Here is a 40,517-nt window from a genome sequence, read left to right as displayed (position 1 = left end):
CGGGATCGAGGTCTCCTTCCAGGAAGCGGCCCACGACGAAGCCGATGGCTCCCAGCGCCGCCACCAGGAGGAAGGCACCGAACCCGCCGAAGTACCCGGCGAAGCCCAGCGCCATTCCGGCGATCATGCCGATCACGGCCATGCTCATGGTGCGCTCCTCAGCAGGTCACTCAACAGGCACCGGCGGTTCACCGGTGCGGCGTCACTGGAGCCGGGACTCCGGTTCCTCGTCCTCTTCGTCCGGCAGCTTGACGTCGCTGACCGCGATGTTGACCTCGACGACCTCCAGGCCCGTCATCCGCTCGACGGCCGCGATGACGTTCTCCCGGACGTCGCGGGCGACGTCGGCGATGGACACGCCGTAGTCGACGACGATCTCCAGGTCGAGTGCGGTCTGCAGTTCACCGACCTCGGCCTTGACGCCACGGGTGACGGACTTGGCGCCGCTGCCCGGTACCCGGTCGCGTACGGCGCCGAAGGTCCGCGAGATCCCGCTGCCCATGGCGTGCACGCCGAGGACGTCACGGGCGGCGAGCCCGGCGATCTTCTCGACGACGCCGTCGGCGATGGTGGTGCGCCCCCGGGCGGCCGGGTCACCACCCCCGCGCTTGGTCACGCCGGTCTTCCTCGTCTGCTGCGGGTCCGTCTGTTCGACCTCGGGGCTCTCCGGGCGGTTCCGCTGCGTCATGTCGCTCATCGCCGTGCATCCCTTTCGGTAGGCCTCTTCGACCACACTAAGTCGGGTTGCCGCGTCGCGCGCCGGGGATGCGGCAGGCTGGAGCAATGACGGCGGACCGATGGACCCAGGCGGTACGGCACCAGATCGGCCTCGGCAGGCTGCTGCCGCTGGGCGGCGCTCACGACGGCGCGTGGATCACTGAAGCGGCGGCCACTTCCGTGCTGCGCCGCGCGGTGCGTCAAGTGCCGGGCGTACGTCTCGACGCGCTGCGCCTGTCTCTCACCGACCCGGACGACGCGTCCGAGCCCGCCGTGCCCGCGCCGCCGAGCGCGCTGCCACCGGGTCCCCTGCGGATCACCGCGGAGTTCGCGGCGCCGCTCACCCCGGACGAGCCCCTCCCCATGACCGCGTCCCGCCTGCGCGCGGCCCTCGCCTCGACGGCGACGGACCGCCTGGGTCTGTCGGTCACGGAGGTGGACCTACGGGTGACGGGTCTGCTGGAGGACGGCGCGGACCCCGCGCTGCCCGCCGAGCCCGACGACGCACGACCCGACGAACCGCACCCCGCTCCCGACACGGACGAGGCGCGCGTGAGCGCCGCGGCCCTCTCCGTCCCGGGCGTGACCGCCCTGAGCCGCAAGGCCCGCGTCGAAGAGCGCCACGCCGACACGGCCCTCCCCCGCCGTCACGTCCTCGTGGAGATCAGGGTCGGGACGGCCGGGCGCGCACTGGACGTGGCCCGGGCCGTCCGCGCGAAGGTCACGGAGGCGCTTCCCGATCACCCATCGGTGGCTGTCCTGGTGACCGCGGTGAGCCCGGGCTCCTAGGCGCTCGGGGCCAGGAACGTCATACGGCTCCGTAGCGGGCGCCCGGCCCCGCGCCTTCGCCCGCTCGGGACGGCCTCAGTCGCCCACCCCGGCGAGGTCCCGCAGTCGCCGCCCCTGGGCGCCGCGCTCGGCGGTCCGCTGCTCCTCGTACGTACGGCTCACCGCACCCTGCAGCAGGGTCTTCGTCTCGATGAGGGCGTCACGGGGCGCGGCGAGCAGCGCGGCGGTCAGTTCACCCACCGTGTCGTCGAGCTGGCCGGCCGGTACGGCGATGTTCGCGAGCCCGGTCCGCTGGGCCTCGTCGGCCAGCACGAACCGGCCCGTGGCGCAGATCTCCAGCGCCCGGGCGTAGCCGACGAGTCCCACCAGCGGATGCGTGCCCGTGAGGTCCGGGACGAGGCCGAGGCCGGTCTCGCGCATGGCGAACTGCACGTCGTCCGCGACGACGCGCAGGTCACACGCGAGCGCGAGCTGGAAGCCCGCCCCGATGGCGTGTCCCTGCACGGCGGCGATGGACACGATGTCGCTCCGCCGCCACCAGGTGAAACCCTCCTGGTATCCGGCGATGGCCTCGTCGAGCTCGGCGTCGGTTCCCCGCGCGAGATCGATGAAGGACGGCTCGCCCTCGAACCCCTCGGGCGTGAACGCCTGCCGGTCGAGCCCCGCGGAGAAGGACTTGCCTTCGGCGCGCAGCACGACGACACGGACGGTGCCCGGCAGCAGCCGGCCCGCCTCGGCCAGCGCCCGCCACAGAGCGGGGCTCTGCGCGTTGCGCTTGGCCGGGTTGGTCAGCGTCACCGTGGCGATCGCGTCGTCGACGGTGAGCCGTACGCCGTCCTTGTCGAGCAGCGGGTCGAACGAAGCCATGGGGCGCCTCCGATGGGTGCGGTCAGAGCGGGTGCCGTGGAAGCACACCCTTAAGTGACTGCACAGTAACCACCCGGGCGGTCGATCGACCGACCGGGTGGTCACCATCGGAGAACGAGGCGCCGCCCGGCGTCAGGCCGACGCGGCCTTCTTGCCCCGCGTCGCTCCGCCACGCCCACGCAGCGTGACGCCCGACTCACTGAGCATCCGGTGCACGAAGCCATACGAGCGGCCGGTCTCTTCGGCCAGCGCCCGGATACTCGCACCGGAGTCGTACTTCTTCTTCAGGTCTGCCGCGAGCTTGTCGCGCGCGGCGCCGGTTACCCGGCTGCCCTTCTTCAGAGTCTCGGCCACCCGTGCCTCCTCAAGGAAGTGCGCTCTGGACTTCTCATGATCACCCCTCAAGAGCTTCCTGGCCACCCATTCGGCAAGGTCGGTAGGACAAGCTTTGTGCCGCGGAAGCCCGTCACCACGAGCGGAATCATGGATTCCATCCGTCCTTGTCCGTACGGCCGAACGAGGTCGGCCGTGAATGTCCAGGTCAGCGACGCGCGACGGCCGGGCCCTCGGGAAGGAGGAGCCCGGCCGCGAAATCGATGTAGGACACACCTCGGTACGAGGAGATCTCACACAGATGATGGATCACGGATCGGCCGAATGATCCATACGAAGTGGATCAGTGATTCGATCAAGCACCCGGACGGCGCGTGGAACCGCACGGGGGCCGTACGGGGAACGCGCGTGGACCGGCCGCCGGTTCGGCCGCTCAGGCGAGGGCCACCAGATCCGCGTAGTCGGCGCCCCACAGGTCCTCGACGCCGTCGGGCAGCAGGATGATCCGCTCGGGCTGGAGCGCCTCGACGGCTCCCTCGTCGTGGGTGACGAGGACGACCGCGCCCTTGTAGGTGCGCAGGGCGCCGAGGATCTCCTCGCGGCTGGCCGGGTCGAGGTTGTTCGTCGGCTCGTCGAGGAGCAGGACGTTCGCCGACGAGACCACGAGGGTGGCGAGCGCGAGGCGGGTCTTCTCGCCGCCGGACAGGACACCGGCCGGCTTGTCGACGTCGTCGCCGGAGAAGAGGAACGAGCCGAGCGTCTTGCGGACCTCGACGAGGTCCAGGTCGGGGGCGGCCGAGCGCATGTTCTCCAGGACCGTGCGCTCGGGGTCGAGCGTCTCGTGCTCCTGCGCGTAGTAGCCGAGCTTGAGGCCGTGACCCTCGATGACCTCGCCCGTGTCGGGCTTCTCGGCGCCGCCGAGGAGGCGGAGCAGGGTCGTCTTGCCGGCGCCGTTCAGGCCGAGGATGACGACGCGGGAGCCCTTGTCGATGGCCAGGTCGACGTCGGTGAAGATCTCCAGCGAGCCGTACGACTTGGACAGGCCCTCGGCCATCAGCGGGGTCTTGCCGCACGGGGAGGGCTCGGGGAAGCGCAGCTTGGCGACCTTGTCGGACTTCCGCTCGGCCTCCAGACCGGCGAGGAGCTTGTCCGCGCGCTTGGCCATGTTCTGCGCGGCGACGGTCTTGGTGGCCTTGGCGCGCATCTTGTCGGCCTGCGAGTGGAGGGCGGAGGCCTTCTTCTCGGCGTTCTGCCGCTCGCGCTTGCGGCGCTTCTCGTCGGCCTCGCGCTGCTGCTGGTACAGCTTCCAGCCCATGTTGTAGACGTCGATCTGGGCGCGGTTGGCGTCCAGGTAGAACACCTTGTTGACGACCGTCTCGACCAGGTCGACGTCGTGGGAGATCACGATGAAGCCGCCGCGGTACGTCTTCAGGTAGTCGCGCAGCCAGACGATCGAGTCGGCGTCGAGGTGGTTCGTCGGCTCGTCGAGGAGCAGGGTGTCCGCGTCCGAGAAGAGGATGCGGGCCAGCTCGATACGTCGGCGCTGACCGCCGGAGAGCGTGTGGAGGGGCTGGCCGAGCACCCGGTCGGGCAGGTTGAGCGCGGCGGCGATGGTGGCGGCCTCGGCCTCGGCGGAGTACCCGCCCTTGGTGAGGAACTCGGTCTCCTGGCGCTCGTACTGCCGCATCGCCTTCTCGCGGGTGGCGCCGGAGCCGTTCGCGATGCGCTGTTCGTTCTCGCGCATCTTGCGGATCAGGGTGTCCAGGCCGCGCGCGGACAGGACGCGGTCGCGGGCCAGCATGTCGAGGTCGCCGGTGCGCGGGTCCTGGGGGAGGTAGCCGACCTCGCCGGAGCGGGTGACGGCGCCCGCGGCGGGGGTGCCCTCGCCGGCGAGGACCTTGGTGAGCGTGGTCTTGCCCGCTCCGTTGCGGCCGACCAGGCCGATGCGGTCGCCCTTGGTGATGCGGAAGGTGGCGGACTCGATGAGGACGCGGGCACCGGCACGTAGCTCGATACCGGAAGCGGAAATCACGGACAGACTCCTGGGCAGGGTTGGTGACGGGGCGGGCGGCTGTGGTCGTTCACGCCGTCTAGTGCGCGAGGAGAATGGCCATGGGCCAAGTCTAACGGGGCGATGCAACCACTTTTCCTGCGTGCGGGTGTTCGGGACTGTGACGCTCATTGCCCGGCAGGGCGTTGTCGGTGCCGGGTGCGAGACTGTGGGGCAGGTCACATTCAGGCGATGTTCCGGCAGCGGGCGGGACAGCGGGACCAGAGGGAGTGATCGGTATGGCAGGCACGGACGGCGGGCGCCCGAGCATCTATCCGACGTTGCTGTACGCGGACGCCAAGTCCGCGATCAAGCAGCTCACCGAGGCCCTGGGCTTCACCGAGGCCTCGGTGTACGAGGACGAGGACGGCAAGGTGGTGCACGCCGAGCTGGTGCAGGGCAACGGCGCGGTGATGCTGGGCTCCAAGGGCACGGGCAGCCGCTTCGACGAGGCCATGAAGAGCGCGGGGCCCACCGGGGTGTACGTCGTCGTGGACGACGTGGACGCACACCACCAGCGGGCCGTGGACCACGCGGCGGAGATCCTGATGCCCCCGACGGACCAGGACTACGGGTCGCGGGACTACATGGCCCGGGACATCGAGGGCAACATCTGGAGCTTCGGCACGTACGCCCCGGAGACCCGGGTCTGACGAACCGGCCCCTGCCCGGCCGCCCCGGAGCCGGGCCGTCAGTCGGCCGGCCAGCCAGACGAACCGGCTGACCGGTTGACCGGCTGACAGATCAGACGTTCGTCCGTCCAACCGTCCTGTCCGGCGGTCTAGTTGCCGCCGGTGTGGACCTGGAAGGCGGCACGGCGTACGGCCTTGGCGAGGGCCGGGTCGGGGTGTGCGGCGGCGAGCGCGACCAGGACCTGGACGGTGCGGGGGTGGCCGACCGCGCGTACCTCGTCGAGGAGCGCGGGGACGGTCGGCTGCACCGCGGACTCCAGGTGCCGTACGAGGAGCGGGGCCTCACCGTGGTCGGCGACGGCCGCGGCCGTGTCGACCCACAGCCAGGTGGCCTCCTCGCGGGTGAGCACCAGGTGGGCGTCCTCGGGGTCGTGCCCGTCGTGCTCGGCGAGCCACAGCAGGGCGTACGGGCGCAGGTAGCTCTCGTCCGCCACGGAGCGGACGTCCGGCTCGGCGGGGGCGCCGACCACGCGCAGCGCCTCGAAGGCCAGCCCGCGCAGGAGGGCGTCCTCGCCGCGCGCGGCGCCGAGCAGTTCGGTGACGGCGCTGCCGACGGGACGGGCGGCGAGCCAGGCCCGGTACTCGGCGCGGGCCGCGTTGGGCCGCAGCTGGGCGCAGCCGCGGAGCATGTCCTCGGCGCCCTGCTCGATGTTCCCGGCGGGGCTCTGGGCGGCCACGCAGATCTGCTCCAGCTTGACCCAGACCGCCCAGTTGCCGAGCGGGGTGAGCGTGGCCTGACCGTCGGCGCAGGTGAGGGCGCCGACGGCCGCGAGGGCGTGCAGGGCCCAGTCGAGCAGGGGCGCGAGGGGGGTGTCCTCGGCCGGGCTCTCCACGGGCTCGGGCTGCGGTCCGTAGGGGATCTCGCAGCGCTCGGTGCGCAGTTCGGTGACGCGCTGCTCCAGCAGGTCGAGGAGCTGCGGCACGGGGACGGGGCCGGCGGACAGCTGGAGGAAGGAGAGGACCTGCGGCATCGCCGAGACGACCTCGGCGACGGCGGCGGGTTCGCGTCCGTCGGGGCCGGGGTGGGCGAGCGACCAGGCGTCGAAGAAGGCGACCCAGCCGCGCAGTACGGCGCTGTCGTCGCGGTTCCAGGCGCGCAGCCGCCAGCCGGGGCGTGCGGTGCCCCCGTGCACCTCGACGAGGCCCGCAAGCCGGGCGATGTCCCAGTCCGCGCGGACCTGGTCCGGGGTCAGGGACAGGTCCGTGGCGGCCCGTTGGGCGGTGGCGTCGGAGAGCGTGCCCTTGCCCTCCGAACCTCCGTCGTCAGTACCACCGGAGGCGGTGCCGTCGCGGTGCCGGCCGGAGCTCAGGGTGGCGTCGGCCCAGCGGGCGACCCGGGCCGCGCCGGCGAGCACGGCGCGCGCCATACGGGCGAGTTCCGCCGGTGCCGGTGTGCCCTCCGGCGGGCGGGGCGCAGGTCGGCGGGCGGGCCGCTGGGTCATCGCTCGGGGGGCGGCGGCCAGGGTTCGCGGGCGGACGAGTCGGAGCCTGGAGTCGCGCGGGATACGGGACGTCACGGGGGCAGTCTTCCGGTTGACGGTCCGAAAACCCAAACGGAATGCCGCGCGGGGCCGTGGGGGCGGTCCGCGCACCGGTTCCGGCGGACGCCCCCGGGGTGTGTGCGACCTGCTGGTACACGGTTAAACGGAAGCTCCCGCGCCGGGGCGTGAGGCGGTTACATCAGAGGGGTGAGGAAGCGGCGGAGGGCCTCTTCGTAGCCGGCCGGGTCGGCGTTCCACATGGCTCCGTGCGGTGCGCCGTGGACCGTGTGCAGGGTGACGAGGTCGGGGCGGCGGGCCGCGAGACGGCGCGAGGGCCCCCAGGGGGCGACGGTGTCGTCGGGGCCGTGCAGGACGAGGGCAGGCACCTTGAGCCGTCCGGGGGCGGCGGCGTCCTCGACGCGGTCGCCGTGCAGGCCCGTGCGGCCCTGGGCGGCACGGACGGCCAGGGGCAGCAGGGCACCGGGGGTGCGGCGGGCCGTGGCGAGGGCGCGCAGCGTGGTCTCCCAGCTGAGGACGGGTGAGTCCAGCACGAGGCCGCGGATCCGGTCGCGGAGCGGGGAGTGCGTGGCGGCGCGCAGCGCCATGGTGGCGCCGGTGGACCAGCCGTACAGGACGACCCGTTCGGCGCCGTACCGCACGGCGAAGCGGATGGCCGCGTCCAGGTCGCGCCACTCCGTCTCGCCGAGGTGGCTGAGGCCGTCCCGGGGGCGGGGCGCGCCGAGGTCCCCGCGGTAGGCGAGGTCGAGGACGGGGAAGTGCTGGCGGTGCAGGAACTCCATGACGTTCATGGGGTGTTCGCGGGTGGCGCCGAGGCCGTGCACGGTGATCACCCAGGTGTCGCGGGCGGCCGGCACGAACCAGGCGGGCAGAGGGCCCAGTTCGCCGGGGACGTCCACGTCGGCGTGGTCGAGGCCGAGGGCTGCGCCCGGGTCGCCGATGTGCAGGCCGGGGGTGAACCAGACCTTGTCGCCGGGTTCCAGGGTGCCGTGGCTGACGCGCTCCAGGCGGCGTACCACCGTGTCGGCGGTGTGCGGGGCGCCGGTCATGAGCGGGCCGACGACCGCGTGGCTGCCGTCGCCGCTGAGACCGTAGACGCCGGGGCGCTGGGAGGCCAGGGCGCGGGTCAGGGCGATCCGGCCCGCGGCCGTGGCGTGCACGGTGAGCCGGGGTTCGGTGGGCAGCGGTCTGCCCGGCGGCGCCTTCAGGGCGGCGTCGCTGGCAAGGCGGCCGGCCGCGACGGCGGCCGCGCCGGCCATGGCCACGGTGACGGCGGTGGACAGGGCTGCGGTCGTCGGCTTCACGGTGCGCACGGGTCCAGTCTCCTGACGGAGCCCGCTGTCGGCCAGTGGACAGGGCGGCAGGGGTGAGCCCGGCACGCCGCGCGGGTACGCCCCGCTCGGCACCCCGCGCGGGCACGCCCCCCTGTCGCGCCGCCCCGGTCGGCGCCGCACGGCGGGAGGAGGACCCCGCCGCCGTGCCTGCGGACCGTGAGGGCCCGGTGCCGTACCTACGGACCCCTGCGGTGCCGTACCTACGGACCGCGGGGGCCCGGCGTTGTACCTGCGGAGCGCGAGGGCCCGGTGCCGTCTCTGCCCTGCCCGCGAGCCCGGCACCGCCCGGTGCAGCCGGGGGCAGCGGGGGGCCCGGTCCCCGGCAGCTCGGAACCCTCGAGGCCGGTACGGGGCCTGCGCAGCCGAGAGCCCTTCCACTCGGCGCTGTCCCGGCACCGCCTCGGCGTAGCGAGGACCGGAGGCCGGTGTCGCCCCTGCGCCCCCTCCGAACCGCCGCCGCGTCTGCGCAGCCGTCGGCCCGGCTTCCCGTCGCCGTCTCGGCGCTGGAGCCCGAGAGGCCCGTGCCGCCCCTTGCCGCCTGGCCCACTGGGTGTCGCCGATGGCCCGGCGCCGCTCCTGGGGAGCCGCGAGCCCCGCCCCTCGGCTGGGCCGAGGCGCGGTCCGGCACGGTCCTGCGCGGTCCGGCGCGGTCCACCGTGGTCCTGCCCGGTCCGCCGTGGTCCTGCGTGGCCCGGCGCGGCCGCTCAGGGCCGCGGCTGGCCGTACCCCTTCAGGCGTTCCCCCGCTTCCGCCACCTGGGCCTCGGTCAGCAGGGTGGGGGTGAGGCCGGGGACGGACGACGCGGTGAGCCACACGCGGCACATCCATTCGAGCTGCGCGGTGCGGTCGTAGGCCTGGGCGAGGGTGGCGCCGTGTGCGAGGGTGCCGTGGTTCTGGAGGAGGCAGGCGGTGCGGTCGCGCAGGGCCCCGAGCATGTTCTCGGCCAGCTTCTCCGTGCCGTAGGTCGCGTAGGGGGCCACACGGACGGGTCCGCCGAGGTCGGCGGCCATGTAGTGGACGAGGGGCAGCTCGCCGACGAGGGTCGACACGGCCGTCGCGTGCACGGCGTGGGTGTGGACGACGGCGCGTGCGTCGGTGGCCCGGTAGACGGCGAGGTGCATGGGCGTCTCGCTGGTCGGAACGAGCGGACCGAGCACCTGCCGGCCGTCGAGGGAGACCCCGCAGACGTCCTCGGGTGTCAGCCGGTCGTACGGGACCCCGGTCGGCGTGACCAGGACGGTGTCGCCCACCCGCACCGAGACGTTGCCCGACGTGCCGACGACCAGGCCCTCGGCCACCGTCCGGCGGGCCGTCGCCACGAGCTCGCCCCACGCGCGGGCCAGCTCCTCCCCCGCCCCGGGCGCGCCCGGCCCTTCCGCGCCCCGTCCGTCTCCCGTGTCCCGCCGCCGCTCGGCCATGCCGTGATCCTGCCAGCAGCCCGCCCAAAGTCCGTGCCGGCGAGGGCGCAGGCGGGCGGAATCGAGCAACAGAAGCACCGCGAACAGGAACGAACAGGTCGTCAAGTGTCCATGCCCGGCCGATGACTTGCTTTCCGTGATTTTCCAGTAACCTCTGGGAGATTTTTCGTGTGTGCTGCCATTCCGGGGGAAACATGGCTCGTGATCACCAACCGTCCCGTCACCGCGCCCGCCTCGTCGCGGCCTCCGTGGCGACGGTGGCACTCGGCGGTACGGCTCTCGCCGAGGTGCCGGCCTCGGCGGCCGACCGGCCGAGGGGACACGACGTGTCCTCGCACCAGAAGAACGTGAACTGGCCGGCGGCGAAGAGCAAGGGCGCCGCGTTCGTCTACGTGAAGGCGACCGAGTCCACCACGTACCGCAACCCGTACTTCGACGGGCAGTACAACGGCGCCCGCGAGGCGGGCATCGTCCGCGGTGCCTACCATTTCGCCCTGCCGCACCGGTCGTCGGGAACGGCCCAGGCCGCCTACTTCCTGCGCAACGGGGGCGACTGGCGGGCGGACGGCTGGACGCTGCCGCCCGCGCTGGACATCGAGTACAACCCGTACGGCGAGAACAAGTGCTACGGCCTGAGCAAGGCCAGAATGGTCGGCTGGATCAGGGCCTTCAGCGACGAGGTGAAGCGGCAGACAGGCCGCCGGCCGGTCGTCTACACCAACCGCGACTGGTGGAGGAGGTGCACGGGCGACAGCTCCGCCTTCGCCGACCATCCGCTGTGGCTGGCCCGCTACAGCACCTCCGCGGGGCCGCTGCCGGCGGGCTGGGAGTTCTGGACGTTCTGGCAGTACGACAACAGCGGCAGTCTGCCGGGTGACCAGAATCTCTTCAACGGGTCACAGTCCCAGCTGAAGAGGTTCGCGAGGGGGTAGCGGATGCCTCTGTTCCGCCTGTGTTCGAGGGTTTCCGCCGCCGGTCCGACACAAGCGGAACGGCGGCACCTCTATCGGGTCACCCCATCGCCCGACTCAGTTCATCTTCCGTTCATCCAGGTTGCCTACGTTCCCCATGCCACTGTCGTCCAACAGAAGCCTGGGTAAATGGAACACATCACGCTCCTCCTCGGAATCGTGATCGTCACCGCTCTCGTGTTCGATTTCACGAACGGTTTCCACGACACTGCCAACGCGATGGCGACGACCATCTCGACCGGCGCTCTCAAGCCCAAGACGGCGGTGGCCATGTCCGCCGTGCTGAACCTCGTCGGTGCGTTCCTCTCCGTGGAGGTCGCCAAGACGATCTCCGGGGGCATCATCAACGAGGAGGGCATCCGCACAGAGGTGATCTTCGCGGCGCTCGTCGGCGCCATCCTGTGGAATCTGCTGACCTGGCTCCTGGGTCTGCCCTCCAGCTCCTCCCACGCACTCTTCGGCGGCCTGATCGGCGCCGCGGTCATGTCGGCCGGCTGGTCGTCGGTGAACGGCTCGACCGTGATCAGCAAGGTCCTGATCCCCGCGGTGGCCGCGCCGCTGGTGGCCGGACTCGCCGCGATGCTCGCCACGCGCCTCACGTACCGGATCAGCAAGCAGGCCGGTGAGAAGGCGACCTCCAAGGGCTACCGCGCGGGTCAGATCACCTCCGCGGGCCTGGTCTCCCTGGCCCACGGCACGAACGACGCGCAGAAGACCATGGGCATCATCACCCTGGCCCTGGTCACCGGCGGTGCGATCGCGCCCGGGTCGAATCCCCCCATGTGGGTCATCGTCTCGGCCGGTATCGCCATCGCGCTCGGTACCTACCTGGGCGGCTGGCGCATCATCCGCACCATGGGCAAGGGCCTCACCGACCTCGCGCCGCCGCAGGGCTTCGCCGCCCAGACCAGCGCCGCGACGGTCATCCTGGCCTCCTCGCACCTCGGCTTCTCCCTCTCCACGACCCAGTCCTGCTCCGGCGCCGTGATGGGCTCGGGCCTCGGCCGCAAGGGCGGCGTCGTCCGCTGGTCGACCGCGACCCGGATGTTCGTCGCCTGGGGCCTCACGCTCCCCGCAGCCGGCCTGGTCGGCGCGGGCGCCGAGTTCCTCACCAAGCAGGGCACCTGGGGCATCGTCCTCACCGGCACGCTGCTGGTCGCCGGCTCGGCGGTCATCTGGATCCTGTCCCGCCGCCAGCCCGTCACCGTCGACAACGTCAACGACGTCGACGGCGAGCCCGCGGGCGTCGTGACCACCGCGATCGCCGCCGTCTCCCCGCCCCCCGTGGGCGTGGTCGCCGCGGCCGACGACCTGAAGACCACCATCCCGGGCCCGGACGCCGAGCCCGCCCGTCCGGCCACGGTGTAAGGAACGAACAGCATGAAAATCGACTGGGCAGCCCTCGGTTCCGTGTTCGGAGCCAGCCTCATCGTCACCGTCGCCCTCGTGGGCCTCTTCACCCTCGGCATCGTCGGCCTCTCCAAGAGGGAGTCGGCCTCCGCCCAGGGCAACTCCGCGACCCTCGCGGTCACCGGCGCGTACGCCTGCTTCGCGGCCTGCGCGGCAGCCGTGACGTACGGGATCTATCTGATCGTCGCCTGACCCCGCAGCACGTCCGTTCGGTACGGGACGGCCCCGTCGACCCCTTGGTCGGCGGGGCCGTCCCGCGTCCGCGTGTGGGGCTCAGCACACTCTCCCTTCGCAGGTCAACAGCAAGTTGACGGGTGTTCTCGGGCCGTGGTGGACTGCCGGAGCCATGTACGACGGCAGAAGAGGAAGCCGGTGCGAATCCGGCGCGGTCCCGCCACTGTTACCGGGGAATCCATCCCCCGGGAGCCAGGAACTCTCGCCGTCGGTCTCGTCGAACCAGGGCGTGGACACCCTGAGTGAGGACATATCGCCATGCGCGGCTGCCTGTTGTGGACCAGTGTGCCCAGTACGAGGTTTCCGTCTCGCGTAACGGCGGGCTGAACCGATGTGTGCCGACCGCGTCTTCGCGTACGGCGCCGCCGCCGGCCTCCTCGGTGACCTGTTGCTCGGCGATCCCCGCCGGGGGCATCCGGTCGCCGCGTTCGGCCGGGCCGCGGGCGCCGTGGAGCGCGTCCTGTGGCGTGACCACCGCGGGTGGGGTGCGCTGCACACCGCCGTGTGCGCGGGCGGCGCCGTGGCCCTCGCCGTGGCCGCCGACCGTTCCGTACGTACCTCTCGTACCGCCTCCGTCGCGCTGACCGCCGCCGCCACCTGGGCCGTCGTCGGGGGGACTTCACTCGGGCGTGAGGCCCGGGCCATCGGCGGGGCGCTCGACGCCGGGGACGTCGAAGTGGCCCGCGAGCGGCTGCCGCACCTGTGCGGGCGCGATCCGCAGGCGCTGGACGCCGACGGGATCGCCCGTGCCGTGGTCGAGTCGGTCGCCGAGAACACCTCCGACGCCGTGGTGGGCGCCCTGGTGTGGGGCGCCGTGGCCGGCGTGCCCGGTCTGGTCGGGTTCCGGGCCGTCAACACGCTGGACGCCATGGTCGGACACAGATCGGCCCGCCACCGCCGTTACGGGTGGGCCTCCGCGCGGCTCGACGACGTGGCGGGGTGGCCGGGAGCCCGGCTGACGGCCGTCCTCGCGACCGTCGCCGGAGGCGACCCGCGGGGAGCGGTCCGCGCCTGGCGGGCGGATGCCGGCCGGCATCCCAGTCCCAACGCCGGACCCGTCGAGGCCTCGTTCGCGGGGGCGTTGGGGGTGCGGCTCGGCGGAACGCTCTCGTACGGAGGGCGGGTCGAACACCGGCCCGTGCTCAACGGGCCGGGGCGGGCCGTACGGGTCGCGGACATCGAGCGGGCCGTCCGGCTCTCGCGACGCGTGAGTCTGCTCGCGCTGGGTGCGAGCGTCGCGGGGCGGCTGCTCGCCGGGGGGCTTCTCACGAAGGGGCGTACGACATGAGCGGGGGACTCCTCGTCGCCGGCACCACGTCCGACGCGGGCAAGAGCGTCGTGACCGCCGGGATCTGCCGGTGGCTGGTGCGGCAGGGTGTGAAGGTCGCACCGTTCAAGGCGCAGAACATGTCGCTGAACTCGTTCGTCACGCAGGAAGGCGCGGAGATCGGCCGGGCGCAGGCCATGCAGGCGCAGGCCGCCCGCGTGGAACCCACCGCGCTCATGAACCCCGTGCTGCTCAAGCCGGGCAGCGACCGCAGCAGCCAGGTCGTCCTCATGGGCAGACCGGTGGGCGAGATGAGTGCGCGCGGGTACCACGGCGGGCGCCAGGAGGCGTTGCTCGGGACCGTGCTGGACTGTCTGGCCGAGTTGCGGGGCACGTATGACGCGGTGATCTGTGAGGGGGCGGGCAGTCCCGCCGAGATCAACCTGCGGCGGACGGACATCGTGAACATGGGGATCGCACGCAACGCGCGCCTGCCCGTGCTCGTGGTGGGGGACATCGACCGCGGTGGTGTCTTCGCCTCCTTCTTCGGGACGGTGGCCCTGCTGTCGCGCGAGGACCAGGAGCTCGTCGCCGGGTTCCTCGTCAACAAGTTCCGCGGGGACGTCTCGCTGCTCGAACCCGGCCTCGACATGCTGCACGGGCTCACCGGGCGGCGCGCGTACGGCGTCCTGCCCTTCCGGCACGGGCTCGGCATCGACGAGGAGGACGGACTGAGGGTCTCCCTGCGGGGCTCGGTCCGTGAGTCCGAGGTCTCCTCCCCGGTCGGCGAGGACATCCTCCGGGTGGCCGTCTGCGCGATCCCCCTGATGTCCAACTTCACGGACCTGGACGCCCTCGCCGCCGAACCGGGCGTCGTCGTGCGGTTCGTGGACCGGGCCGAGGAACTGGTGGACGCCGACCTGGTCGTCGTGCCCGGCACCCGGGGCACGGTCAAGGCCCTGGAGTGGCTGCGGGAGCGCGGTCTCGCGGACGCCATCTCCGCCAGGGCCGCGCAGGGCCGTCCCGTCCTCGGTGTCTGCGGTGGCTTCCAGATCCTCGGCGAGCACATCGAGGACGAGGTCGAGTCGCGCGCCGGCCGGGTGGAGGGGCTCGGACTCCTCCCCGTACGCGTGCGGTTCGCGCGGGAGAAGACCCTCGCCCGTCCCGTCGGCGAGGCCCTCGGCGAACCCGTCGAGGGGTACGAGATCCATCACGGGGTCGCCGAAGTGACCGGTGGCGAACCCTTCTTGGACGGCTGCCGGGTCGGCGAGGTCTGGGGCACGCACTGGCACGGCTCGCTGGAGTCGGACGGTTTCCGCCGCGCCTTCCTGCGGGAGGTGGCCGCCGCCGCGGGGCGCCGCTTCGTACCGGCCGCCGACACGTCGTTCGCAAGGCTGCGCGAGGAGCAGCTGGACCGGCTCGGCGATCTGATCGAGGAACACGCGGACACGGACGCGCTGTGGCGGCTCATCGAGTCCGGCGCGCCTTCAGGACTGCCCTTCATTCCACCGGGAGCGCCCGCATGAGCACAGTGTTGTTGTTGTCGACCGCCGACACGGATCTGCTGGCGGCGCGTGCCTCCGGCGCCGCGTACCGGATCGGCAATCCGACCCGCGTGGACGTCGCGGAGGAGCTGCCCGCGCTGGCCCGGGGCGCGGACGTCGCCGTCGTACGGCTGCTGGGCGGCAAGCGCGCCTGGGAGGACGGGCTCGCCGCGCTGAAGGCGTCCGGCATTCCGACCGTGCTGCTCGGCGGCGAGAGCGTGCCCGACGCGGAGCTGATGGCCGAGTCGTCCGTGCCCGCGGGTGTCGTCGCGGAAGCGCTGCGCTACCTCGTCGAGGGCGGCCCGGACAACCTGGCCGAGCTGGCCCGCTTCCTCTCCGACACCGTGCTGCTGACGGGCGAGGGCTTCGAGGAGCCGCGGAAGATGCCCGAGTACGGAGTCCACGGCGGGCGCACGCACGTCGAGGGCCGTCCGACCGTGGGCGTGCTCTTCTACCGGGCCCACCACCTGAGCGGCAACACCGCCTTCGTGGACACACTGTGCGACGCGATCGAGGCCCGGGGCGCCAACGCCCTTGCCGTGTACTGCGGTTCGCTGCGCGGCGCCGACGCGGAGCTGTACGAGATCCTCGGCAGGGCCGACACGCTGATCGCCACGGTCCTCGCCGCCGGCGGCACGCACGCCTCGCAGGCGTCCGCGGGCGGTGACGAGGAGGCCTGGGACATCGGCGCGCTCGCCGACCTCGACGTCCCCGTCCTGCAAGGGCTCTGTCTGACCTCCTCCCGGGCGGTCTGGGAGGCGTCCGACGCGGCGCTGTCCCCCATGGACGCGGCGATGCAGGTCGCCATCCCGGAGTTCGACGGCCGCCTCATCACGGTCCCGTTCTCGTTCAAGGAGCAGGGCCCGGACGAGGTGCCCGTGTACGTCGCCGACCCCGAGCGGGCCGCGCGGGTCGCCGGAATCGCCGTGCGCCACGCCCGGTTGAAGCACAAGCCCAACGCGGACAAGAAGCTCGCGCTCGTCTTCACGGCCTATCCGACCAAGCACTCCCGGGTCGGCAACGCGGTCGGGCTCGACACCCCCGCCTCGGCGGTACGGGTCCTCGACGCGCTGCGGGACGCCGGTTACGCCCTGACCGAATACCCGGACAACGGCGACGAGTTGATCCACCGGCTCATCGCGGCCGGCGGCCACGACGTCGAGTGGCTGACCGAGGAGCAGCTGGCGTCCGCCCCCGCGCGCGTGCCGCTGGCCGACTACCGGGCCTGGTTCGACAAGCTCGACCCGGATCTGCGAAACGGGATGCTGGAGGCGTGGGGTGAGCCGCCGGGCAGCCTGTACGTGGACGGCGACGACATCGTGCTGGCGTCCCTGCAGTTCGGGAACGTCGTCGTGATGATCCAGCCGCCGCGCGGTTTCGGCGAGAACCCGATCGCGATCTACCACGACCCGGACATGCCGCCGTCGCACCACTACATGGCGGCCTACCGCTGGCTGGAGAACAGCTTCGGCGCGGACGCCGTCGTGCACATGGGCAAGCACGGCACGATGGAGTGGCTGCCGGGCAAGGGACTCGGGCTCGGCGCGGGCTGCGCGCCGGACGCCGTCCTCGGTGAACTCCCCCTCGTCTACCCGTTCATCGTCAACGACCCCGGCGAGGGCACCCAGGCCAAGCGCCGCGGGCACGCCACGGTCGTCGACCACCTCGTACCGCCGATGGCCCGCGCGGACACCTACGGCGACCTCGCGAAGCTGGAGCAGCTCCTCGACGAGTACGCGCTCGTGTCCGACCTGGACCCGGCGAAGGCACCGGCCGTGCGGGCCCAGATCTGGACGCTGGTCAAGGCGGCCGAGCTGCACCACGACCTGCATGTGGACGACCAGCCCGACGACGACGCCTTCGACGAGTTCGTCATGCACATCGACGGCTATCTGTGCGAGATCAAGGACGTGCAGATCAGGGACGGTCTGCACATTCTCGGCGGCGGCCCGGAGGCCGAGCCGCGCGTGAACCTCGTGCTGGCCGTGCTGCGGGCCTCGCAGGTGTGGGGCGGCGCGGCGAACGCGCTGCCGGGTCTGCGGGCCTGTCTCGCCGAGCACTTCGGGCTGGTCGAGAAGGAGTTGCTGGCCGAGCCCGGCGCGCCGCTGAAGGTGCCGGTCGAGCTGAGCGACCTGGTCCAGGGGCCGTCACGGACAGCGGCCGACGCCATCGACCTGCTTGAGCAGCTGTGCCGCCGGTTCGCGGAGGGCATGGAGGAGCGCGCCTGGGACGCCGGTACCGTCCCCGCCCTCGTGCGCGAGGTGCTGGGCGGTGAACTCCCGGACGCCGTCGCGGTGTTGGAGTTCGCGTGCCGTGAGGTCGTACCGCGGCTGGCCCGTACGACGGACGAGATCGACCACATCCTCAAGGCGCTGAACGGCGGTTACGTCCCGGCGGGCCCCTCGGGCTCACCGACCCGCGGACTGGTGAACGTCCTGCCGACCGGGCGCAACTTCTACTCGGTCGACCCCAAGGCCATTCCGTCCAGGTTGAGTTGGGAGGTGGGGCAGTCCCTCGCGGACTCGCTGGTGCAGCGGTACCTCCAGGACACCGGCGACTACCCGAAGTCCGTCGGCCTGACGGTCTGGGGCACCTCCGCGATGCGCACGCAGGGCGACGACATCGCGGAGATCCTGGCGCTGCTGGGCTGCCGGCCGGTGTGGGACGACGCGTCGCGGCGCGTCACCGGCTTCGAGGTCGTGGGCCTGGAGGAGCTGGGCCGGCCGCGCATCGACGTCACCGTCCGTATCTCCGGCTTCTTCCGTGACGCGTTCCCGCACGTGGTCGGGCTGATCGACGACGCGGTGCGGGCGGTGGCGGACCTGGACGAGCCCGCCGACCGCAACTACGTGCGCGCGCACGCCGACGAGGACACCGCCGAGCACGGCGACCGGCGGCGCGCGACAGCCCGTATCTTCGGCTCGAAGCCGGGCGCGTACGGGGCGGGACTCCTCCCGCTCATCGACGCGCGCAACTGGCGCTCCGACGCCGACCTCGCCGAGGTGTACGCGGTGTGGGGCGGCTACGCGTACGGCCGCGGGCTCGAAGGGCGGGCGGCGCGCGGGGACATGGAGACGGCGTTCCGGCGGATCGCCGTCGCGGCCAAGAACGTCGACACCCGCGAGCACGACCTCGTCGACGCCGACGACTACTTCCAGTACCACGGTGGCATGGTCGCCATGGTCAGGCATCTGACCGGCACCTCCCCCGAGGCGTACGTCGGTGACTCCGCCACTCCCGACCAGGTCAAGACCCGCACCCTCGGCGAGGAGACCCACCGGGTCTTCCGCGCCCGGGTGGTCAACCCGCGCTGGATGGCGGCGATGCGGCGGCACGGCTACAAGGGCGCCTTCGAGATGGCGGCCACCGTCGACTACCTCTTCGGGTACGACGCCACCGCCGGGGTCGTGGACGACTGGATGTACGAGAAGCTCAGCGCCGAGTACGTCTTCGACGCGGAGAACCGGGACTTCATGAAGAAGTCCAACCCGTGGGCCCTGCGCGGCATCACGGAGCGGCTCCTGGAGGCCGCCGAGCGCGGGCTGTGGGCCGAGCCCGACGCGGACACGCTGGAGAGGCTGCGGGCCACCTATCTGGAGCTCGAAGGCGACTTGGAGGGCGACGACCAGTGAGTACCCCGTTCCCGTTCACGGCCGTGGTCGGCCAGGACGACCTGCGGCTCGCGCTGCTGCTGAACGCCGTGTCGCCCGCGGTGGGCGGTGTGCTCGTCCGCGGCGAGAAGGGCACCGCCAAGTCCACGGCCGTGCGCGCCCTCTCGGCGCTCATGCCGCAGGTGGAGGTCGTGGCCGGCTGCCGCTTCTCCTGCGCGCCGGCCGCCCCCGATCCGGCGTGCCCGGACGGCCCCCACGAGGCGGGGCCGGGGGTGTCCCGGCCGGCCCGCATGGTCGAACTGCCCGTCGGCGCCTCCGAGGACCGGCTCGTCGGCGCCCTCGACATCGAACGGGCCCTCGCGGAGGGCGTGAAGGCCTTCGAGCCGGGGCTGCTGGCCGACGCCCACCGCGGACTCCTGTACGTGGACGAGGTCAACCTCCTCCACGACCACCTGGTCGACCTGCTGCTGGACGCGGCCGCGATGGGTGCCTCGTACGTGGAGCGCGAGGGCGTCTCCGTACGGCATGCGGCTCGGTTCCTGCTCGTCGGGACCATGAACCCCGAAGAGGGTGAGCTGCGGCCGCAGTTGCTCGACCGGTTCGGGCTGACCGTCGAGGTCGCGGCCTCGCGTGAGCCCGACCAGCGGGTGGAGGTGGTGCGGCGGCGGCTCGCGTACGACGACGACCCGGACGGGTTCGCGACGCGCTGGGCCGACGAGGAGTCCGCCGTGCGGGCCCGGATCGTGGCCGCGCGGGAGCTGCTGCCGTCGGTGCGGCTCGGCGACGGCGCGCTCCGGCAGATCGCGGCGACCTGCGCCGCGTTCGAGGTGGACGGCATGCGGGCCGACATCGTGATGGCCAGGACCGCGACCGCGCTGGCCGCGTGGTCCGGACGCACCGACGTACTGGCAGAGGACGTACGGCAGGCCGCGCTCCTCGCGCTGCCGCACCGCCGCAGGCGCAACCCCTTCGACGCGCCGGGCCTCGACGAGGACAGGCTCGACGAGACCCTGGAGGAGTTCGGCGGCGGGGACGACGCGGGGGGCTCCGACGCCACCGGCGGCCCTGACGGCTCCCAGGACTCCGACGGTTCCGACGGCTCCGACGAGGACGACCCGGATCCGGACGGGCCCGGTGGCGGGCGGCCCCCGCAGGACGGGCCCGACGACGGCAACGACGGTGACGGCGGCGAGAGTTCCGGCGAGGTGCCCGCGCAGGGCACGCCCTCCGAGAACGAGAACGGGCAGGCCCCGTCGCCCGGCGCGGGTGAGCAGTCCCCCGTACGGGCCGCCGAGCCCTTCCGCACGAAGGTGCTGAGCGTGCCCGGTCTCGGCGAGGGGGCCGCCGGCCGGCGGTCCCGGGCCCGGACCGAGCACGGCCGCACCACCGGGGCGCGCCGGCCGCGCGGGGCGCTCACCAAGCTGCACCTGGCGGCGACCGTGCAGGCCGCGGCCCCGCACCAGCGGGCGCGCGGCCGGTCCGGGCCCGGTCTCGTCGTACGGCGGGACGACCTGCGGCAGGCCACGCGGGAGGGCCGCGAGGGGAACCTCGTGCTGTTCGTCGTGGACGCGTCCGGGTCGATGGCGGCCAGGCAGCGGATGAGCGCCGTGAAGGGCGCGGTGCTGTCGCTGCTCCTCGACGCCTACCAGCGGCGGGACAAGGTGGGGCTCGTGACCTTCCGGGGGTCCGCCGCCGAGGTGGCGCTGCCGCCCACCTCTTCGGTCGACGCGGCCGCGGTGCGCCTGGAGTCGCTGCCCACCGGTGGCCGTACGCCGGTCGCCGCCGGGCTGCTGCGGGCACACGACGTCCTGCGGGTGGAGCGGCTGCGGGATCCGGCGCGCCGGGCGCTCGTGGTCGTGGTGACCGACGGGCGGGCCACCGGCGGGCCGGAGCCTGTCGCCCTGGCCGGTCGGGCCGCCCGGCTGTTCGCCGCCGACGGGGTCGCGTCCGTCGTCGTCGACTGCGAGTCGGGGCCCGTGCGGCTCGGGCTCGCGGGGCTGCTGGCGGGTGAGCTCGGCGGTACGGCGGTGACGCTGGACGAGTTGCGGGCCGACTCGATCGCCGGTCTGGTCAGGGACGTTCAGGGCAACAGCAGGAGGGCCGCGTAATGCCGCAGGGACAGCCGAGTGTCGTGCCGGACGATGGTCTGACAACCCGTCAGCGACGGAACCGGCCGCTCGTCGTCGTGCACACCGGGATCGGCAAGGGCAAGTCCACCGCCGCCTTCGGGCTCGCCCTGCGCGCCTGGAACCAGGGGTGGCCGATCGGGGTGTTCCAGTTCGTCAAGTCCGCGAAGTGGAAGGTCGGCGAGGAGAACGCCCTGCGTGTCCTCGGCGCCAGCGGTGAGGGCGGGTCCGTCGACTGGCACAAGATGGGCGAAGGGTGGTCGTGGGTGCAGCGCGACTCCCAGATGGACAACGAGGAGAAGGCCCGCGAGGGCTGGGAGCAGGTCAAGAGGGACCTCGCCGCCGAGACGTACAAGCTGTACGTGCTCGACGAGTTCGCCTATCCCATGCACTGGGGCTGGGTCGACGTCGACGAGGTCGTGGCGGTGCTGCGGGACCGGCCGGGCACCCAGCACGTCGTCATCACCGGGCGCAACGCTCCCGAGAAGCTCGTCGAGGTCGCCGACCTCGTGACCGACATGTCGAAGGTCAAGCACCCGATGGACGCCGGGCAGAAGGGGCAGAGGGGCATCGAGTGGTGATGTCCCGCGTCCCCCGGCTGGTCGTCGCCGCGCCCTCCTCGGGCAGCGGCAAGACCACCGTCGCCACCGGGCTGATGGCCGCGTTCGCCGCGCGGGGGCTCGCCGTGTCCCCGCACAAGGTGGGGCCGGACTACATCGATCCCGGCTATCACGCGCTCGCCACCGGGCGCCCGGGACGCAATCTCGACGCCTACCTGTGCGGGGCGGAGTTGATCGCGCCGCTGTTCGCGCACGGCGCACGCGGGTGTGATCTCGCCGTGGTCGAGGGCGTGATGGGGCTGTTCGACGGGGCCGCGGGGGAAGGGGAGCTGGCCTCCACCGCGCACGTGGCCAAGCTGCTGCGGGCACCCGTGGTGCTGGTCGTGGACGCCTCCTCGCAGTCGCGGTCCGTGGCCGCGCTGGTGCATGGTTTCGCATCGTGGGATCCCGAGGTGCGGATCGGCGGAGTGATCCTCAACAAGGTGGCGTCCGCTCGGCACGAGGAGTTGCTGCGGGAGGCTCTGGACCAGTCCGGGGTGCCCGTACTGGGAGTGCTGCGGCGGGCTCCGCAGGTGGACACGCCTTCTCGGCACCTCGGGCTGGTGCCTGTCGCCGAGCGGCGGGCGGGGGCGGTCGCGGCGGTCGACGCCATGGCCTCGCAGGTGCGGGACGGGTGCGATCTGGATGCGCTGTTCGCGCTGGCGCGTGGCGCCGGGTCGCTGTCCGGTGACACGTGGGACGCGGCCGAGGCCGTGGCCGGGCCGAGGGAACACGCGCCCGTCGTCGCTGTCGCCGGCGGGCCGGCCTTCACCTTCTCCTATGCCGAGCATGCCGAACTGCTCACCGCCGCCGGAGCCGAGGTCGTCACCTTCGATCCACTCCGGGACGAGCACCTTCCGGACAGGACAAGGGCGTTGGTCATCGGGGGCGGGTTCCCCGAGGTGTACGCGCCGGAGTTGTCCGCCAACGAGCCGCTGCGCAAGGCCGTGGCCGCGCTCGCCGAGGGCGGGGCACCGGTCGCCGCCGAGTGCGCGGGGCTGCTCTACCTCTCCCGTGAGCTCGACGGCCTGCCGATGTGCGGTGTCGTCGACGCCGTGGCACGGATGGACGAGCGGCTCACGCTCGGATACCGGGACGCCGTGGCGGTCTCCGACAGCGTCCTGGCACAGGCGGGCAGCCGGATGCGAGGACACGAGTTCCACCGGACCGTCATGGACCCGGGGGCCGGGCCGGCTCCCGCCTGGGGGCTGCGCACCCCCGTACGGCGGGTCGAGGGTTTCGTACAGCAGGGTGTGCACGCGAGTTATCTGCACACGCATTGGGCGTCCGCTCCCGGTGTCGCCCGCCGGTTCGTCGAGAGGTGTGTCGCGTCATGAGCAACAGCAGGCTGATCGGGGTCGGGGTCGGACCCGGGGATCCCGAGCTCGTGACCGTCAAGGGGGTCGGCCGCCTCCGGGCGGCGGACGTCGTCGTCGTGCCCGTCATGGCCGCGCCCGACGGCAGGGACGGCGGTGAGCCCGGGCGGGCCGAGTCCACCGTGCTGCACTACGTGGGCCAGGAGAAGGTCGTACGTGTCGTCTTCGCGCTCAACGAGCGGTCCGACCGGGGCCGCCGCGAGGCCGCGTGGGACGCCGCCGGCGAGCGGGTGGCCGAACTGCTGCGGGCGCACGGCACCGTGGCCTTCGCCACGATCGGTGATCCGAACGTGTACTCGACGTTCACCTACCTCGCGCAGACCGTCTCCCGGCTCGTGCCGGGGACCCTCGTCGAGACCGTGCCCGGCATCACCGCCATGCAGGACCTCGCCGCCCGGTCCGGGGCGGTACTGACCGAGGGGACCGAACCGCTGACTCTCGTGCCCGTCACCGCCGGGGCCGCCGTGCTCAAGGACGCGCTGAACGGGCCCGGGACCGTCGTCGCCTACAAGTTCGGGCGGCTCGCCCAGGAGGTGGCCGCGGCGCTGCGGGAGACCGGCCGGGCCGAGGACGCCGTGTGGGGGTCCGCGCTGGGACTGCCCGAGGAGTCGATCAGGAGCGCGGCGGAACTGGACGGTGCCCCGCTGCCGTACCTCTCCACGCTCATCGCGCCCGCCCGGCGCCACGGCGGACGCGGCGGCAAGCTGTGAGATCCGTCAAGGGGCCGCACGGACGCGCCTCACTCCGCGATGCCCACGACCAGCCAGATGAACCCCACTCCGGCGAGCGTGCACAGCAGTGTGGAGCGGGCCGGGTGTTCGTGGTGGGCCTCGGGGAGGATCTCGGCGGCCGCGAGGTAGAGGAGCGCACCGCCGAAGAACCCGAGATATCCGCCGAGCAGGTGCTCGGGGATGGTGAAGAACAGCGTCGAGGCGGCGCCTGCCACGGGGGCCGCCGCGTCCGCGAAGAGCATCGCGACCGCCTTGCGGCGGGCGTTCCCGTACAGCGTCGTGATCGTGTACGTGTTGAAGCCGTCCGCGAAGTCGTGGGCGATCACCGCGACCGCCACGGCTGCTCCCATGCCGCCGCCGACCTGGAAGGCCGCGCCGATCGCCACCCCGTCCATGGCGCTGTGGCCGACCATCGCGGCGGCGGCCGTCAGGCCCACCTGGGGCGTGCGGCCGTCGTGCTCCCCGGCGCCGTGCGCGGCCTGGCGTACGGCGAGGAGCCGTTCCACCATGTGGGCCAGCAGGAAGCCGGCCACGAACAGCAGCAGCGCGGCCGGTACACCGAAGATCTCCTCGCCGGCCGCGTCGAGTGCCTCCGGCAGCAGGTCCAGGCCGACGACACCCAGCATCAGGCCGCCGGCCAGGCCGAGTACGAGGTGGCGGCGGTCGGTGACGCGTTGCGCCGTCCAGCCGCCTGCCAGCGTCATGAGGAACGCGCCGAGCGCGACGAACACCGCCATAAGCCCTTGCTATCCGATCAAACCGTCTTCACGCACGTCCGCCGCACACCCGAGACCCCTCGGCTTCGGGAACACGTGCGCTGATGTCCCCCGACACCCCCGACACCCACGGCACTCGCAGCACTCCCAGGAGAGGACCTCGTTCCATGGCCGATGCCCCCACCGGCAAGGTGACCTTCGTCGGAGCCGGGCCCGGCGCCGCCGACCTGCTGACGTTCCGTGCCGCGCGCGCCATCGCCGAGGCCGACGTCGTGATCTGGGCGGCCAGCCTGGTGCAGGCGGAGGTTCTCGAACACGCCCGTGAGGGTGCCGAGATCCTGGACTCGGCGACCATGTCGCTGGAGGACGTCGTCGCCGTGTACGAGCGGGCGGCGGCGGACGGGCTGAAGGTGGCCCGCATCCACTCGGGCGACCCGGCGCTCTGGGGCGGCACGCAGGAGCAGGTCGACCGGTGCGCCGACATCGGTATCGAGACGGAGATCGTGCCCGGCGTCTCGTCCTTCTCGGCCGTCGCCGCGCTCGCCCAGCGCGAGCTGACCATCCCCGAGGTCGCACAGTCCGTGATCCTCACCCGGCTCGGCGGGGGCAAGACGCCGATGCCGCCGGGCGAGGAGGTGCGGGAGTTCGCGCGGCACGGCACCACGATGGCCCTGTTCCTGTCGGCCGCCCGCAGCGGGCAGCTCGTACGGGAGCTGCTGGAGGGCGGGTATCCGACCTCGACCCCGGTCGTCGTCGCCTATCAGGCGACCTGGCCGGAGGAACTGATCGTGAGGTGCACGATCGAGACGCTGGAGGAGACCGTCAAGGAGCACAAGCTCTGGAAGCACACGTTGTTCCTGGTCGGCCCGGCCCTCGAAGCGCACGGCACGCGCTCGCACCTCTACCACCCCGGCCACTTCCACGGCTTCCGCAAGGCCGACCCCCAGGCCCGCAAGGCGCTGCGGACGCGGGGTGCCACACCGTGATCACCGTCGTCGGTACGGGCACGGGGGCGCCCCTTCCCCCGGACGCCGAGGAGGCGTTGGGCGGAGCGGGGCTCGTCGTCGGTGCCCGGCGTCACCTGGACCGCGCCGCACTCCCGGACACGGCCTCGCGGATCGTCCTCGGCCCGCTCGCGCCCGCCCTCGACGCGATCGAGCGGTATCTGGAGAAGGCGGAGACGGCGGCGGAGGCGCAGGCCGCGGCGGAGACCCCGCCCCAGACCGGAACCGCGACAGCGACAGCGGCAGCGGCGGCAGCGGCAGGGAGTGCGGCGACGGCGGACCGGACGAACCCGGCGGCGTGGGCCGCCGGCCAGGGCCGGGTCGTCGTGCTGGCTTCCGGGGACCCGGGGTTCTTCGGGATCGTCCGGGCGCTCGCGGAGCGGTTCGGGGCCGGGCGGCTGGACGTGCGCCCGGGGGTGTCGTCCGTCGCCACCGCCTTCGCGCGGGCCGGGCTGACATGGGACGACGCCGTGGTGGTGAGCGCGCACGGACGGGACCTGCGGACCGCCGTGAACGTCTGCCGGGCCCACCCGAAGGTGGCCGTGCTGACGGGCCCCGGATCCGGGCCCGCGGAGCTCGGCGCCGCACTGCGGTCCGGCGACCGGATGCTCGTGGTGGCATCGGCGCTCGGTTCGGGCTCGGGAGCGAGCGCGGGTACGGGTTCGGGTGCGGGTACGGGAGCGAGCGCGGGTTCGGGTGCCGGCGAAGGCTCGGGGTCCGGTTCGGCTTCGGGTTCCGGTGAGCGGGTGGAGCGGGTGACGCCCGCCGAGGCCGCCGTACGCGACTGGGGTCAGGCGGTGAACGTCGTGCTGTGCCTCGACGAGTCACGCCTCCTGTCGCCCGCGCGCACGATCGCCGGTCCGGCGCCGACGCCCTCCCGATGGGCGCTGGCCGAGAGCGAGTTCGCCCACCGGGACTCGATGATCACCAAGTTCGAGGTACGGGCGCTGGCGCTGGCGCGGCTCGGACCGCGGCTCGGTGACCATGTGTGGGACATCGGCGCCGGGTCCGGTTCGGTCGCCGTGGAGTGCGCCCGGCTCGGGGCCGCCGTGACCGCCGTGGAGAAGACCCGGGACGGCGTGGAGCGCGTGCGCGCCAACGCGGCCGCGCACGGGGTCGACGTGACCGCCGTGCACGGGGCCGCCCCGACCGTGCTGTCCGACCTGCCCGATCCCGACGCCGTGTTCGTCGGCGGGGGCGGGCGGGAGCTGCCCGCCATCGTGACGGCCTGCGCGCGGCGGGCCCGGCGGTCGGTCGTCGTGGCGATGGCCGCGCTCGACCGGGTTCCGGCGGTGCGGGACGCGCTCGTCCTGGCCGGGCTCGACTGCGAGGGCGTGCTGCTGCAGTCGTCCCGGCTCGCGCCGCTGCCCGGGGACGTCACCCGGCTCGCGGCGACCAACCCCGTGTTCCTGCTGTGGGGCGTCAGGCCTCCGGCGCACAGTGAAGGAGTCACCCAGTGATCGGCCTGATTTCCGCGACGGCCGCCGGGTCGGCGGGCTGCGAGCGGGTGGCCTCGGCCTGGCCCGGCCGCACCCGCGTCTACGAGGGGCCCGTCGGGGACGCCGTGCGGCGGGCTTTCACGGAGTGCGAGCAGCTCGTGTGCTTCCTCGCCACGGGGGCCGTGGTGCGGCTCGTCGCGCCGCTGCTCGCCGACAAGGCGTCCGACCCGGGGATCGTGTGCGTCGACGAGGGCGGACGGTTCGCGGTGTCCCTGGTCGGCGGTCACGGGGGCGGCGCCAACGAACTCGCCCACGAAATCGCGGAGCTGCTCGGAGCCGAACCGGTCGTGACGACCGCCACCGACTCCGTCGGCGTGCCGGGTCTCGACACGCTCGGCTTCCCGGCCGAGGGTGACGTGGCGGGGGTGTCACGGGCCATGCTGGACGGCGAACCGGTCGTCCTGGAGGCCGAGTTGGCCTGGCCGTTGCCGCCGCTCCCGGCCCTCGCACCCGAGGGTGCGCATTCGATTCGCGTGACCGACAGGGCCGTTGAGCCCGCCGAGCGCGAGGTCGTTCTCCGGCCGCCTTCCCTCGTCGTCGGTGTCGGTGCCTCCAAGGGCGCTCCCGTCGACGAGGTGCTCGGGCTCGTCGAGGAGGCCCTGCGCGATGCCGGGCTGTCCGCGAGGTCCGTCGCCGAGCTCGCCACCGTCGACGCGAAGGCCGGTGAGCCCGGCATCGTCGGGGCGGCCGAGCGGCTCGGGGTGCCGCTGGTGACGTACGCCGCCGAGGAGTTGGCGAAGGTGGACGTGCCGAACCCCTCGGACGCGCCGCTCGCCGCCGTCGGTACGCCCTCCGTCGCCGAGGCCGCGGCGCTCGTCCGCGGCGGTGAACTTCTCGTACCCAAGCGCAAGTCGGCCGCGGTCCCGGCGATGGCGACCTGCGCGGTCGTCCGCCGGGCCGCACGCGGGCGGCTCGCGGTGGTCGGGCTCGGACCCGGCGCCCGGGACCTCCTCACCCCGCGCGCGAAGGACGAACTGCGCCGGGCCTCCGTGCTCGTGGGCCTCGACCAGTACGTCGACCAGATCCGCGACCTGCTCCGCCCGGGCACCCGCGTCCTGGAGTCGGGGCTCGGGGCCGAGGAGGAGCGGGCCCGCACGGCCGTGGCCGAGGCCCGGCTCGGACAGGCCGTCGCGCTGATCGGCAGCGGTGACGCGGGGGTGTACGCGATGGCGTCGCCCGCGCTCGCGGAGGCGTCCGACGACATCGACGTGGTGGGGGTGCCCGGAGTCACGGCCGCGCTCGCGGCCGGGGCGATCCTGGGTGCGCCGCTCGGCCACGACCACGTGTCGATCAGCCTGTCCGACCTGCACACTCCGTGGGAGGTCATCGAGCGCCGGGTACGGGCGGCGGCCGAGGCCGACATCGTGGTCACCTTCTACAACCCGCGCAGCCGGGGCCGTGACTGGCAGCTCCCCAAGGCGCTCACGATCCTCGCGGACCACCGTGAGCCGACGACGCCCGTGGGAGTCGTGCGCAATGCCTCCCGGCCGGACGAGTCCAGCCGGGTCACCACCCTCTCGGGACTCGACCCGGCGACGGTGGACATGATGACGGTGGTGACCGTGGGCAACACGGCGACCCGTGAGATCGCCGGCCGTATGGTGACGCCGCGCGGCTACCGCTGGCAGGAGGAACCCAAGTGAGCCAGGTGGACCGAGGACCCGGGGTGAGCCGGGTGTTCCCGCAGCCGCGGGTCGTGCACCCCATCGAGGAGGAGTCCTTCCGGCGGCTGCGGGCCCGCCTCGACACCTCGCACTTCCCGCCGCTGACCAGGGCCGTCGTGGAGCGGGTGATCCACTCCGCCGCCGACCTGGAGTACGCGGCGGACCTCGTCACGGACGAGGGCGCGCTGGAGAGGGCGCACCGGGCCCTGCACGACGGGGCGCCCGTCGTCGTGGACGTGGAGATGGTCGCGGCGGGCATCACGCGCCGCGAGACCGTGTGCCGTCTCAAGGACGCCAAGTCCGGTCCGGGGCTGACCCGTTCGGCGCACGCCGTCCGGCTCGCGTACGAGCAGGTCGGGCCCGGCGCGCTCTGGGTGATCGGCTGTGCTCCCACCGCGCTGGAGGAGCTGCTCACCCTCGACGCCGCCCCGGCGCTCGTCATCGGTCTGCCCGTCGGTTTCGTCGGTGCGGCCGAGTCCAAGGCGGCGCTCCGCGAGAGCGGGCTGCCCGCCGTCAGCAACGTGTCCGAGAAGGGCGGTTCGGCCGTCGCGGCGGCCGCGCTCAACGCCCTGCTGTACCACCCCGTTTCGTATCCCGAGGAGAAATCGTGACCACCCCCGCCCCCGCCCTGCTCATCGCCGGCCATGGCACCCGGGACGATGCCGGAGCCGAGGCGTTCCGCGACTTCGTCCGGGAGCTGGGCCGCCGCAACCCCGGCCTGCCCGTGGCGGGCGGCTTCATCGAGCTGTCCCCGCCGCCGCTCGGCGACGCGGTGGCCGAGCTGGTCGAGCAGGGGGTGCGCAGGTTCGCCGCGGTTCCCCTGATGCTCGTGTCCGCCGGTCACGCCAAGGGCGACATCCCGGCCGCGCTGACCCGCGAGAAGGAGCGGCACCCCGGGATCTCGTACACGTACGGGCGTCCGCTGGGCCCCCACCCGGCGTTGCTCACCGTGCTGGAGCGACGGCTCGACGAGGCACTCGGCGGGTCGGTGCGCACACCCGAGGACCGGGCCGAGGTGACCGTGCTGCTCGTCGGACGCGGCTCGACCGACCCGGACGCCAACGCGGAGGTGCACAAGGCGGCGCGGCTGCTGTGGGAGGGGCGCGGTTACGCGGGTGTGGAGACGGCGTTCGTCTCGCTGGCCGCGCCGGACGTGCCGTCGGGCCTGGACCGCTGTGTGAAGCTCGGCGCGCGGCGGATCGTCGTGCTCCCCTACTTCCTGTTCACCGGCATCCTTCCGGACCGGGTGCGGCAGCAGACCGAGGGGTGGGCGGCGGCGCATCCGGAGACCGACGTGGTCTCCGCGGACGTCATCGGACCGGAGCCGGAGCTGCTCGACCTGGTCATGGAGCGCTACCGGGAGGCCGTCGAGGGCGATCTGCGGATGAACTGCGACTCCTGCGTCTACCGGATCGCGCTGCCCGGCTTCGAGGACAAGGTGGGGCTTCCCCAGCAGCCGCACTTCCACCCGGACGACGACGGGCACCACCACGGGCACCACCACGGCGGCCACACACACTCCCATGCGCACTGACAGCGACGACAGAGACGGCCCCGGCCCCGGCTCCCGGGGCACCGGCGGTCCCGGTCCTGACGAGCCCGGTCCCGGCGGGCACGGCCGGGCGCACGATCTGCGGCACCACGGCGACGCCGAGGTGCGGGACGACGGCTCGGCGCTCGTCGACCTCGCCGTGAACGTCCGTGCCGGTACTCCCCCGGCCTGGCTGCGCGATCGCATCGCCGCGTCGCTGGGCGGGCTCGCGGCCTACCCGGACGGGCGGGCCGCGCGGGCCGCCGTGGCCGTGCGGCACGGGCTGCCCGTGGAGCGGGTGCTGCTCACGGCCGGAGCCGCCGAGGCCTTCGTGCTGCTCGCCCGGGGGCTGAAGGTCCGTCACCCCGTCGTCGTGCACCCGCAGTTCACGGAGCCGGAGGCGGCGCTGCGGGACGCGGGCCACGCCGTGGACCGGGTGCTGCTGCGGCCGCAGGACGGGTTCCGGCTCGACCCGTCGGCGGTTCCCGAGGAAGCGGACCTGGTGGTGATCGGCAACCCGACCAACCCCACGTCCGTCCTCCATCCGGCCGGTCTGATCGCCCGACTCGCCCGTCCCGGGCGGACATTGGTGGTCGACGAGGCGTTCATGGACGCGGTGCCGGACGAGCGGGAGGCGCTGGCGGGGCGCACCGACGTGCCGGGGCTCGTGGTGCTGCGCAGCCTCACCAAGACGTGGGGGCTCGCGGGGCTGCGGATCGGTTACGTGCTCGCGGACCCCGAGACGGTCGCCGGGCTCGAACGCGGACAGCCGCTGTGGCCGGTGTCCACGCCCGCGCTGGCCGCCGCCGAGGCCTGTATGACCCCGAGGGCCCTCGCCGAGCAGGCGCAGGCGGCCCGTCGCGTCGCCACGGACCGGGCCCATCTGGTCGCGGGACTCAAGGAGTTCGCGTCCGACGGGGTCCGGGTCGCGGAGCCCGCCGAGGGGCCCTTCGTCCTGGTCGGCCTCCCCGGGGCGGCGGCGGTCCGGGCCCGGCTGCGCCGACTGGGCTTCGCGGTGAGGCGCGGCGACACGTTCCCGGGGCTGGACGAGACCTGGCTGCGACTGGCGGTACGCGACCGCCCGACGGTCAACCGCTTCCTCCAGGCCCTGGACCAGGCACTGAGCCTACGAGACACCTGACCGACGGTCGGACGACTTCGAGAGCGCCCCCGGAGGGGCGCGAGGAACTGCGCGACCAGCCCCTACCGGCCCGCAGCAGACCAACTCACCCCACCCCACCGCCCCTTCAGGGGCGCGAGGAACGGCGCGACCCACCCCCACCGGCCCGCGGACGACACCCGGCCCTCCCGTCCCTGCCCCTCCTCTCCCGCCCCCGGAGGGAGGTGTCACCTCCGGCGGCGGGCCATCGCGAAGGCCCCACCGCCCGCCACCAGCAGGGCGACCGCCCCCGCGGCGACGTACGGCGTCGCCGAACTGCCTCCGGTCTCGGCGAGGTTGGCCTCCTCGACGGGCGCCCCCTGCGGCTCGACCTCGGCCGCGGGTTCGGTCGGGGCCGCCGCCACGGCGGGTGACTTGCAGGTGGCCTCGGCCAGGGTGACCGTGCCCTCGACATCGGCCACGTTGAGCTTCAACGGGTTCACGGAGACCTTCAGTTCGAGCGCTGTCGCGGCGGCCGTACGCGAGGTGGTGCGCAGGGATGTCAGGTCGAGGCGGACCTCACCGACGCCGGGCACCTTCACCTCGGTGATGCCTCCGGCGGTGAGAGTGGTCCTCCTGCCGAGCACCGTGACCGCGCCCAGCGGGTCGGCCGAGGCGACCGGCTTCTCGCCCACCGCGCAGACCGCCTTCGCGGTGACCTGGTCGACCTCGATCAGGGAGAGCAGGGGCAGACCCGGGAGGTGCACCTTGGCATGGGCGAGGTGCACCGAACCCTCGGCCTTCTCCTCGGTGACGGTCGCGCTCGCCCTGGCGACCTCCGCTCCGAGAACGGTGAACGGTCTGCCGCCCTCGACGCCGTCCAACTTCGCGGTGAGCGTGGTCTTCTCGGCACTCCGCGGAGCCCGGACCTCGTTGAGCGAGACCGCGAGCGGGACGTCGACGGTCTTGTCGAGCAGGGAGACGTCGAGCCCGGTGCGCAGGACGACGGCTCCGGCGCGACCGCGGTCGTCGGTCGCGTGGGCCTGGCCCGCACCGGCCAGGGTCGCGGGACCCGCGGCCAGGGCGGCGGCGGCCGCGGTGGCGGCCATCCTGCGTGCGGGCATGCGGAAAGCGTTGCTGTTCAAGGTGGTGGGACCCCCACATAGACAGAACTGGAGACGCGACGCCGCCGGAGGCTCCGCGCACGGGGACCTGTGGGGAGCGTCCGGCGGCGTCGATGCGGGAATCCTCACGCACGGAGAGTGAACAGTCAGCAAGCTGACGGGAGTTCACCCGTACGTGGAGTTTCCGCGCATCTCTTCGAATGACCCGGCACGTACGTTCCTCGCGGTCACCCGGATCACCGAACTGGCTCGAAAGCGCCGGTCGACGCGCCGGAGCCCGCGGGGGCGCGCGGAGCGGGCACGCGCGGCCCATCGGTCACGCTCCGTCAGCTCGCCGCCGCCCGGCCCGAGCGGCGGGAGTCGCGGCTATCCGACGATCCTGCCGTTGAGCACCACCCGTCGCGGTGCCGCCAGGACCCGGACGTCCGCCCTGGGGTCCTCTTCGTACACGACGAGGTCGGCCTGCGCGCCCTCCTCCAGGCCCGGCCGTCCCAGCCATGCCCGGGCGCCCCAGGTGGTGGCCGAAAGCGCCTCGACGGGCGGGATGCCGGCGGTCACCAGTTCGGCGACCTCCCCCGCCACCAGGCCGTGCGGAAGCGTGCCGCCCGCGTCGGTACCGACGTACACCGGGATCCCGGCGTCGTACGCGGCCCGCACGGTGTCGTAGCGCCGCTCGTGGAGCCGCCGCATGTGTGCCGACCACTGGGGGAACCTGGCCTCGCCCCCGGCCGCGAGCTGCGGGAAGGTCGCGATGTTGACGAGGGTCGGGACGATCGCGACACCGCGCTCCGCGAACAGCGGGATGGTGTCCTCGGTCAGTCCGGTGGCGTGCTCCACGCAGTCGATGCCCGCCTCGACGAGGTCGCGCAGCGAGTCCTCGGCGAAGCAGTGCGCGGTGACCCGGGCTCCGAGGCGGTGGGCCTCGGCGATCGCCGCCTCGACCTCGGCGCGGGGCCAGCACGCGCCGAGGTCGCCCGTTCCGCGGTCGATCCAGTCCCCCACCAGCTTCACCCAGCCGTCGCCGCGCCGGGCCTCCCCGGCCACGTACGCGACGAGGTCCTCGGGCTCGATCTCGTGCGCAAAGCCCCGGATGTAGCGGCGGGTGCGGGCGATGTGGCGGCCCGCCCTGATGATCTTCGGCAGGTCGTCGCGCTCGTCGGCCCAGCGGGTGTCGGAGGGCGAGCCCGCGTCGCGGATGAGCAGCGTGCCGGCCTCGCGGTCGGCCAGGGCCTGCTTCTCGGCGACGTCGTCCGGGACCGGGCCGTGGGGGCCGAGGCCCACGTGGCAGTGGGCGTCGACCAGTCCGGGCAGTGCCCAGCCGTGCACGGTACGGACGTCGCGGGCGCCGTCGGGGCGCTCGTACGTGATCCGCCCGCCGACGACCCAGAGTTCGTCCCGGACGTCGTCGGGGCCGACGAGCACCCGTCCCTTTACCTGCAGCACCGGCTGATCGCTCATGGGCAGCACCTTAGTTCGGCGACCGCGGGTGGTCCGTGGCCGGTCGCGCCCACGCGGCGCGTCCGCACGACGACCCGGCCCCGCGCCCTGCGGGGCGTTCCCTGCGGGGCGTTGTCCTACGGGGCGCCGTCCTCCTCCACGTCCGCCATCGCCGGGTCCAGCAGGCGGGACAGGAAGTGCCTGGTCCGCTCGTGGGTCGGATTGCCGATGACCTGGGCGGGTGCGCCGGACTCGACGACTACACCGCCGTCCATGAAGACGACCCGGTCGGCGACCTCGCGGGCGAAGGTCATCTCGTGGGTGACGACCATCATGGTCATGCCCTCGTCGGCGAGCATGCGCATCACGGCGAGCACGTCCCCGACGAGCTCCGGGTCGAGCGCCGAGGTGGGCTCGTCGAAGAGCATCACCTGGGGGCCCATGGCGAGCGCGCGGGCGATGGCGACGCGCTGCTGCTGGCCACCGGAGAGGGACGCGGGATACGCGTCCGCCTTCTCCGAGAGCCCGACGCGGCGGAGGTTCTCGGCGGCGACCTTCGCGGCCTCGGCCTTGTCGCGGCCCAGCACCCGGCGCTGCGGCAGCGTCAGGTTGTCGGTCACCGACAGGTGCGGGAAGAGGTTGAACTGCTGGAAGACCATCCCGATCCGGCGGCGCACCGCGTCGATGTCCACATCGGGGTCGGTGACCTCGGTGCCGCCGACGAAGACCTGCCCCTCGGTGGGTTCCTCAAGGAGGTTCACGCAGCGGAGCAGGGTGGATTTGCCCGAACCGGAGGGGCCGATGACGCACACGACCTCGCCGGAGCCGACCTCCAGGTCGATGCCGCGCAGCACCTCGTTGTCGCCGAAGGACTTGTGCAGGCCGCGGACCTGGATCTCCGGCGTACCGGCCGTTCCGTTCACGTCGGCCTTGCTGATCGAGCTGCTCACTTGGCCTCCCCGGCCTTCGCCTCAAGGCGGCGTACGACGAACCCGAGCGGGATCGTGACCAGCAGGTAGCACAGGCCCGCCACCAGGATCGGTGTCGAGTTGGCGGTCTCGCTGGCCAGGTCGCGGCCGAACTTGGACAGTTCGCGCTCCTCCAGCGTGACGCCGAGGAACAGCACGAGTGAGGAGTCCTTGAAGAGGAGCACCAACTCGTTGGTGAGCGGCGGGATCACGATCCGGAACGCCTGCGGAATGATGATGGACACCATGGCCCGGGCGTGGGAGAAGCCCAGCGAACGGGCCGCCTCCATCTGTCCCTTGGGGACGGCCTGGATGCCGGCGCGGATCGTCTCCGCCATGTACGCGGCAGCCACCAGGCCGAGCGCGAGCGCGACCTTGCCGTACGTGCCGCCGGGGATCTCCGTGCCGGGGAACGCCAACGGCACGGCGACGCCCACGAAGATGAAGATCAGCAGGGCGGGCAGCCCGCGGAAGATCTCGATGTAGATGCCGGCCAGCCAGCGGTACGGACCGACCGAGGAGAGCCGCATCAGGGCGACGACCACGCCGAGGGCGAGGCCGAAGACGAACCCGGAGATCGTGTAGAGGACGGTGTTCTTCAGCGCCAGCGTGATGATGTCGGGGAACATCCGCTCGGCCAGCTCGACCTGGGCGAACTGGTTCCGCAGCTGCCCCCAGTCGGCCGTGACGCCGAGGGCGACCAGCGCGGCGACGAACACCGCGTACTGGACGCCCTGCGACACGGCCCGCTTCTGGCGCCTGGTCAGACCGCTCCTGCGTGGCTGGACCTTGGTGTCGGTCCCACTCATGAGGAGGCGGACGGGGAGGCCGAGGCGGCGCCCGCCGCGCTCTCGTCGTACGGTCCGATCCACTTCTCGTACAGCTTCTTGTACGTGCCGTCGGCCTTCGCGTCCGCCAGTGCCTTGTTGACGGCTTCGAGGAGCTTGGTGTTGCCCTTCTTCATCGTGAAGCCGTACTCCTCACCGGTGTTGATGTTGTCGGCGACCTCGAACGCGGCGGCGTTGGCCTTGTCCTTCAGCCAGCCCTGGACGACCGGGTAGTCGATGACGACGGCCTTGACCTGGCCGGTGCGCAGGCCGTTCAGGAGGGCGTCCGAGGACTCGAAGGAGACCGGGTTCAGGCCCTTGCTCTTCGCGTACTCCTCGCCGGTGGTCTGTGCCTGGGCACCGACCTTCTGGCCCTTGAGGTCCGCGAAGGAGGAGATGCCGCTCTTCTTGTCGGCCAGGACACCCTGGGTGGCCTCGAAGTACGGGTCGGAGAAGTCGACGTTCTTCTTGCGCTCGTCGGTGATCGTCATGCCGGCCGCGGCGAGGTCGCACTGGCCGGAGTTGAGGGACCCGCCGGTCTTGAAGTTCTCGAAGGGCTGGTCGAGGATCTCCTGCTTCACGCCGAGGTCCTTGGCGACCAGGTCGACCAGCGACACGTCGAAGCCCTGCACCTTGCCGTCGATCTCCGACTGGAACGGCGGGTACGGCAGGTGCGTGCAGGTGGTGAGCTGTCCGCCCTTCACCAGCTCGACCCCGTTCGCGGTGGTCTTCTTCCCCCCGTCGTCGTCCGAGGAGCAGCCGGCGACGAGCAGCAGCCCGGCCGTCGCGGTGGTGGCGGCCAGAATGCGGGTCCGGCGCCCGAGGACGATGTTCACGGGGGTGACCTCCTGTGGGGAAACTGTGGCTTCTGATTATAAGGATTGGTTTGAGGCACTCAAACCAATCCCATGGCCATTGAGCTGTCCGGCCTCAGAAGTCGCCGGTGGGGCGAGCGCTGGGACGCCGGTTACGCTCGTTGCTGCCTACCCCGTGAGTGAAGAGAGCAACGCCGTGACCCACCCCTTCCTGGACCTGGCGCCGCTGAGCGCCGCGCATTTCGCGTCGATCGAGGACCGCGTGGCGCGGCTGCTCTCCACCGAGCAGGACGTCGTGATCACGCAGGGTGAGGCGCTGCTGCCCCTGGAGGGGGCCATCCGCGGCACCGCGGGCCCCGGCACGACGGCCCTGAACGTGATCACCGGTCCGTACGGGCAGACGTTCGGCGACTGGCTCCGGGACTGCGGAGCGACGGTCCACGACCTGGCCGTCCCCTTCCACACGGCGGTCACGGCGGCCCAGATCCGGGAGGCCTTCGCCGAGCACCCGGAGATCGACTTCGTCTCGCTGGTGCACGCGGAGGCGGCCACCGGGAACACCAACCCGGTCGCGGAGATCGGCGAGGTCGTACGGGAGCACGGTGCCCTCTTCTACCTGGACGCGGTGGCCTCGATCGGCGCCGAGCCGGTGCTGCCGGACGCGTGGGGCGTGGACCTGTGCGTGATCGGGGCGCAGAAGGCGATGGGCGGCCCCGCCGGGGTCTCGGCGGTGTCGGTGAGCGAGCGGGCGTGGGCCCGCATGTCCGCGAACCCGCACGCTCCGCGCCGCTCCTATCTCTCCCTCCTGGACTGGAAGGAGCGCTGGACCGACGCCGGCCGCACGACCCTTCTCCATGCTCCGGCGCAGCTGGAGATGCTGGCCCTGGACGCGTGTGTCCGGCGCATCGAGGAGGAGGGGCTCGACACCGTGATGTCCCGCCACGCGGCGGCCGCGGCGGCCACGCGGGCGGGGGCGCTCGCGCTGGGCGCGGGGATCGAGCCGTACGTGCACGAGGCCTCGGAGGCTGCGCCGGTGGCCACGACGCTGCGCACCCCCGCCGGGGTGAACGCCGCCGAGCTGGTGGCCAGGGCGCTGGCCGCCGATCCGGCGCTTCCGCTGGCCGCGGGCGGCGGCGCCCTCGCCAAGGAGATGATCCGGGTCAACCACTACGGCCCGGCGGCAACGCCGGACTCCGTCCGGGCCTGCCTCTCCGCACTGGGCGCCGCGCTGGCCGAGCGCTGACGTCAGGTGCGGTCCGGTGGGGGCTGGTCGCGCAGTTCCCCGTGCCCCTGACAGACATGACAGACAGAGGCCGGCTGCGCGACCCTTCACAACGAGCCCGCGGCCACGGGAATGGCCCAAGCCCGTTGAACGTTCACGTATCGAGCGGAGGCCGCCTCCGTACCCGTCCGTACGAGCCGAAAGAGCGAAGACATGCGCGTCGAGATCTGGAGCGACATCGCCTGCCCCTGGTGCTACGTGGGCAAGGCCCGCTTCGAGAAGGCGCTCGACGCCTTCGCGCACCGCGACGACGTCGAGGTGGTGCACCGCTCCTTCGAGCTCGACCCGGGCCGCGCCAGGGACGACGTCCAGCCGGTCCTCGCGATGCTCACCAAGAAGTACGGCATGAGCGAGGCACAGGCGCAGGCCGGCGAGGAGAACCTGGGCACCCAGGCCGCCGCCGAGGGCCTGGAGTACCGCACCCGGGACCGCGACCACGGCAGCACCTTCGACATGCACCGGCTGCTGCACCTCGCCAAGGACCGGGGCCGCCAGGACGAGCTGATCGGGGTGTTCTACCGGGCGAACTTCGCCGAGGAGCGCTCCGTCTTCGCCGACGACGAGCGGCTCGTGGAGCTGTCCGCCGCCGCCGGGCTCGACGCCGACGAGGCCCGCGCGGTACTGGCCGACCCGGCCGCGTACGCCGACGAGGTCCGTGCCGACGAGCGCGAGGCCGCCGAGCTGGGCGCGAACGGTGTGCCGTTCTTCGTCCTCGACCGTAAGTACGGCGTCTCCGGCGCCCAGCCCGCCGAGGTCTTCACGCAGGCCCTGGAGCAGGCGTGGGCCGCCCACTCCCCGCTGAAGCTCATCCAGCAGGACGACGCCGAGGCGTGCGGCCCCGACGGATGCGCGGTGCCCCAGCAGCACTGACGAAGGGAAAAGCGCAGGTCGGAGCGGATCTATAAGCGCTCCTTGGCGAAACCACGTAGAAATCGGCAATGGACGGGGAGTTCCCGGAGCCGCAGAGTGGTCGCATGGAGACCTTCGAGAGCCTCGTCCGAGCCGAGTTCGCCCCGAAGAACACCTATCTGAACACCGCCAGTACCGGGCTGCTCCCGGCCCGCGCGGTCGACGCCGTCCGGGCCGGCGTCGAGTCCGTGGCGGCCGGGCAGCCGCAGGACATGTTCGCCGACGTGGAGGCGGCCCGCGCCTCCTTCGCCCGGCTCGTGGGAGTGCCGGACCGCCGGGTCGCGGCCGGGGCCTCGGTCGCCGTCTACACCGGACTGATCGCCGCCTCACTGCCCGAGGGCGCCGAAGTCCTCACCGCCGAGGCCGACTTCACCTCCGTGGTGAACCCCTTCCATGTGCGCCGGGACCTCAAGGTGCGCACCGTGCCGCTGGAGCGGATCGCCGAGTCGGTGCGCCCCGGCACCGCCCTGGTCGCGGTGAGCGCCGCCCAGTCCGCGGACGGCCGGATCGCCGACCTGCCCGCGCTGCGCGAGGCCGCCCGCGAACACGGCGCCCGTACGTACGTCGACGCGTCCCAGGCCGCCGGATGGCTCCCGGTCGACGCGGACGCGTACGACTACGTCTCCTCCGTCGCCTTCAAGTGGCTCGTCTGCCCGCGGGGCGTGGCCTTCCTGGTCGTTCCGGAGGATCTGGGCGGACTGGACCCCGTCTTCGCGGGCTGGGTGGCGGGAGAGCACCCGTGGGACAGCTGCTACGGGCCGGTCGAGGAACTCGCCCACTCCGCGCGGCGGTTCGACGAGAGCCCGAGCCTCTTCTCGTACGCCGGTGCCCGCCACTCCCTGGAGCTGATCGAGCAGCTGGGCGTGGACGCCGTACGCGCCCATGACCTCGCGCTCGCCGACCGGTTCCGGAAGGGACTGGCCGCGCTGGGGCAGGAGCCGGTCCCGGCGCCGGGCTCGGCCATCGTCTCCGTGCCCGGCCTCGGCCACCGGCAGCCGGAGTTGAGCCGGGCGGGCATCGAGGTCTCCGACCGTGCGGGCCATCTGCGGGCCGCCTTCCACCTGTACAACACGACCGCGGACGTGGACCGGCTGCTGGACGTCCTGTCCGGCTGATTCCCCGGCCCACTGGCGCACGGCCGACGAGGACGCTAGGAAGGGCACCACGAGGTGGTGGTGCCGGTGGAGCCAACTCTCCACACGCCCGAACGGCCGTCCGCGGACGCGGAGTTGCACCGGAGGCTGGTGTACGGCGACGAGAGCGCGCTGGCCGAGGCGTACACGGCGTACAGCGGGCTGGTCCGGCGGATCGCCGTACGGGTCACGCAGAGTCCGGCGGCCGCCGAGGACGTGGCGCAGGAGGTCTTCGCCCAGCTGTGGAGCAGGCCGTACGCGTTCGACGCGCGCCGGGGCTCGCTGCGCACCTGGCTGTCCCTGCTCGCGCACCGGCGGGCCGTGGACTGGGTGCGCGGCGAGGCCCGGCAGCGCAGGGACGCCCACACGGACGACTCCGCGCTGCACGCGATCCCGGACGCCCGGCCCGGCCCCGACGAGGCGGTCGTCGACCGCGAACGCGCCCTCCTGCTGCACTCCGCGCTGGCCGAACTCCCGCAGACCCAGCGGGAGGTGGTCCACCTCGCGTACTTCGCGGGCCGCACCTACCGCCAGGTGGCCGTCGAGCTCGGCATCCCGGAGGGCACCGCCAAGACCCGTCTGCGGTCGGCGCTGCGCAGGCTGGCCGCGTCCTTGGCGGATCCGGCCGAACCGCCGGATCCGCCCGGCCCGGCGGATCCGGCGTGGGAGAGGGGCGCATGATGGCGGCAGGGGAAGGAGGCGTCCGGTGAGCGACGATCACGACGGCGTGCCCGGGCTGCTGGCCGACCGGGCCCTCGGCATGCTGCGGGCCTCGGACGAGCGGACGGTCCGGTCGCACCTGGCCGGGTGCGAGAACTGCGCCGCGCGGGCGGAGCGGCTCCGCGCGACGGTGCGGCTGCTGGACGCGCCCCCGGGAGCGGCGGAGCCGGCCGCGGCACAGGACGGTCCGGCCGGACCGGACGGGGTGCTCGCCGTCGCTC

The 40,517-nt window shown here is 72.9% G+C and carries 35 protein-coding genes, 1 pseudogene and 1 riboswitch; of the genes and pseudogenes, 23 read left to right on the top strand and 13 right to left on the bottom strand.

Translation table 11 applies throughout. The features are described 5' to 3' along the window. Positions 1–202: 202 nt before the first annotated feature. Positions 203–697, bottom strand: coding sequence for an Asp23/Gls24 family envelope stress response protein (locus tag KUF83_RS10475; protein WP_217454340.1), 495 nt, complete (start codon positions 695–697; stop codon positions 203–205). A gap of 86 nt (positions 698–783) precedes the next feature. On the opposite strand from KUF83_RS10475, the gene KUF83_RS10470 reads away from it, so the two are divergent. Then, the gene (locus KUF83_RS10470; protein ID WP_217454339.1) at positions 784–1,506 is read left to right on the top strand and encodes a nucleopolyhedrovirus P10 family protein; all 723 of its coding nucleotides are present in this window, start codon (positions 784–786) and stop codon (positions 1,504–1,506) included. A 75-nt stretch (positions 1,507–1,581) separates the two neighbouring features. On the opposite strand, the gene KUF83_RS10465 is transcribed toward KUF83_RS10470, so the two are convergent. The 3 genes from KUF83_RS10465 to KUF83_RS10455 all read right to left on the bottom strand — a co-directional run bounded on the left by KUF83_RS10465 (position 1,582) and on the right by KUF83_RS10455 (position 4,738). Then, complete coding sequence (locus KUF83_RS10465; RefSeq protein ID WP_217454338.1) at positions 1,582–2,373, bottom strand: enoyl-CoA hydratase/isomerase family protein; 792 nt, start codon at positions 2,371–2,373, stop codon at positions 1,582–1,584. A gap of 132 nt (positions 2,374–2,505) precedes the next feature. Then, complete coding sequence (locus KUF83_RS10460; protein WP_006123601.1) at positions 2,506–2,727, bottom strand: helix-turn-helix domain-containing protein; 222 nt, start codon at positions 2,725–2,727, stop codon at positions 2,506–2,508. Positions 2,728–3,139: 412 nt separating this feature from the next. After that, positions 3,140–4,738 (bottom strand): ABC-F family ATP-binding cassette domain-containing protein, encoded by a 1,599-nt coding sequence (locus tag KUF83_RS10455; protein WP_217454337.1) that lies wholly within the window; start codon positions 4,736–4,738, stop codon positions 3,140–3,142. A 257-nt stretch (positions 4,739–4,995) separates the two neighbouring features. Here KUF83_RS10455 and KUF83_RS10450 point away from each other — a divergent pair, with 257 nt between their 5' ends. Continuing rightward, entirely contained in the window at positions 4,996–5,409 is a 414-nt protein-coding gene (locus KUF83_RS10450) for a VOC family protein (protein ID WP_217454336.1), read from the top strand. Between the two features lie 128 nt (positions 5,410–5,537). Here KUF83_RS10450 and KUF83_RS10445 read toward each other — a convergent pair whose 3' ends face one another. The 3 genes from KUF83_RS10445 to KUF83_RS10435 form a co-directional block, all read right to left on the bottom strand. After that, positions 5,538–6,965 carry a hypothetical protein gene (locus tag KUF83_RS10445; protein ID WP_217454335.1) on the bottom strand — a complete coding sequence of 476 codons (1,428 nt, stop codon included), beginning with the start codon at positions 6,963–6,965 and terminating at the stop codon, positions 5,538–5,540. Between the two features lie 158 nt (positions 6,966–7,123). Continuing rightward, positions 7,124–8,260 carry an alpha/beta fold hydrolase gene (locus KUF83_RS10440; protein ID WP_217454334.1) on the bottom strand — a complete coding sequence of 379 codons (1,137 nt, stop codon included), beginning with the start codon at positions 8,258–8,260 and terminating at the stop codon, positions 7,124–7,126. Between the two features lie 725 nt (positions 8,261–8,985). Next, a complete protein-coding gene (locus KUF83_RS10435; protein ID WP_217454333.1) occupies positions 8,986–9,699 on the bottom strand; it encodes a class II aldolase/adducin family protein in 714 nt (237 codons plus the stop codon). Positions 9,700–9,893: 194 nt separating this feature from the next. Between KUF83_RS10435 and KUF83_RS10430 the strand changes: the two genes are divergently transcribed. From KUF83_RS10430 to cobI, 10 genes are all read left to right on the top strand, one after another. Next, the gene (locus tag KUF83_RS10430; protein WP_217454332.1) at positions 9,894–10,631 is read left to right on the top strand and encodes a lysozyme; all 738 of its coding nucleotides are present in this window, start codon (positions 9,894–9,896) and stop codon (positions 10,629–10,631) included. Between the two features lie 168 nt (positions 10,632–10,799). After that, positions 10,800–12,038 (top strand): inorganic phosphate transporter, encoded by a 1,239-nt coding sequence (locus tag KUF83_RS10425; protein ID WP_217454331.1) that lies wholly within the window; start codon positions 10,800–10,802, stop codon positions 12,036–12,038. A 12-nt stretch (positions 12,039–12,050) separates the two neighbouring features. Next, positions 12,051–12,272, top strand: a complete 222-nt coding sequence (locus tag KUF83_RS10420) for a hypothetical protein (protein WP_217454330.1) — start codon at positions 12,051–12,053, stop codon at positions 12,270–12,272. A 121-nt stretch (positions 12,273–12,393) separates the two neighbouring features. Further along, positions 12,394–12,537: riboswitch (cobalamin riboswitch) on the top strand. Between the two features lie 108 nt (positions 12,538–12,645). Beyond that, positions 12,646–13,602 (top strand): cobalamin biosynthesis protein, encoded by a 957-nt coding sequence (locus KUF83_RS10415; RefSeq protein ID WP_217454329.1) that lies wholly within the window; start codon positions 12,646–12,648, stop codon positions 13,600–13,602. Beyond that, positions 13,599–15,107: a cobyric acid synthase gene (locus tag KUF83_RS10410; RefSeq protein ID WP_217454328.1), complete on the top strand. Its 1,509-nt coding sequence runs from the start codon at positions 13,599–13,601 to the stop codon at positions 15,105–15,107. Before KUF83_RS10415 ends, KUF83_RS10410 begins: the two co-directional genes overlap by 4 nt. Further along, positions 15,104–18,757, top strand: a complete 3,654-nt coding sequence (gene cobN, locus KUF83_RS10405; RefSeq protein WP_217454327.1) for a cobaltochelatase subunit CobN — start codon at positions 15,104–15,106, stop codon at positions 18,755–18,757. The genes KUF83_RS10410 and cobN overlap by 4 nt, the downstream gene beginning before the upstream one ends. Next, positions 18,754–20,844, top strand: coding sequence for a putative cobaltochelatase (locus tag KUF83_RS10400; protein ID WP_217454326.1), 2,091 nt, complete (start codon positions 18,754–18,756; stop codon positions 20,842–20,844). Before cobN ends, KUF83_RS10400 begins: the two co-directional genes overlap by 4 nt. After that, the gene (gene cobO, locus KUF83_RS10395) at positions 20,844–21,443 is read left to right on the top strand and encodes a cob(I)yrinic acid a,c-diamide adenosyltransferase (protein WP_217454325.1); all 600 of its coding nucleotides are present in this window, start codon (positions 20,844–20,846) and stop codon (positions 21,441–21,443) included. The genes KUF83_RS10400 and cobO overlap by 1 nt, the downstream gene beginning before the upstream one ends. Then, positions 21,443–22,798: a cobyrinate a,c-diamide synthase gene (locus KUF83_RS10390; protein ID WP_217454324.1), complete on the top strand. Its 1,356-nt coding sequence runs from the start codon at positions 21,443–21,445 to the stop codon at positions 22,796–22,798. Before cobO ends, KUF83_RS10390 begins: the two co-directional genes overlap by 1 nt. After that, positions 22,795–23,547 carry a precorrin-2 C(20)-methyltransferase gene (cobI, locus tag KUF83_RS10385; protein WP_217454323.1) on the top strand — a complete coding sequence of 251 codons (753 nt, stop codon included), beginning with the start codon at positions 22,795–22,797 and terminating at the stop codon, positions 23,545–23,547. Before KUF83_RS10390 ends, cobI begins: the two co-directional genes overlap by 4 nt. Before the next feature lie 29 nt (positions 23,548–23,576). On the opposite strand, the gene KUF83_RS10380 is transcribed toward cobI, so the two are convergent. After that, positions 23,577–24,305, bottom strand: coding sequence for a ZIP family metal transporter (locus tag KUF83_RS10380; protein ID WP_217454322.1), 729 nt, complete (start codon positions 24,303–24,305; stop codon positions 23,577–23,579). Between the two features lie 146 nt (positions 24,306–24,451). Here KUF83_RS10380 and cobM point away from each other — a divergent pair, with 146 nt between their 5' ends. The 6 genes from cobM to cobC are packed head-to-tail and all read left to right on the top strand — an operon-like array spanning position 24,452 to position 31,123. After that, positions 24,452–25,270 (top strand): precorrin-4 C(11)-methyltransferase, encoded by an 819-nt coding sequence (cobM, locus tag KUF83_RS10375; RefSeq protein ID WP_217454321.1) that lies wholly within the window; start codon positions 24,452–24,454, stop codon positions 25,268–25,270. Beyond that, a complete protein-coding gene (cbiE, locus tag KUF83_RS10370; protein WP_217454320.1) occupies positions 25,267–26,748 on the top strand; it encodes a precorrin-6y C5,15-methyltransferase (decarboxylating) subunit CbiE in 1,482 nt (493 codons plus the stop codon). The genes cobM and cbiE overlap by 4 nt, the downstream gene beginning before the upstream one ends. Next, the gene (gene cobJ / locus KUF83_RS10365; RefSeq protein WP_217454319.1) at positions 26,745–28,430 is read left to right on the top strand and encodes a precorrin-3B C(17)-methyltransferase; all 1,686 of its coding nucleotides are present in this window, start codon (positions 26,745–26,747) and stop codon (positions 28,428–28,430) included. Before cbiE ends, cobJ begins: the two co-directional genes overlap by 4 nt. Positions 28,431–28,453: 23 nt before the next feature. Further along, positions 28,454–29,062 carry a precorrin-8X methylmutase gene (locus KUF83_RS10360; protein ID WP_217454343.1) on the top strand — a complete coding sequence of 203 codons (609 nt, stop codon included), beginning with the start codon at positions 28,454–28,456 and terminating at the stop codon, positions 29,060–29,062. Further along, entirely contained in the window at positions 29,059–29,985 is a 927-nt protein-coding gene (locus tag KUF83_RS10355) for a sirohydrochlorin chelatase (RefSeq protein ID WP_217454318.1), read from the top strand. Before KUF83_RS10360 ends, KUF83_RS10355 begins: the two co-directional genes overlap by 4 nt. After that, entirely contained in the window at positions 29,975–31,123 is a 1,149-nt protein-coding gene (cobC, locus tag KUF83_RS10350; RefSeq protein ID WP_217454317.1) for an Rv2231c family pyridoxal phosphate-dependent protein CobC, read from the top strand. The genes KUF83_RS10355 and cobC overlap by 11 nt, the downstream gene beginning before the upstream one ends. A 206-nt stretch (positions 31,124–31,329) precedes the next feature. On the opposite strand, the gene KUF83_RS10345 is transcribed toward cobC, so the two are convergent. From KUF83_RS10345 to KUF83_RS10325, 5 genes are all read right to left on the bottom strand, one after another. After that, on the bottom strand, positions 31,330–32,226 hold the full coding sequence (locus tag KUF83_RS10345; protein WP_217454316.1) for an SCO1860 family LAETG-anchored protein: 897 nt from the start codon (positions 32,224–32,226) through the stop codon (positions 31,330–31,332). Between the two features lie 345 nt (positions 32,227–32,571). Continuing rightward, complete coding sequence (locus KUF83_RS10340; protein WP_217454315.1) at positions 32,572–33,663, bottom strand: amidohydrolase family protein; 1,092 nt, start codon at positions 33,661–33,663, stop codon at positions 32,572–32,574. A 116-nt stretch (positions 33,664–33,779) separates the two neighbouring features. Continuing rightward, complete coding sequence (locus KUF83_RS10335) at positions 33,780–34,592, bottom strand: amino acid ABC transporter ATP-binding protein (RefSeq protein ID WP_374106035.1); 813 nt, start codon at positions 34,590–34,592, stop codon at positions 33,780–33,782. Beyond that, positions 34,589–35,419: an amino acid ABC transporter permease gene (locus tag KUF83_RS10330; RefSeq protein WP_217454314.1), complete on the bottom strand. Its 831-nt coding sequence runs from the start codon at positions 35,417–35,419 to the stop codon at positions 34,589–34,591. The genes KUF83_RS10335 and KUF83_RS10330 overlap by 4 nt, the downstream gene beginning before the upstream one ends. Next, positions 35,416–36,273 (bottom strand): ABC transporter substrate-binding protein, encoded by an 858-nt coding sequence (locus KUF83_RS10325; protein ID WP_217454313.1) that lies wholly within the window; start codon positions 36,271–36,273, stop codon positions 35,416–35,418. Before KUF83_RS10325 ends, KUF83_RS10330 begins: the two co-directional genes overlap by 4 nt. 175 nt (positions 36,274–36,448) lie before the next feature. Here KUF83_RS10325 and KUF83_RS10320 point away from each other — a divergent pair, with 175 nt between their 5' ends. The 5 genes and pseudogenes from KUF83_RS10320 to KUF83_RS10300 form a co-directional block, all read left to right on the top strand. Beyond that, on the top strand, positions 36,449–37,495 hold the full coding sequence (locus KUF83_RS10320; protein ID WP_217454341.1) for an aminotransferase class V-fold PLP-dependent enzyme: 1,047 nt from the start codon (positions 36,449–36,451) through the stop codon (positions 37,493–37,495). 192 nt (positions 37,496–37,687) lie between these two features. Further along, positions 37,688–38,404, top strand: coding sequence for a DsbA family oxidoreductase (locus KUF83_RS10315; protein ID WP_217454312.1), 717 nt, complete (start codon positions 37,688–37,690; stop codon positions 38,402–38,404). Between the two features lie 104 nt (positions 38,405–38,508). Beyond that, complete coding sequence (locus tag KUF83_RS10310) at positions 38,509–39,558, top strand: aminotransferase class V-fold PLP-dependent enzyme (protein WP_254643645.1); 1,050 nt, start codon at positions 38,509–38,511, stop codon at positions 39,556–39,558. 54 nt (positions 39,559–39,612) lie between these two features. After that, positions 39,613–40,257 carry an RNA polymerase sigma factor gene (locus KUF83_RS10305; protein ID WP_217454310.1) on the top strand — a complete coding sequence of 215 codons (645 nt, stop codon included), beginning with the start codon at positions 39,613–39,615 and terminating at the stop codon, positions 40,255–40,257. A gap of 25 nt (positions 40,258–40,282) precedes the next feature. Continuing rightward, positions 40,283–40,517, top strand: a pseudogene (locus KUF83_RS10300) (zf-HC2 domain-containing protein); the annotation flags it as partial.

Source organism: Streptomyces sp. BV286 (assembly GCF_019090165.1).
Taxonomy (GTDB): Bacteria; Actinomycetota; Actinomycetes; order Streptomycetales; family Streptomycetaceae; genus Streptomyces.
This window is presented reverse-complemented; position numbering and strand designations above follow the sequence as displayed.

Coding starts and splice junctions, on each gene's coding strand:
- KUF83_RS10475 (WP_217454340.1), bottom strand. CDS start 697: ATGAGCGACATGACGCAGCGGAACCGCCCGGAGAGCCCCGAGGTCGAA.
- KUF83_RS10470 (WP_217454339.1), top strand. CDS start 784: ATGACGGCGGACCGATGGACCCAGGCGGTACGGCACCAGATCGGCCTC.
- KUF83_RS10465 (WP_217454338.1), bottom strand. CDS start 2,373: ATGGCTTCGTTCGACCCGCTGCTCGACAAGGACGGCGTACGGCTCACC.
- KUF83_RS10450 (WP_217454336.1), top strand. CDS start 4,996: ATGGCAGGCACGGACGGCGGGCGCCCGAGCATCTATCCGACGTTGCTG.
- KUF83_RS10435 (WP_217454333.1), bottom strand. CDS start 9,699: ATGGCCGAGCGGCGGCGGGACACGGGAGACGGACGGGGCGCGGAAGGG.
- KUF83_RS10430 (WP_217454332.1), top strand. CDS start 9,894: ATGGCTCGTGATCACCAACCGTCCCGTCACCGCGCCCGCCTCGTCGCG.
- KUF83_RS10425 (WP_217454331.1), top strand. CDS start 10,800: ATGGAACACATCACGCTCCTCCTCGGAATCGTGATCGTCACCGCTCTC.
- KUF83_RS10420 (WP_217454330.1), top strand. CDS start 12,051: ATGAAAATCGACTGGGCAGCCCTCGGTTCCGTGTTCGGAGCCAGCCTC.
- KUF83_RS10415 (WP_217454329.1), top strand. CDS start 12,646: ATGTGTGCCGACCGCGTCTTCGCGTACGGCGCCGCCGCCGGCCTCCTC.
- KUF83_RS10410 (WP_217454328.1), top strand. CDS start 13,599: ATGAGCGGGGGACTCCTCGTCGCCGGCACCACGTCCGACGCGGGCAAG.
- cobN (WP_217454327.1), top strand. CDS start 15,104: ATGAGCACAGTGTTGTTGTTGTCGACCGCCGACACGGATCTGCTGGCG.
- cobO (WP_217454325.1), top strand. CDS start 20,844: ATGCCGCAGGGACAGCCGAGTGTCGTGCCGGACGATGGTCTGACAACC.
- KUF83_RS10390 (WP_217454324.1), top strand. CDS start 21,443: ATGTCCCGCGTCCCCCGGCTGGTCGTCGCCGCGCCCTCCTCGGGCAGC.
- cobI (WP_217454323.1), top strand. CDS start 22,795: ATGAGCAACAGCAGGCTGATCGGGGTCGGGGTCGGACCCGGGGATCCC.
- KUF83_RS10380 (WP_217454322.1), bottom strand. CDS start 24,305: ATGGCGGTGTTCGTCGCGCTCGGCGCGTTCCTCATGACGCTGGCAGGC.
- cobM (WP_217454321.1), top strand. CDS start 24,452: ATGGCCGATGCCCCCACCGGCAAGGTGACCTTCGTCGGAGCCGGGCCC.
- cobC (WP_217454317.1), top strand. CDS start 29,975: ATGCGCACTGACAGCGACGACAGAGACGGCCCCGGCCCCGGCTCCCGG.
- KUF83_RS10340 (WP_217454315.1), bottom strand. CDS start 33,663: ATGAGCGATCAGCCGGTGCTGCAGGTAAAGGGACGGGTGCTCGTCGGC.
- KUF83_RS10330 (WP_217454314.1), bottom strand. CDS start 35,419: ATGAGTGGGACCGACACCAAGGTCCAGCCACGCAGGAGCGGTCTGACC.
- KUF83_RS10315 (WP_217454312.1), top strand. CDS start 37,688: ATGCGCGTCGAGATCTGGAGCGACATCGCCTGCCCCTGGTGCTACGTG.
- KUF83_RS10310 (WP_254643645.1), top strand. CDS start 38,509: ATGGAGACCTTCGAGAGCCTCGTCCGAGCCGAGTTCGCCCCGAAGAAC.